A 51,157-nucleotide genomic window follows, 5' to 3' on the forward strand; every position below is an offset into this window, starting at 1 on the left:
GTCATAGAAGCAAGCTTCTAATCAGTTCGCTCGACTTGCATGTATTAGGCACGCCGCCAGCGTTCATCCTGAGCCAGGATCAAACTCTCCGAAGAAATGTTTGACTTGCTCAATTTAAAAAATAAAAATTAACGTTGACGTTTGTCGCTTTGTTCAGTTTTCAAAGTTCAATATATTTGGAGCGGGTGATGAGAATCGAACTCACGACATCAGCTTGGAAGGCTGAGGTTTTACCACTAAACTACACCCGCAATATGGCGCGCCCGAGAGGAGTCGAACCCCTAACCTTTTGATCCGTAGTCAAACGCTCTATCCAATTGAGCTACGGGCGCTTCTTATGATGTTTACCGCCGTTGTTTTGGCGACTTTATTATAATATCATTTCTATTTTCTTATGTCAACACTTTTTTAAAAAGTTTTTTTGGTGCGGCCGAGAGGACTTGAACCTCCACGGGGTCGCCCCCACTAGGCCCTCAACCTAGCGCGTCTGCCATTCCGCCACGACCGCTAAACACATAAAATGAATAAGATGCGGGTGAAGGGACTTGAACCCCCACGTCGTAAAGACACTAGATCCTAAGTCTAGCGCGTCTGCCAATTCCGCCACACCCGCAAGAAATGAAAATGAGCCATGAAGGACTCGAACCTTCGACCCTCTGATTAAAAGTCAGATGCTCTACCAACTGAGCTAATGGCTCTTTATGGCTGGGCTAGCTGGATTCGAACCAACGCATGACGGAATCAAAATCCGTTGCCTTACCGCTTGGCGATAGCCCAATAATTTAAAATGGCGGTCCCGACGGGAATCGAACCCGCGATCTCCTGCGTGACAGGCAGGCATGTTAACCGCTACACCACGGGACCATCCAAAATTATGTATAAAACAGTCAAATGGTGGAGGATGACGGGATCGAACCGCCGACCCCCTGCTTGTAAGGCAGGTGCTCTCCCAGCTGAGCTAATCCTCCACAGAATATGTAAATAAAAATCAATGGTGACCCGTACGGGATTCGAACCCGTGTTACCGCCGTGAAAGGGCGGTGTCTTAACCGCTTGACCAACGGGCCATTATAAAATGGCGGAGAAGGAGGGATTTGAACCCTCGCGCCGCTTACACGACCTACACCCTTAGCAGGGGCGCCTCTTCAGCCACTTGAGTACTTCTCCATATGGCTCCACAGGTAGGACTCGAACCTACGACCGATCGGTTAACAGCCGATAGCTCTACCACTGAGCTACTGTGGAATAATATTTATCAGACTTCTTACATTGTAATCGACATTATATGTAATGTCAATAAGTTTTTGTAATTTCTTTGCCGTTTATTTGAGACGGCTTTATTAATTTATCATAATCAATCTATTTTAGTCAAGCATCTTCTACATTTTTTTTAATTTACCTTTACACTTTCCACAAACATATTTAACCGTGTTCACTTTTCTTTTTCGAACATATTTTTGCTCACACTGCATACATACATATATGTGCTCTTTTTTCTTTCCATCACTTTCTTTTTTCAATGCCTGACAAAACCGGGGGGCGCCTACTTCTTCCATTAGGCTTTTAAAGTCTTGATCTCCATGCTTATACCCTTTCCCCTCAATATGCAAATGATAGTGACAGAGCTCATGTTTAATGATTGCTACTATTTCTTGTGTGCCATATTGTTCAAAGTATTTGTAGTTTACTTCTATATTAGATGTACGTAATAAATACCTTCCACCTGTCGTACGTAAACGAGAATTAAAGGTGGCTTCATGACGAAATGGTTTGTGAAACAGCTTCAATGAAATTTCTTCTACAAGTATTTGTAAATCCTTATCATTCATCTTATATACTCCTTTACTGTATGAAATCACCTGACTAGCTCTTTGGGCATACACTTCATTACATACTCACTATTTACCTTATCATAAATGAAAAGGAGTGATTGTCCTTATGCCAATGTGGCTACAAAAACAAATGAGGCGCGCTTATTCTGAAAAAGACCGTGCACAAATAAAATTGCTCAATCAATGTTGGTTTTTTTATCAAAAAAATAACTCCGCTTCTTAAATCACTTCTTTTTACAAATAAAATTGCCTTTTCAGATTTTCTGAAAAGGCAATTTTATTATTGATGAGGCGGAATCATCGTCAGTGCGACTCTTCCTTTTTTCATATCTACGTCTTCTACCCACACATTCACCAAATCTCCTACTGAAACGACATCGAGGGGGTGCTTAACGTACCGATTTGTTAATTTAGAAATATGAACTAGACCGTCTTGCTTAACTCCTATATCGATGAACGCTCCGAAGTCTACGACGTTTCGCACCGTGCCTTCAAGCTGAATACCTTTGGCAAGATCCTCTAGTTTCAAAATATCCTGACGGAGCAAAGGTTTTGGCAGTTCATCACGAGGATCTCTTTCCGGTCTTACAAGCGCTTCTATAATGTCTTTTAAAGTAAGCTCCCCTATCCTTAGTTCTTCTGATATTTCGGGTAAAGAAATATGTTTTAATGCTTCTTTTACTTTCTCCGTTCCAAGCTCAGTCTCTTTCACTTCAGCTTTCTTTAAAAGCTTTTTAACGTCTCCATATGTTTCAGGATGGATACCCGTTCTGTCTAAAGGTTCTTCACCTTCTATAATACGTAAAAAACCAATACACTGCTCATACGTTTTAGCGCCTAGACGCGGAATTTTCTTCAACTGTTTTCGGTTAGAGAATTTTCCGTTTTCATCCCGATATTTTACAATGTTTTGAGCAACTGTCTTATTTAGACCAGCAACATATTGTAGAAGCGATGCAGAAGCCGTGTTTGCATTTACTCCTACCTGATTTACTACTGTCTCCACAATAAAAGTCAGTGAATCATTTAATTGCTTTTGAGACACATCATGCTGATACTGCCCTACTCCTACCGACTTAGGATCGATTTTCACAAGTTCAGCCAGCGGATCTTGCAGCCTTCTGGCAATCGATACAGCGCTTCGCTCTTCTACTTGAAAATCAGGAAATTCCTCTCTAGCCACATCAGAAGCCGAATATACGCTTGCTCCCGCTTCATTCACAATCAAATAATAAACTGGGTTTTCAACCTCTTTAAGAACATCCGCTACAAATTGCTCCGTTTCGCGAGATGCCGTTCCGTTTCCAATGGCTACTACTTCAATAGGGTATTCAGCGAACATTTTCTTTAATTTATTTTGCGCTTCAGCTGCTTTTCTCACAGGAGGATGTGGATAAATAACATCAATTTTTAATACCTTGCCTGTTTCATCTACTACAGCTAATTTGCAGCCTGTTCGAAAAGCTGGATCTACTCCTAATACCACTTTCCCTTTCAATGGAGGTTGGAGAAGAAGTTTCCGTAAGTTTTCAGAAAAGATGTGAATGGCTCTTTCTTCCGCTTTTTCTGATAGCTCTTTACGGATTTCGCGTTCAATAGATGGTTCTATTAAGCGTTTATAAGCATCTTCTATAGCTGAGATGATATAACTTTCAGCTGAAGAATCCCTTTTTTTGATTACTTGTTTATGTAAATATGAAAGAGTACGATCTGTAGGCGCATCAATACTCACTTTTAAAATACCGTCTTTTTCTCCTCTATTCATGGCTAAGATACGATGAGGAACGATTCGCTTTACCGCTTCTGTATATTCATAGTACATTTCATAGATATTTTTTTCATCTTTTTCCGGATCTTTGACTGAAGTAACAATTATGCCATCTTTTACAGTAGTCGTACGAATCCATTGACGGTAAGATGCTTCGTCAGAAATTTGTTCCGCTACAATGTCTAGGGCTCCCTGAATAGCTTCTTCAGAAGATTGAACTCCCGCTTCTTCATTTATGTATGTTTTCGCTTCGTTCTTCACGTCAGAACGTGGAAAACTTAGTAGCCACTGTGCTAATGGTTCAAGACCTTTTTCTTTTGCTACAGTTGCTTTTGTACGTCGTTTTTGCTTAAAAGGGCGGTATAAATCTTCTACTTGCTGCAATTTCTTCGCTTGATGAATTTGAGCAGCCAGTTCCTCAGTTAATTTCCCTTGCTCTTCAATTAATCGAAGAACTTCCTCTTTACGCTCTTCTAAATTCATTAAGTAATTCCAGGAATCTAAAATATTCCGGATTTGGACTTCATCCAAAGCACCAGTTTGTTCTTTTCTATATCGAGCAATAAAGGGAACTGTATTACCGTCTTCTACTAAAGCAATTACGTTTTGTACTTGCTTTTGTGAAATTTCCACCTCTTTACTTACACGTTGAACAATTTGATTATCTAATTTCGTTGCAACAGACACAGCTTATCCTCCTAGCTAAATGAAACTTTGTCTTTATTGTAACAAAACTCACATGCAATAACACATGTGAGCTAAAAAGAAAGGCTATGCAGTTGGAAGATGACCAGCGATATACGTAATATCGTCATTATGAGATCGAATTGCTGCCTGTAGCCGTGTCGACAATTGATCTACATTCATCGAGTTAGCAAAAACAGATTTAATCTCTTTTAATTCTAAGCCATCTGTATGAATCAAAAATTTAGAACCGGAGTCATATGGGAAGGTTTGTGTGCGGAACTTTTGAATTTTCCCTGATAAAAAACCTTGAATTGGCAGAGGGTACGTTAATTTCCCCTCCGGAGAATACAGATAAAAGCGGATATTACCTACATTTGTATAATGAAATTCGTTATGTTTTTTATCAATTTTCAAAATAGCTACTGCCGCGCCTCTTGTATGTCGAGTAGCTTTGTTACACTTAGAAATGATCTCATCCACATCTAGATGATGATGAGCTTTCGCTACATCCGTAACAGCTACAGAAGCGGCTCTAGCTTGTTCACCGCTTCCTAATCCATCTGCCACTGCACATAGAAAATAGTCATCCGTTTCTTTGACATAGTAACTATCTCCACAACATACATTCCCTTGCTTTGGCTCTTGGTATATATGAGTTTGAATCAACTTTGTATTAGGGTCTACTGTCATCACGACATATACTCCGAATCGTTAGAATCTGAGCGAGCTGCAGTCCTTAGCTTATCAAGAGCTCTTCTTTGCAGTCGAGATACATGCATTTGAGAAATCCCTAACTTCTCACCGGCATCTTTTTGACTCAGATTTTCAATAAATGTATAGCGAATCACTTCTTTTTCTCTATCGCTTAATACATGAAGAATCTTTTCTAACACTAAGCGCTGATCAGTTTTCTCATAACCCGACTCTTGTTCACCTACTAAATCAAGGATTGTAACAGTACTTCCATCAGAGTCTGCTTCAATGGAATGATCAACAGACAACGCTTGATAACTTTGCCCCATCTCCATCGTTTCTAAAATTTCTTCCTCTGTCACTCCGATATGATCAGCAATTTCTTTCACTTGAGGAGATCGCTGTAAACGGGTTGTTAGCTCTTCGACAGCTGCTTTAATTTTAGGACCTAATTCTTTGATGCGGCGCGGTACGTGAACACTCCACGTTTTATCGCGTAAAAATCGCTTAATCTCTCCAATGATTGTAGGAACAGCAAACGATTCAAAGCTTCTTCCAAATGAAGCATCATACCTTCTAATAGCTCCTAACAGTCCTAGCATCCCTACCTGCACAATATCTTCATGTAAGCTTCTGCCTTTTGAATAGCGACGTGCAATAGATTCAACAAGGTTCTTGTAATGTACTACTAGATCACTTTGTGCTTCTTCATCCTGCGTTTTTTGAAAGCGCTCAATTCGTTCCTGAACCTGTTCTTTAGTTAATTTCATAGGTTGAGACTGTGTTTTCATCACTCTCCACCTGCTCTCTTTGCACATACTTAGTCATCATTAGCGTTACACCTTTTGAATTGACCATTTTCACTTCGTCCATTAGTGTTTCAATTAAATATAAACCAAGTCCACCTTCAGGAAGAAATTCAACTTCTCTTGATGTTTCATAAGGTCCTATATGTTCCTTAAGCTCTTCAAAATTAAAGCTTTCACCTTTATCGACCACCATGATTTCTAAACGGTCATCAAATAAACCAAAACCTACTCTCACTTCACCATTTTCTTCATTCTTGTAAGCATGCTGTACGGCATTTGTACATGCCTCACTCACAGCAATTTTCATATCTTCAATTTCATCATAAGAAAAACCCATCCGGTTCGCTACACCAGACAGCGTCAGTCGAATAATCGCTACGTAGTCTGGCTTAGCAGGAATCTTCATCTCAACAAAGTCATAAGGCTGTTTCATTTTACGCCACCTTCTACTTGTGAATTCACGTTTAAAATGTCTGTGAGGCCCGTAATATCAAATAAGCGCTTGATGCGCTCTGATACACCAACAAATTTCAAAGAGCCGTTATTTTTCTTATTGGCTTTTAACAATGCAATAAATACACCTAGTCCTGTACTATCCATGTATGATACATCGGTTAAATCGACTATAATTTCTGGTTCGGTATGTTCAGTAATTTCCATGAACTTTTCTTTTAGCTTAGGTGCTGTATATGCGTCAATCTCTCCAGCCAGCTTAATACGATATGCTTGACCGTCCTTTTGTATATCTATTTTTAAATTCATCGTATTAGTAGACCCCCTCTAATTTTGTGCTATCTTTTCTGTACCCTTATTTAGAATACTTAAACTAAACTCTTCAAAATAATCAATGTAAAGTCATCCCTCAATTGAAAATGCTGTAATTTTTCCAGCTCTTTATATACAGATTCTACAATTTCTTGAGGAGACAAATGCATGTATTTTCGAATTAATTTTATGATGTCCAATCTTTCAATAAATCCTTCTTCAGTTCTGCATTCTGTTACGCCATCTGTTAACAGAACAATCATATCGCCTTTTGAAAGCTGCTGCTCGTACTGAAGATATTTCACATGGCGATCGACTCCTAGCACGAGTCCTTTTGCTTCCAAATCTTCAAATGAATCAGCTTTGGCATCATAATAAAAACCTGGTTCATGCCCTGCAGATGCATAATCAAATAAGTTTGTCTCGGGATTATAGCTTCCGTAGAACATCGTAATAAACATACTTGGATCTACGTTTCGCTCTACAATATTATTCAAGTTCTCTAATACATAACTTGGATTTTTTCTTGAGTCCGGTAAGCTGTCCATTGCATATTTGATCATAGACATACACATTGCAGCTGGAATTCCTTTGCCGATCACATCGGCAATGGCAATACTTAACCCACCGTGCTCTTCTTCTACAAAGTGAAAATAATCTCCGTTCATCTGTTTAGCCGGTACGCTAATCGCACCAATTTCTAAAGTTGAACTAGCCGGAACCTTTGTCCCCAACAGCGTCTGCTGGACGTTAGCGGCAACTTCAATTTCAGAACGAAGTTCCCGCTGCTTATTTTTTAATGTTTGATGCTCACGAAGAGCAAGACCGTAGCTAATCATTACCTCAAGTAAAAAGTCCAGAGAATGCAGCACTTTTTCTGGAATATCAGAATAAATTTCTTCAATCACTTCTTTATGAATGCTCACAATATCTTCTGGCGATATTTCATTCTCTAAAGATTTTCTACTTAGTTTTTGTCCTTGATACAAAATTTGTTCATTTTGTGTTTGGATATAGTTCCCCAAAATATCTTTGTATAAATCTCTCATCTCTTTATCAAAAGACATTATCTATTTCCTCCTACCGGAGCCACTTAACTGCTTTAATCTCAGTACCTTCTCCGACATTTGTTTCGATGTCAAACTCATCCATCAATCGTTTTACCCCAGGAAGCCCAGCTCCTAGTCCACCCGATGTTGAGTATCCATCTTCCATTACTTTGCGAACGTCGGGGATACCTGGCCCTTCATCTGTTGCTACGACAAGAAGACCGTTTTTTCCTCCACGATTTAATTTCTCAATATAGATTTGACCCTTACCCGCATATAGGTAAATATTACGAGCTAATTCAGAAATGGCGGTTGTAATACGAGCTTGGTCAACTGTTCCAAACCCTAGCTCTTTCGACACATTTCTACCTAATTGGCGTGCCGCTACGATGTCCCATTCTGTTACGATTTTTACGCTGGATTGGAATTCCATATACTAATCCCCCAATTCCGATTGGAGTTTCTCAAGACCTTTTTCTAAATCGAGTGCAGTAAGAACATCATTTAGGCCAATCCCTAACTCAACAAGTGTAATAGCTACTGCAGGCTGGATACCTGTTAATACTACTCTAGCCCCCATCAAATTAGACATGCTAACCACGTCACCTAAAACTTTTGCGATGAATGAATCGATCATATCAATTGAAGTTAAATCGATTACCACTCCTTTTGCTCCAGTTTGATGAATTTTACTTAGCAAATCTTCTTGGAATTGAATAGCCGTTTGATCATCCAGCTCCCATTGAATGGATACCAATAAATAGTCGTACAATTTCAAAATGGGTATTCTCACGTTTATTCCTCCGATTCTATATCAACTATTTTCCGCTCAGTCATTTCTAACGCAAACTCTACGCCTTTTTTTAATGAGTTTTTCGTAATAATTTCATTTAAGTTAATACCTAAGTTCACAATAGTCTGAGCAATTTCCGGACGAATTCCTACTAACAAACACTTGGCTCCAACCAAACGTACGGCTTCAGCAGCTTGAATGATATGATGGGCCACCATCGTATCCACTACTGGTACTCCGGTAATATCTATTAATACGACCTCTGATCGGTGCTTTACGACACCTTGCAGTAAGTTTTCCATAATTTTCTTTGCGCGATCAGTGTCAATTGTGCCTACAAGCGGCATTACGGTAATTTTATCAAATACCGGTATTAATGGAGCAGACAATTCTTGAAGTGCCACTTTTTGTAACATAACTGTATTTTCCCACGAGTTGGAGTATTGTTCTACTATTTTGTTATAAATAGGGCTTAACCACTTGTCAAACCGATAGAATAATTCAGAATGAGTTTGGTCAGCCTTTACATGTTCACTGTTTACATACCCTTCAACCACTACGTGACCCAAGTTACGTACACCCTGTGTCAAATAAGCAAGAGGCCATCCTAAACTCACAACTCGTCCTACTACTTCCTCTAGTTCCTCTGCAAAATTTTCCTGATCACGGAATGCTTTTGCCAAAAGTAAATTTACAAAATCAGAGCTTACATTTACGTACACTTGCTCAGATACAATGTTTTTAATCCGCTCTGTTTCCACATCATTCATTAACACTAGCCATCGATCAAAAATTTCTGATTTATGATTTTGTATATAATTGAATAAATCTTGATTCATGAGGTCCTCCTTGTGAGTCAATACACTCATTTATATCTATCTATATATATTATCATTTTTAAAACGTTTCTTATTACAATATACGTTTACTGATTATTCCTAGTCAAATTAAAAAAGTTGCTCATAAAGGAGCAACTTAGCATAAATGGAAGTATAATTCTAAAAGTCGATAAGTCCTACACTGATTTGCAAGGCTTCATCCACTCTGTCCATCATTTCATCATCTAAATGGGTAATCTTGTCTGTTAGCCTCTGTTTATCAATAGTACGAATTTGTTCTAGTAAAATAACTGAATCTCGCTCAAATCCATAGCGCTTTGCATCAATTTCAACATGCGTAGGTAACTTTGCCTTTTGAATTTGAGCAGTGATCGCAGCTACAATAACAGTTGGGCTAAAACGATTGCCTATATCATTTTGAATGACAAGTACAGGGCGAACGCCTCCTTGTTCTGAGCCAACAACAGGAGATAGGTCAGCAAAATAAACGTCGCCACGTTTGACTACCAAGTCATTACCCCCCGCTTACTAAACGATCCACAGTATGATCAGCTTCATACTCTGCTAGAAAAGCCTCGGAAGCAATATTTAAGTTTATCTTTGCCATCTCCATATATCCACGTCTCATTGATTCGCGAATATGGCGTTTTTTTCGCTCACGAAGGTACAATTTTGTTGCTTGGTGAATAAAATCACTTCGGTTGCCATTTTCTTGTTTAACCATAAGATCGAGCTCCGATACTAAATTTTTCGGTAATCTTACTAGGATTTCTGTAGTTGCGCTCGCTTCAGACACAAACATACACCTCCAACATCAATACACACACCAATAGTCTCATCTTTCCTTATCATAACATTGATTAGCTTTAATGGAAAGTTAATTCTGTCAATTTCTACACTATTATCGTCAATTGATACCCTCTTTTATGCATGGAAGTTATTATTTTATTGTCTTTTGTTCGCAGACTTTTTATGTTGACTCAGGAAGATGTATATTCAGCGCAAGATATAATTATTAACATCAATATGCTGCGAATCTCTTGTATAAACCCTCGGAACCCTTGCTGCAACCATGCAAGGGATCTCATAATTAATTGTTTCAAGATGCTTCGCTACTTCATCAATTGTAATTTCAGCACCTTTTTGTTTTCCAATAAATGTTACCTTTGTACCCATTTTATACATTTTAGGTAATTTAATCATCAATTGATCCATGCAGATTCTACCAACAATTGGCACTTTAACTCCATCTACTAATACTTCAAAATTGCTTAATTTACGAATCCAGCCGTCTGCGTATCCTACTGGAATAGTAGCAATCCATTCATCTTCTTTAGCTTCATAAGTAGCTCCGTAACTGATATGACTCCCTTTTTTGACTTTTTTAACATGCACAATACGGCTGTGCAGCGAAAAAGCTTGTTTTAACGGAATTGGCAAGACTTCTTTTAATTCCTCAGAAGGACTCAAACCATACATAGCGATACCTAAGCGTACGCCATTAAAGATATCTTTCGGACGACGAAGCAAGGCTGCGCTATTTGCACAGTGAATCATCGGAGGTGTAAAATTATATTCTTTCACAATTCGAACCATTTCTTCAAAGAATGTGTATTGTTCTTCAAAATAAGACGAGTTTAGCTCGTCTGCTGTTGCAAAGTGTGTAAACACTCCATCCAGCACGAATCCCGAATGAGAAGCGATGATCTTCATCGTTTCGTGTAATTCTTCTTTTGTTCTAACTCCCAAGCGACCCATGCCTGTATCTATTTTTAAATGCATATGCAGCTGACTGTTTTCACCTAGAATGGACGCCGCTTCTTCAATCCAAGCTTTGCTATAAGCAGTGACCGTTACATCCCACTCCAATGCAGTTTGAATGTGTAGGGTAGGCACGGCGCCTAATACTAAAATGGATTCCTTTATTCCTTTTTTCCGAAGAGCAATAGCTTCATCCAAAAAAGCTACAGCTAGCATATCAGCACCAGCTTGAAGCGCAATCTCTGCTACTTCTTTATCTCCATGCCCGTACGCATTCGCCTTCACTACGGCCATTAACGTTTTATGCCCCGGTATTAGTTCTCTTACATGATTCACATTTTGAAAAATGGCTTCTACATCAATTTCTGCCCATGTTTCTCTATAAAATGCATCCATTACTACGACACTTCCTTTTTTCAGAACCATTCTAAACGTACTTTCCTCTGTTAGTATAATACATCTATAGCCAAACTTCATCTCGATCTTTATTCAAATTAAGCAAGAACAAGCCTACATATATGCAGGCTTGTAAGCTTCTCTTATTTTCCCATCTGACTTTGCACAGATCTAGCAACTGTACTCAATTCATCTGGTGTTAGCTGATCAGAAGCCAGCATAAAGTCTACTCCATTATATGTCCAAGATAGACTTTTATCCGTTAAAGCTCCCACAGTAAAACCTAAATCAAATGGCTCTCCGGCAGTAACTGTAGATGTCGTTGTTTTTGCTACTTGCGCTTTTTCTTGTACAAGCGTAAACGGCTTTTCTCCTTTGTACATTAAAACGACTCTTTCGCCATTTTCTGTCTCAATTTTCTTTTCCTTGGACAGCTTTGTACCTTTTGGAACATCCTTAGGATAAAGGACGCTAAATGATTTCTGCTGAGCTAATGTCGGAACGTCAATCTTTGCACTTGTCATATTTCTTTTTGTATCAAAAGCCCCTTTATCAAACTTAGAATCGAATTTGACCTTAGAGAAATCAACTTTTATTAACACTTTATTATCCGTATCCATAATTTTAACCGAAACAGGCGCTAAGTCACTTTTGTTCAGCGTAATTTCTTGTTTAGGAAGCATCGTGCTATTTTGATAGTTGGTTTTTGTTTCAAAAATATAATGCTTATCCGTTGATTTAAAGCTTGCCTTTTCATCCTTCACAATATCTTGGACAAGGGATTCATACAAATAAGCTTGACTGCTATTTTGCGGCCAGTCACTTTGAAAACGAAAGCTTTTATTTAAGGCAGGCGTTAAAACAAAAACCCCTTCATCATTACGCAAAATCATTTGGCTTTGATCTTTCTTTGTATTTTTCAAATTCACTCGATAATACATAGGCTTACTATGCCAAATCTCTACATCATATACTTGAGCATCTTTCCCTGTATTTAATGTCATCTTAGCATCTGATTTATAACCCGCCATTTCTTGTACCTTGGCATCCAATGCATCTGTTACATCCTGCTGACTTTTTTCACCGCATGCTGATAAGGCTAAGAGAAAAAAGGCGCAAACAAATAAGCCAATCCATTTTTTATGCATTTCCCCAACTCCTTTATTTCGTATATTCACAGCTAAACGGAGAAGCAAGAACATATCTTGTCTCCCCTATCCACACTATGAATATATGAACAAGAAATAGTGAATATGCAGACTAGCTTGACAAGCGTTCAATAATTACTTGAGCAATTGCATAGTGCGCACTGTGGGAAATAGATACGTGTACGGACGCGTCCAGTGGTTGTTTTGTAACAATGTGGGGCTTTCCTCTTTCATCATTCATGATTTCGATATCTTGGAAGCTGAAATCTTTTCCTATTCCTGTTCCAAGAGCTTTCGAATATGCTTCCTTCACAGCAAATCTTCCTGCTAAAAATTCGACCTTACGTCGGCTTGATAGCTTTTCATAGCGTTCTTTTTCATTTTTTGTTAAAATCCGAGTAACAAAAGCGCTTTGACGCTGCACCATTTTTTCAATCCGCTCTAACTCTGTAATATCAATTCCAGTTCCTATAATCATTTTCATTTAATCCTCTCTTACAGAATAGTATATAAAAATGCCTTTATAAAAGGAGTGACAAATATGTTCGTACGCACAGAAAATGCAGCTGAATTTAAACGTTTTTACCCTGTTACCTTCACGCTTATCTGCATCCACATTGCGCTATGGTTACTTGCCGCTCTTCCCTCAAACCTTGCAGAATCTTTTATACATCAGCTTATTGGTGTGAATAGCTTAATTTCTCAAGGAGACTACTGGCGACTTTTCACACCTATCTTTTTGCATCTAAGCTTTTCACACCTTCTTTTTAACTCATTTTCATTGTTCTTGTTAGGGCCAGGTGCTGAGCGTATTCTTTCTTCTTATAAGTTTCTTCTATTCTACCTTACGTGTGGATTTCTTGGAAATATCGTTACATTTCTAACCCAATCTTCTTTCTACAGCCATGTGGGTGCATCCGGTGCCATTTTCGGGCTGCTCGGGTTTTACCTCTACCTTGTAATAAAACAAAAGCATATGCTTTCTCAAAGTAACCAGCAAATCATTGTCGTCTTCTTAATTATTGGATTACTTTCAGGTCTGCTAACGCCAAGAACCAACAACACAGCTCATTTCGTTGGAGGTATTGCTGGATTTCTTCTCGCTTTTCTCGCGTTCAAACAGAAAAACAAGCCACAGATATGAGGCCTGCTTTAAGATTTAATATAAAAAGTGGATGAGTTAATAAATTCCACATCTTCATAAGACTTCAAGTCTCTTACTAACTGAAAGAGCGCTTCATCTTTTTTCTTAGCTTCAATCATGCAATCAATTTGCGGTATCGTTCCATTTACTTCTTTTAAAAAGCTGTAAAACCCATGAACATCGATATAATCTGCATGGGCTCTAAATTCTTTATCACTTTTAGGACTAGATATATGCATTTTTAGAGGAAGCGTTTCCTGTTCCCACGTTCTAGTGATACGGTCCCAATGCTCTTGCCATGGAGTTTCATCGTTGTTTGCCTGATGATGATGAAGATCAAAAATGATTGGGACATTTAGTTTTTCACATAAATACAAGACGTCCTTTATATGAAAGGTTGTATCGTCGTTTTCTAACATAATCATTTGCTGAAGGGATTGAGGTACAAGCCCCCAATTATGAATAAACTGCTCCAATGCTTTTTCTTTATCATTATAAGCCCCTCCGACATGTAAAACACAGCGATTTTGAAGCGGAATATCCATTCCTTTCAGCAACTTTTGATGCATGCGAAGAGTTTGAATAGAATGCTTAAAAACCTCTTTATCCGTTGAGTTTAAAACAACAAAATGATCCGGGTGAAAATCTACTCGCATTGGATGTTCTTTCAAAAATACAGAGATACGCTGAAGAGCATCCTTTAAAGGAGCTATGTAGTTCCATTCTTTTAGCGCCTCATGGTTAGCTAATGGAATTAACTTAGAACTGAATCGAAAAAACTCAATTTCACTCCACGCATTATGTTTTAATAAACGTAAGCAGTTTTCTAAGTTGGATATTGCAATACGTTCGAGCTTGCGAATGGCCGCTTCATGGTCTTTCACACGCTGAAATTGTGCAAAAGTCATTGTTTGAGAAGGAGAACTATTTTCCAAATGAACGCTCATCGCCACATAACCTAACCGAACAATGGTCGACATCAGTGAACACCCCATTTTATTTTACTCATAGTGTGCACCAATAAAATAGCAATTAACACATAAAAAAACGAGCCTGTTAAGGCTCGTTTTTATTTTACGCTTTGCTGCGAGAATCTTTACGATTACTGCTGCTATTACGATTTCTATTATCACTGCCGTTGCTTCCACCGCGACGCTTGTCACCAAAACGCTTTGAGTTTCCACGACGATTTTGCTGTGAGTAGTTTTTAGAGTTAGAACGTGAACGACCTCCGCCATTTCCACGTTTGTTTTTATCACCTTTTGCAATTACTGGTGGTTCAGCAGTTAATTGAATTGGTGATTCGTTTGGTTCTTTTGTAAATAATTTGATCGCTGCTGCCACTAATGAAACTGAATCGTGCTCTTCAAGTAACTCTTCTGCCAACTGTTTGTAGTAAGATAAGTTGCCTTGTGTCACAGATTCTGTTAATTTGTCAGCTGCAATACGCTGTTGACCTTCCATTGCTTCATCAAGCGTTGGAGGAGTAAGACGCTCCATTTTACGTTTTGTTGTACGCTCAATATTGTGTAACTGTCCAGTTTCTCTTGGCGTTACAAATGTCATAGCAGCACCCATTTTACCAGCACGTCCTGTACGTCCGATACGGTGTACATAGCTCTCTGGATCTTGAGGGATATCAAAGTTGTATACATGAGTAACACCAGAAATATCAAGTCCGCGTGCAGCTACGTCCGTTGCAACTAATACATCAATAGAACCTTCTTTAAATTGACGTAGTACAGATAGACGTTTCGATTGCGTCAAGTCACCATGGATACCTTGTGCAGAATAACCACGCATATTTAATGCTTCTGATAACTCATCAACACGGCGCTTTGTACGACCAAAGATGATAGCTAATTCAGGTGATTGCATATCTAAAAGACGAGTAAGGATATCAAATTTACGCTTTTCTTGTACTTCTAAATAATACTGCGTAATGTTTGGCATCGTTACTTCTTTTGCTTGTACTTTTACCACTTTTGGTTCGTTCATGAATTTTTCAGCAATGCGACGGATTGGAGTAGGCATTGTTGCTGAGAATAAAAGTGTTTGGTGGTTCTCAGGTACGTTTGATAAGATTTTTTCAATGTCTTCGATGAATCCCATGTTTAACATTTCATCTGCTTCATCTAAAATAACTGTATGAACATCTTGTAGACGAAGTGTACGACGATTAATATGATCTAGCATACGCCCTGGTGTCCCTACGATGATATGAGGGTGCTTTTTCAATGCACGAATTTGACGACTGATATCTTGACCACCGTAAATTGATAGCACGCGTACGCGCTTTGTTTGACCAATTTTGTAAAGTTCTTCAGATACCTGTACAGCAAGTTCACGAGTAGGAGCAATAATTAACCCTTGAATTGCATCTACGTTTACATCAACTTTTTCAATAAGAGGAATACCAAATGCCGCTGTTTTCCCTGTTCCTGTTTGTGCTTGTCCGATCAAATCGTGACCTTCTAGTGCTAATGGGATAGTTTCTGATTGAATTGGTGTTGCTTCTTCAAAACCCATTTTACTCACAGCTTTATTAAGCTGTTGACTTAATCCTAAATCTTGAAATAATGCCAAGTTTTTCAAACTCCTTTTATATTTAGACTATCTATATTTTACAAAAAAAAGCATTCTCCGAGGAAACGGAAAATGCTCTAAACGACTACTTCAATAAATTCAACGTTTAGAGTATAAGCGCCTCAAGACACTCAGACTACATCATAACACTATGGCTTTCCGTTTGCAATAGAGCTTACTTATACTCTTTTTAATATCACGGTAATTTATGCATCATTTTTGAGATAACTTCCTCAAGCTTCATCCCTCGAGATGCTTTCACTAAAACCACATCTTCTCTTGTTGTAATCGCTGTTAATTTTTTAACAAGCTCATCTTTCTCCTCAAAGTGCATTACCTTATCTTCTGCAAAATTATTTTTTGCTCCTTGCTCAATTTCAACAGATAAGGGGCCGTATGTTAGAACATAATCAATTTTTTCTGCTTGAATAAACTCTCCCACTTCTTTGTGGAACTCTTTTTCCTGATCGCCTAATTCAAGCATATCCCCGAGAACAAGAATTTTTTGCTTATAGCCTTCTAAATCATGCATCAACGTGATAGCAGCTTTAACGGACGTTGGGCTTGCGTTATATGCGTCATTAATGAAGGTCAGGCCATCTGTTCGTTTCACGAGCTCCATACGCATATTGGTTAGTTTTAATTCTTTTAATCCCTTAGCGATTGTTTCATTGTCTAGTCCAAAATAATGACCTACCGCAATAGCAGAAAGCGCATTGTGAACATTATGTTTACCTAATACCGGGATAAAGAATGGATATGTTGTTTCACGTGAAACAGTGAATGTTGTGCCTAACTCTTCAGCTGAAATAGCACTTGGATACAAATCGTTTTGTTCTGAGCTGCCAAATGTCACCGTTTCAAATACTGGATTAACAACGCGCGACGTTAAAAGTGGCTCATCACCATTATAGACAAGCTGACCTGTTGGCGCTAAGCCGCTTGTAATTTCTAATTTTGCCTCCGCAATTCCATCACGGCTTCCTAAGTCTTGAAGGTGCGATTCTCCGATATTTGTAATAATGGCCACATCAGGCTCCGCTAAATTAGAAAGAAACTCAATTTCCCCTCGGCTGCTCATGCCCATTTCTAAAACTGCAATATCATGAGTTTCATCTAAACGCAAAATAGTAAGCGGCATACCAATATGATTATTAAAGTTTCCATCTGTTTTCAGAACGCGGTAAGTTGTATCGAGCACAGCTTTCACCATGTCTTTTGCTGTTGTTTTTCCGTTACTTCCTGTAATGCCCACTACTTTAATATCTAACTCGTGACGATAGGATTTCGCTAATTGCTGAAGAGCTTCTAGCGTATCATCGACTAAAATAACACTAATGTCTGTCGGTGGATTTTCTTCATCTTTGTTCCACAGTGTAGCGAGCGCTCCGTTTTCAATTGCTTTATGAACAAATGCATGCCCGTTAAAACGTTCCCCTTTAATTGGGATATATAAATTACCTTGCTGAATGGTTCTCGTATCAATTGAGACTCCCTCAATTACAGCTGCTTCGTTTCCACTATGAAATACACTTCCTGGAATCATTGTAGCTAGCTGTGTAAGCGTACGTTTAATCATTTTTGGTTTGCTCCTCTCGATATAAAGTTAACTATGGATAACATTAATTGAAACTAAACACAGAAACACTATTCATGATGAATAGTGTTGTGTGAGTTACATTGTGTGTTTAATTTGCTGCTTTTCGGTATGACGTTCAATTGCTAGTGATACAAGTTTTTCGATTAAATCTGGATATTCAACACCTGCGTGTTTCCACAATAACGGGAACATACTGAAAGGTGTAAAACCAGGCATTGTATTCACTTCATTAATAATGAATTTACCTTCTGATGTTAAGAAGAAATCTGCACGTACAAGACCAGATCCATCAATTGCTTTAAATGCTTTGATTGCTAGTGCTGACATTTCTTGATGCTGTTCTTCTGTAATTTCAGCTGGAATAATAAGGCCTGTATCGCCGTCTTCATATTTGGCTTTGTAATCGTAAAACGCTTTTTTAGGTAAGATTTCTCCAACTACTGAACAAGCTGCATCATCATTACCTAACACACCAATTTCAACTTCACGACCAATTGCTGCTGCTTCTACAATGATTTTCCGATCGAATAAGAAAGCTTCAACAAATGCTGCTTCTAACTCGTCGCGGTTATCACATTTGCTAATCCCAACGCTTGAACCTAAATTTGCTGGTTTAACAAAGCAAGGGTATCCAAGTGTTTCTACTTTTTCATAAGCAGCTGTTCGATCTGCTTCCCACTCGCGGCGGATAAATGATACGTACTCTACTTGAGGGAGACCTGCCTGTGCAAACAGCTGCTTCATTACAACTTTATCCATACCAGCTGCTGAAGCTAATACGCTGTTTCCAACATAAGGAATATTCAATAATTCTAATAATCCTTGTACCGTACCATCTTCTCCATTTGGACCATGAAGAAGTGGGAAAATAACATCTAGCTGATCATCTGTTTTTGAATCTGTTAATGCAAACATTTCCGTATTCAATGAAACTGGTGAAATAGCAGTTCCATTATCTTGAATTTCTAATTGAGCAACCGTTTCAAGCGGACCAGTCAGCTGTGTGCCGCGAATCCACTTTCCTGTTTCTGTAATGTAAATTGGATGCACTTCATATTTATCGTGATTAATTGCTTTTGAAACTGCTAGAGCTGTTTGTAAAGATACTTTATGTTCAGCGGATTTTCCTCCGTATAAAAGGCCAAGCTTAATTTTCACTGATGTTCCTCCTAACACATATTCATCTTTTCTATTTTATCATGCACGTTTAGATAGTAAACAGAAATATTAACTATTATTACGTATGTCAAAATAGCTAGGCTTGTGAAAGAAATTCCATCGCCTACCTTTATTATTTAGAATCATCTTTCCCAATGGCTCATTTATTCTTGAAAAAACTTTCTTGATTTTAAATCTTTTTTAAAAGTTTATTTGTAAAGTTTATTTATGCTAAAGATAATCATCAACAATCGAAACTATAGTTCTGGTACAAATCAGGAGGTTCAACAAACATGAGTAAAATGGGCAAGAAGATGATTGCTGCATGCAGTGTAGCCATTGGAAGTATTTATGCAACGGGCTATATAAACACTCTATCTGATGCACAAGCTGTTCAAGTCACACCGGCTCATCATCAGAAAAAAACGACAGATCAGACAGACAATCAAACGATTGTCAATGACAGCTGGGGAGAAGATATAGCTTCGTCTAATAAAAACCAGTCACCAGCAAGTATCGAAAGTTCTGCTCCTAAAACAAAATACAAAGATGGTACGTATTCTGGCCAAGGAAGCAACCGTATCGGAACCGTCTACGTATCCGTGACCATTAAAAACGACCGAATTGATACAGTTGAAATTACAGAAGCAGATACTCACTATTCTCAAAGTTACATTGAGGACCTTCCGTCTCAAGTCGTACAAAGACAAAGCTCAGACGTCGACGTCGTGAGCGGAGCAACACTTAGTACAGAAGATTTTCAAAATGCCGTGGATGACGCACTTCAGCAAGCAATGAATGCATAAAGGAGAAACGAACGATGTCCATAAAAACGTATAGCCGCTCTGTATTATGTATGGGAACAACCGTCTCACTTCAAGTAATTGCTCCGCAATCAGAGGAAGCAAATGTCCTTCACCATATTTCAAAGGCATTTACTATTTTTAAAGCCGTTGAAACGACGTGCAGTCGATTTGATGCGAAAAGCGAAGTGATGAAACTAATTAGACATGTCAAAGAACCCGTTTCTGTTAGTCCTCTATTATTTGAAGCCCTTTATTTCGCTGTCTTAGTAGCAAATGAAACGTATGGAATCTTTGACCCAACGGTAGGAAAACAATTAGAAAACCGAGGTTTTAACGAACATTACTTATATGGAAATTCCATACAAACGGACGAAGCAGTCGATTCTGGAAGTTATAAAGATATCGTATTGGATACACATAAAAAAACGGTTCTCTTACAAAAACCGATGATTATAGATCTTGGAGCGGTTGCCAAAGGATTAGCTATTGATCTGGCTGCCCGCTCCCTTCCTTATCAGCATTTTATGATTAATGCCGGAGGAGACATTCTAGTTAAAGGACTCAATCAACACGGAGAGTTATGGAAAGTCGGGATTCAGCACCCTCGGATTCAAACGCAGTCATTACTGACTTTACGTGTAACAGATACGGCTGTCTGCACATCAGGAAATTATGCTAGAAAAAATAAGACGCAACCATCCATGCATCATTTGGTTAATCCCTTATCTCCATCCACTCGAAGCAGTCTAATGAGTTGTACAGCGATTGCTCCTTCTGCCATGATGGCCGATGCATTATCTACATCAGCTTTTATTTTAGGAGCGGAAAAAGGAGTAAATTTATTGAATGATGCCGACATACGCGGCGTACTCTTCGACTCTAGTTTCACTCCTTTTTTCACATCAGATATGGAGGAATTAATAAATTATGACCACACGTTCTGAACGAAGAAGCGGTGTTAAATATATTAGTATACCAAAAGGTTATATTATTGTAGATGAAAACAAACCAAAAGAAATAAGTCGGTGGGCGCAGCTAGTTAAAACACCTAAAAGATACGTGATGGCTATGCTGCTGCTTTTAACCTTATTAGGTGAATTCAACTCTTCTGCCTTTCAAGGATTAGGACACCTACTGCTTGCCATATGCTCGGCGGCCGCCTTAGATTTAGGATTTTCTTTTGCTTATAAAAAGAAAATTCAGCTCCCTGACGGCGGGATCATTACTGGATTAATTATTGCCTTAGTGCTTAGCACATCTACACCGCCTTCGGTCACATTTTGCACCGTAGCTGTAGCGATTTTATCCAAGCACTTAGTAAAAGTAAAAAAGAAGCCTATTTTTAACCCTGCCGCTTTTGGTCTTCTCTTTTCGCTTATTGTCTTTTCAAGCGGCCAAAGCTGGTGGGGAAGCTTATCTTTACTACCCGTCTGGCTCATTGTATTCGTGTTTGTGACAGGGTACCTTGTGACAAGCAAAGTAAATAAATTCCCTCAAATATTTGCGTTTTTAGGCGTGTATTTTGCTATTTTTGCGATTATGTCATTAATAGGAGTAGGTGATGTAGCGGATGCTTTAAGAGCTCCTTTTGTCAATTCTACTTTATTTTTAGCCTTCTTTATGGTGACGGATCCGCCAACTTCTCCTGCGAAGTATAAAGACCAAATTAAATTTGGGCTACTTGCGGGGGCAATTAGCGCCGTAGATTACTTAGTTTTTGGCGGCCTCGCCTATTTATTAATTGGCCTGTTACTTGCTAATGCATGGAAAGCATGGAAGGCTGCAAACAAAAAAGTGATGAAAAAAGCTGCCTAATGACAGGCAGCTTTTTTCATAGCGGAATTTTCACATGAAATTCCGTACCCACGTTTTTTTGACTAAAAACCTTAATTTCTCCGTTATGGGCTTGTACAATCCATTTGGCAATCGCCAGACCTAATCCTGACCCTCCTTCGGCACGGGCTCGGTTCTTATCACTTCGATAAAAACGATCAAACACATACGGAAGATCTTTCGCTTCAATTCCAATGCCTGTGTCTTTGACAATTAGCGTCATAGAGTGGTGATGTTTCTTTAGACTAATATGAATACTTTCTCCAGGTGGGGTGTACTTAAAAGCGTTGTCTAATAAAATCATACATAGCTGATGAAGTCGTTCTTGATCTCCTCCGCACATTAACGATTCAATTTCCCTTGTGAAGTGCAGCTCTTTTAGTTCAAATATAGGCTCAAACTGATTAGCTACTTTATCAACGAGCTCACCCATATTAAAGACCGTTTTGTTTAGCAGCTGTGCACTTGAATCAGATCTAGCCAGTGTTAGTAAGTTGCCAACCAGCTTCGTCATCCGTTTCACTTCGTTTAAGCTTTGATAAATATTTTCGCTTTCTTGCTCAATCGTATGATTTGGTCGTCTAAACAATAGCTCGAGATGCGTTTGCATCACGGAAAGAGGCGTCCTTAACTCATGGGAAGCATCTGCAATAAATTCGACCTGTTTGTTCCAAGACTTTTGGATAGGCACAAGCGCTCGATTGGCTAAAAACAAGCCAGCTACAAGCGAAAGAAGCAGTCCAATAAAAGCTGAAATGATAAGAAGAAAAGCAAGATGCTCTAAGGTTTGAGTTTCTGGATCTACGTTTAAGACAAGTTGAATTGTTGAAACGTCTTGATCTTTTATATATCCTTCGTTTTTCACATTCATCACTCGATAAGCATGACCGTTTACTTCTTGCGACGTTTGGATTTTTCCTTCTGAGAGTGCAGGCTTAAAGTCGTCAATATCGTTTGTATATAACCCTTTTTTAGGTGTAATTTTGATTAGTTTTTTATCACTGCTCCAAAGTAAAAACGCAACGCGCCGTTCTGTTTCTCTCTCATTGTTTTCTTGGATCTCATGTAAGTTTCTTTTTTTAACCTGCTCGCTCATCTCACTTAGCCGATTGTCCGGGTTTAAAAAAATAAGATGCTGCATGTAAAAATACAAAACTACACTAAAAATGCTCAAAATAACCATCAGCACCATTGTGTTAAATAACACAAGCCTGATTCTCGTCTTTTTAAACATGCTCTTCCCCTTTTAACATAAAGCCTACGCCTCTCACTGTACGTACATAACCGTCACAATTAAAAGGCTGAAGCTTCTTTCTTAAATGGTGAACATAGACATCTACTACACCCACTCCTACGTCAGATGTAAACCCCCATACCCGATTAAAAATTTGATCTCGAATAAGGATTTGTTCTTTATTTCGAATAAAGTATTCCAAAAGCTGAAATTCTTTAATCGTTAACGTTAGGGCACTCCCATTTATTATAACTTCATGATTGGCTTCTCGTATAGAAATGGGACCATATGAAATCATGCCTTCTTCTGCCTGCAAGTCTCTGAGCATCACTCTTAACCTTGCAAAAAGTTCAGCCATGGCAAAAGGCTTAACCAAATAATCATCAGCTCCATAATCAAGTCCTTTCACTCGATCTTCTACACTATCTTTTGCAGTAAGAAAAATAACTTTCGTCAGCACCTTTTGTTTTCTTAGCTTTTTTAGTATGTCAAGCCCTGTCATACCCGGCAGCATAATATCTAAAATCAAGGCATCATAAATATTCTGCTCTGCTAAAAACAAACCTTCATCTCCTTCAGACGCACAATCCACTTCATATCCTTCTTCTTTTAAGCCTTCTACGATACCGTGTAATAATGAAGCATCATCTTCTACCACAAGTACACGCATATCAAATTCCCCCTTTTGTGAGTACCTAAGTAAGCATTATCTTAGCATGTCACTTTTAAAAATATTTTAAAACTAGCGTGTTATCATCTCTTATACTTTATAAAAAAAGTTATGCCTGCAAGCAGGCATAACTTTTAACTAAACGCTATTTATGATCAGGACGTCGGTAAATGAACACCGCTTCTTTTGGCAGTTTACCAAACAAAAAGCTAGCAAACGGTAAAAGACGATGACATCCCCAAATGATGAGGTAACAGCCCGCTAATGTTAGAATATAGCGTGCCAAGATTTCAAAGTGAAACATGTAGTTTCCTTGTATTGGTACTGCTTTTGCCACAAAGTTTAAAACCATTGGATGAATCAAGTAAAATCCAAACGAGTACATGGCAATATTTTTAACAACCGTCACGGACTTCACAGAAAGCTTTTCAGCTAATATCTCTGCAATTCGGAAGAAGAAATAACTTCCCACCACCAAATAAATTGTATTAACAGCCTCATACGTAAAGCCTGAAATTTGAATTGTCTTCATTGTGTATAAGTGATAATTTAACAGTGAAATAGCTATTCCCGATCCGAGCGTCACCAGAAATAATACAATATTTGAACGACTATACTTTTTATCCACTTGTTCGCGATAATAAACACCAATCCAACCGCCGAGTAAAAACGTAGCCATCGTATTTAAAAATAAATTAAATGAAGTGATATGATACTTATTGTTAAGCATTAAATAACCAAGCTGAATGATAATACCAAACAGCCACATGTATTTTTTAAAAATGGTTACTTTTTGTGCTAGCCATACAAAAATCGGCAGCACGAGATACACTTGTACAATTAAAAAGATAAAATGAAGCTGATAGTAAGACTCTCCGCGTAAAATACGTTTCACAATATCAGCTGCATTTAATTCTGTTGCTCCCACATAGTACGAATAAAATTCATAAATAAGTGCCCAAATAACATAGGGAACTAAAATATATGTCACTCTTCGAGCATAATACGTTTTCCATAAAGTCTTTGTTAACGGCTTGTTAATATAACTATAAAAGAAAACTAAACCTGTGATCACAATGAAGATCCCTGCTTCAATTCGAACAATTCGGTTAAGGAAATGATATTTCTGATAAGCTTCGCTTGCAAATGGCAGTACCGTTGCATAAGCTGCTGTTACATGTACGAGCACAACCATCATCATAGCGAATAATCGTAAAAAATAAATGGATTGAATATGCTGCTTTTGTTTTTGCTTCACTTTTTCTCTCCTATATAATGTGAAATATAAATTCTAGATGAATAATAGAACATTCAATTTTTTCTTATCTTTCCCGTTTTACAAATAAAAAAGCTAATAACATAAAATAAATGTTATTAGCTTTACTCGTTTGTATTTTATCTTTCCTCTTGCTATCACGCAACTGAATTTACAAAAACAATAAAGAACTTGAGTATAAAGGCCTAATTAAGTGCCTTTTATTTACGGTGCATTTTAAATTCTAAAAATAACTCATTATAATAAGCAAGCATTCGTTTGCCTAAGTTATTATATACTTCAAGCTTATTGGTTAGTTCTTCATCCGGATAAAAACGTTCATCTTCCGCTACTTCTTTCGGCAAATAATCTAGCGCTTTTTTATTAGGTGTAGAATACCCTACATATTCTGCATTTTGAGCAGCGTGTTTAGGATCTAGCATAAAATTCATGAATTTATGTGCACCTTCTACGTTTTTAGCCGTTTTTGGAATAACCATGTTATCGAACCATAAATTCGAACCTTCTTCTGGAACAACGTAATTCAGCTTATCGTTTTCACTCATAATTTCAGAAGCATCACCTGACCAAACAACGCCAACTGCCGCTTCTTCATTTGCTAGGAGCATCTTAATCTCGTCTCCTACAATGGCTTTGACATTTGGTGTTAATGTATCAAGCTTTCTTTTTGCTTCTTGAAGATGAGCTTTATTCGTATCATTTAATGAATAATTTAAGCTGTTTAGCCCCATTCCCATCACTTCTCTAGCGCCATCTGCAAGTAAAATTTGATTTTTCAGCTTAGGATCCCATAAATCATTCCAACTTTTTATCTTCTTGCCATGAATCATATTAGAGTTATACACAATACCCACAGTTCCCCAAAAATAAGGAATAGAGTACTTATTGCCAGGATCAAAGGATAAGTCTAAAAAACGCGGATTAATGTATTTTAAATTAGGCAGCTTCGAATGATCAATTGGCAATAGTAAATTTTCTTCACGCATCTTGCTAATCGCGTACTCAGAAGGCACAGCAATATCAAATGTTGTACCGCCTTGTTCAATTTTGGTCATCATTGCTTCATTCGAATCAAAGGTCTGATAAATGACTTTAATTCCGGTTTCTTTTTCAAACTGATTCACTAAATCAGGATCAATATAATCTCCCCAATTATAGACAGTCAGCGTATCTCCTCCAGAGTATCCTTCGGCATTGTTCAAATGATGAACCACATACATAAGAACGAAAGAAAGGATGACGATGAAGATAAACGGCTTTGCTAATTGCTTCATTTTCCAGTCGCCACCCCTTTCACTTTATTGCTATATCGCTGACTGATAAAGTAATAACCAATCACAATCAGCACGGTAAACATGAAAATAAGAGTAGAAAGAGCATTGATTTTCAGCGAGACCCCTCTTCTTGCTAACGAGTAAATTTCTACTGAAAGCGTAGAAAAACCGTTCCCGGTCACAAAGAAAGTAACGGCAAAGTCATCCAAAGAGTAAGTTAAAGCCATAAAAAAGCCTGCAAAGATACCAGGACGAATAAATGGCAATACCACTTTCGAAAGTACTTCAAAGCGGCTTGCTCCCAAATCACGGGCTGCATCGAGCAGTGTCGGACTCATTTCCTGCAGCTTAGGCAGAACCATGATGACCACAATCGGTACACTGAATGCAATATGTGCTAATAATACCGATATAAATCCGAGCTTTACACCGATAATGGTAAATAGAATTAAAAAAGATGCGCCAATAATAACATCTGGACTCACAATTAACACATTATTAAATGTTAACAGCGTATTTTGAACACGTCTGCGCTTCACGTATACGATAGCAAGTGCCCCTATCACGCCAATAATAGTTGAAATAACCGAAGACAATAGAGCAATAATAAGGGTATTCAAGACAATAATAAGCAAACGTGTATCCTGAAACACTTCTTTGTACCAATCTAACGTAAACCCTTCAAATTCACGCATGTTTCCTCCGCTGTTAAAAGAGTAATACATTAAATAAAAAATGGGCGCGTATAAAATGAAAAAGACAAAAAATAAATAAAGGTGGCTGAACTTCCACTTTCTCTTCATTTTACACCCCTCTCTTTCCAGTGCCTGTTATGAGCATCATAACGGCCATCGCAATTATTAAAAAGACGGCTATTGTGGCGCCCATGCCCCAATCCTGCGTCACTAAAAAATGTTGTTCAATCGCTGTTCCCAGTGTAATGACGCGGTTTCCAGCAATTAAACGCGTAATCATAAAGAGTGATAGTGCTGGAATAAAAACAGCCTGACAACCTGATTTAACCCCTTCTAGCGTTAGCGGAAATACCACGCGCTTAAATGTCACCCATGAAGATGCCCCCAAGTCTCGCGAAGCGTAGATAAGCGAGGGATTAAGTTCTTCTAAAGAGTTAAAGATCGGTAAAATCATAAAGGGGATAAAAATATACACCGATACAAACACAAAACTAAAGTCAGTAAATAAAATTTGATGAGTACCAAGTCCCAGAAATTCAGTAAACTTATTAACCGTACCATACGTGCCAAATATACCTAAAAAAGCATAAGCTTTTAATAATAGGTTAATCCACGTCGGTAAAATAATCAGTAGAAGCCACAGCTGCTTGTGCTTAAGCTTCGTTAGTAAATAAGCTGTAGGATAAGAAAAAACCAATGAAAATAACGTAATTAAAAAAGCATACCAAAATGAACTCAGCGTCATCTGTAAATAAACTGGGGTAAAAAATTTCTTATAGTTTTCAAGCGTCAGCTCATTATCGATGTTGAAAAAAGAATAATAGACAACTAATACAATGGGAGCAACTACAAAAAGCAAAATCCATAACACGTACGGGACTAAGTAAATATTTCTTGATTTAGTTTGCATCGTAATCCTCTTCATAACCTTCGAGTCGCTTATCGAATTCTTCTTCCGTTTCATTAAATCGCATAACATGAATAGCTTCAGGTTCGAAATATAAACCAATTTCTTCGCCAACCGTTGCCTTTTTCGTAGAGTGAACGAGCCACTCATTCCCTGCATGGTCATAGCCTAAAATTTCATAATGGACTCCTCTGAACAGCTGTGAATCTACACGAACCTGCAGCTTTCCTTGATCGGAGCTTGTAATGGCTAAATCTTCAGGTCGAATCACAATTTCAACCTGCTCATTTTGGTTTAACCCTTGATCGACACATTCAAATTGCTGGCCGCCAAACTCCACTAAGAAGTCAGCAATCATTTTACCTGGCACAATATTTGATTCACCAATAAAATCAGCAACAAAACGATTGATTGGCTCATCATAAATATCTGTAGGTTCCCCGCTCTGCTGAATTCTTCCTTTATTTAAAACAAAGATTTCATCGGACATCGCAAGCGCTTCTTCTTGATCGTGCGTAACAAAAATGAACGTAATACCTAGACGGCGCTGTAATTCTCTTAACTCGTATTGCATTTCCGTACGCAATTTTAGATCAAGAGCTGAAAGCGGCTCGTCCAGCAAAATAACTTCAGGCTGATTTACAATTGCTCGTGCAATGGCTACGCGCTGTCTTTGGCCGCCCGACATTTCCTTCATTTCTCTGTTTTCATATCCTTCTAAGTTAACAAAACGAAGGGCTTCTTTAACTTTTATTGTAATATCAGCATTTTTCATCTTCTTGATTCGAAGACCAAATGCTACATTTTCAAACACATTCAAATGGGGGAAAAGCGCGTAGTCTTGAAAAACCGTATTAACCTGACGTTTGTTAGCCGGGACATCATTAATTCTTTTCCCATTAAAATAAATCGTTCCGCTTGAGGCTTCCGTAAAGCCTGCAATTAATCGTAAAATCGTTGTCTTTCCACATCCCGATGGACCTAAGAGGGTATAAAACTTCCCTTTTTCAATTTCAAAGCTTACATGATCCAATACGACTGAATCATTATCATATTGCTTGGTCACATTTTCAAATTGAATAATTGTATTCGTAGATGTCATTTCACTTCACCTCTTTTGTTCTATAAATAAGACTCTGTCGCCACAATAATTAACTCTGTTATTCCGTCATGAGCATTTAAAATCTGATGTTCTTCAGAAGCTTGAAAATAAATGGTTTCTCCTTGTTTGGCTTCATATATTCTGCCTCCAAGCTTCACCTTCACACACCCGCGCAAAATATAGCCAAACGTTTCTGAAAGAGAAGGCTCAAATCTCTTAAATGCACCTTTTTCATGAAGAATAAGACGAATTGGCTCCATTTCTTTTTCATTTGACTCATGCACAAGCCACTGAATATGGTAACCTTTTTCATCTTCGCAATAACTCGTGTAGTCTTCTTCTCTGTATACAACTTTTTGAACATGCGTATCAATTTCAAAGAATTCTTTCGGTTCGCATCCTAGCACTTCCAAAATACTAAAAAATGTTTCTAAAGACGGCGAACTTAAATCGCGCTCTAGCTGCGAAATATAGCCTTTGCTTAAATCAGTACGTTCTCCTAGCTCTTCTTGTGTTAAACCTTTTTTTAATCGTAAATTTTTAATTTTCTTTCCTATTTCCATACTCTCGATCCTCAACTGTATTTAAAATTAGCAAACAGCATGAATGATTGTTCATGCTGTTTCAAACTCAAGTTTTGTTTTACTTAACTTAAAGTTTACTTTTAACCTTAAAATATTATACATGAATTATTTTTTAGTACAACCTTAAACACTTAAAAAATAAAAACTCCTTTTATTTAAAAGGAGTTTTTATTTTTATTTATACAACTTATGCGTTTCGTACTGTTTCCCCGATAATGTATCAAACTCAACTTCATGGTAATCTTGAAGGTCTTTTGCAGCTTTTTTAGATAGCGCTGCCGGATCATTCACTAGCTTTCCTTTTGAATCTATATACATATTTGAACGAAAAGCCGGCACTTCTGTTTTCATTTGATTCAACTGATCGTAGAACAGATTACTTTTGTAACCAAGAGATTGAGCAAGCGTCGGAGCAATATAAATAGGACTCATCGTACCGAGATTTTTATCTATTTTCGTATCGTAATTAGATAAAAATAAGAGCGGTGTCTCATAAAATTTTTGAGATGTTTGCTGCGTTTTCTCGTTTCCAAAACCCGTTTCTTTGTAAGCTTGAAGGTTTTGTCCAAGTGCTGGCAAATGATCTCCCCAAAATACTACAATGGTCGGCTCGTCCAGCTTTTGAATTTCATCGTTCAATCGTTTTAAAGCAGCATCTGAACGTTTAATTCCTTCAGCATAAATTTCAATTTCCTTTTGCATTTCCGGTGATAACCCTTTACCGGTTACTTTAATGGTTTCCTGACCATTATACTTATCCGCTGAATAAGGAAGATGATTTGCAATCGTTACAGCATGCACAAATGCAGGCTTTTTCGACTGACGAAGCGTATCGAGCACTTCATTAACTACCGCTTCATCGGAAACGAATTCTTTGTTATCTTTTTGCGTATGCTTCATTTGATCAATAAACTTCACTTGATCAAATCCCAAATTTGGGTACACATTTTGCCTCATATAAAGCATACCGCTGTTTGGATGCATGGCTGTTGTAGCATAGCCTTGTTTTTCTAAATAAGAGACAAAAGATGGATATTCTTTTTTACTCAATACATGCTGATAAGGAAGGCCTCCAGGGTTAAAGAAAGACAAAGAGTAGCTCGTCAGCGCTTCAAACTCCACATTAGCTGTCTCTCCGCCAAATGAAGGACTTAAAGACCACCCGGAAGGATATTTCTTTTGAAGTTCTCTTGTATTTTTCATTGGATCTTCAGAGAATGTCACGTTAAGCTTTGTTGGATCCCAAAACGTTTCGTTCATCACAAACACGACGTTTGGTTTGACTTCAGCCTTGCTTTCTTGTGTATTCTCTTCCTTTGACTGAATGCGCTTTGCTACTTTTGCCATAGCTTCTTCTGAGTAGTCATCTGGCTCTTGGAGTACATCTGTTTTAATATTTGAAATCATGCCAATAACAGGTCCATTATAGTAATAATTATTTTGCTGATTCCACGGCATCAGCGCAGCATATTGATCATAATATTTTTGAGCAAACGAGTGTTCAAAGAATAAAAATGATTTCATTAAAAAGATGAGCGGCAGAATCATAATAATTCGAAGAAACCATCGAATTTTAATTTTCGGCAAGAAAAACCAAAGAGCGATCAGTACGACAATAGATCCAATAACTCCTATTACAATGGGAATTGAAATCGAATCTTTAATCATTGGAATAACTTCTTTTAACTGACCGGCCTGAATAAAATCGTTCGGGAACAACGGTTCATTTCGAAAGATTTTTTTATAATAGTTTACAAGAGCTAAAATAAAATACAGAACAAAGGTAATTCCAGCTCCTAAATAAGCTTCCCCTACTAGCATAATGATCGCTAGTGTTAACAGCGAAAGTAAAAATACCGTAAAAAGATAGCGTTCGGGATATACTTGCATCCACTCTATTGTTTTGCCTGGATTATGTATATTAATATGATAGATAACAAAAACCATAGAAGAAACGGCTGCTACGGCAATTGAAAACACAATTGCCGTAAAAATGGCATACCACTGCGAACCTTGTATTCTCTCTATCTGATTAAATTGAAGTAGCAAATAGAAAGTGAGCGCCCATAAGATAAATGAGCATCCCCCTATTAATACTACGAACCCAGCTGTATGGATTTGGGCCCAGTCAAACAATATTTTTGTGTCATTTGATACATTAAACATAACAACACTGTATAAAAAAACGCTAAGCAGACCATACGCTGCCAGCATTGGCAAAGAACGATACAAATGTTTAAACATAACCTTAAGCCTCCTATTTACAATATCTTAACACTTTTAATATGATTTTAACATTCCTATCTCTCTCGCTTTCACGCCTAATTTTCCCATAATCATACCACTAACATTTCCCGAGAAATTCCACACAAAAAAAGCCCGCTTTTCTTATGAAAAGACGGGCCTCTTAGCCGTTTTATACGTATGTAAAAATTGCTGTTATGAACGCTCTTTCACTGCTTCTGCTTTTAGCAAATCACGAATTTCTGTTAAGATCTCTTCTTCTTTTGACAGAACAGCCACTTCTTCCTCTACTTTCTCTTCTTCTTTTCTCTTAAAACGATTAAAGAAACGAATAAATAAGAAAATCGAGAATGCGACAATTAAGAAATCAACAATTGTTTGAATAAAAGATCCATATAATACCGTAGCTTTTCCAACTGTGAAGGATAAATCTTTAAAGTCTATCCCTGCTAACAACAAACCAATCAGCGGCATAATAATATCATTTACAAGAGACGTGACAATTTTTCCAAATGCCGCTCCAATAATAACCCCGACAGCTAAATCTAATACGTTTCCACGTAAAGCAAACTCTTTAAATTCTTTAAGCATCTGTTTCTTTCACCTCCTGCCCTTCATTTCAAACTTTCATGATAATACATCCTAAATTAAACAGACAAGGTGCATTTTCATTTTTCTCTTTTTTATGAGATATGTACCAGACCTTTAGTTGTATTTCTGCCCAGATTTTTACTTTATATTCGCTTATAAATAAAATGCACTTTCAGTTTTCATTCAGGAAAGATTCATATTCAGTCCATTTTCCTTTTATACACTAATAGTATGTAATTCATTAAATATGTAAACGAACAATAGAGGAGATGGCTAGAACGTGAGAAAAATTATACTGCAAGCAGCTGCTTTATGCCTCGCAGCTATTATCAGCATTTCTTATACAGCAAGTGCGACGAATGCAAGTGAAAACGCAGCAAGTGGAGATTTAATTATTAATAAAAAAACAAATCAGCTTGCTTATTTTCATAATGGAAAGTTAGAAAAGACGTATTCAGTAGCTACGGGAAAAACATGGAGCGATACGCCGGTAGGCTTTTTCAAGATTGTTAACAAAATTAAAAATCGCCCTTACTATACAGGGCATATTGCAGGAGGCGCTTCTAATAATCCTCTTGGCTCTCGGTGGCTAGGGCTTAATGCAAACGGCACAACCGGCGACACATACGCTATTCACGGCAATAACTCAGAAGATAGCATCGGCAAATATGTAAGCCACGGCTGCGTACGAATGCATAATGCGGATGTGGAAGAATTATTCAATAAAGTGGCAGTAGGAACATCTGTAACTATTACGTATTCATCTAAAACCTTTGAAGAGCTGGCAAAAGTATACGGCTACGGACAGCTATGAAAAAATAAAAGCTTATCCAAGAAATCTGGATAAGCTTTTATCCTTCTCTATTCCCATACATGAGCTCCGTACTGTGTGAATATAGCTCAATAATATTCCCAAACGGATCTTCACAATAAACCAAGTAATAAGGTTTTCCAGGTCTTGTATTCCATACTTGGCTTCGCTTTTTACCACCTGATTGTTCGATTTTATCCGCTAACTTTTCCACGTCCTCGGCTATTAAACACATGTGAAAATAACTTTGATACTGCTCATCGCTGTCTTTTAATACAAGAGGCCTTTGCGGCTTATTAAATTCAAACAGTTCAATGCCTACCTGGTTGTCAGCTGTCATGTGAGCATTTTTCATTTTTTTGATATGAGACCCCAGTAAATCTTGAGTCATATTTTCAGCTTTTTCTTCCTCCGCATTAAACGTATAAGGGCCGGCAATCAGCTTAAAACCTAAAACTTTTCCATACCACTGCACGGCTTCTTCTACATCAGGTACAGCTAATCCAACGTGCGTAATAGCTACCATTTTATCACCCTCCTATACACAAACATTCCCTTTCTGCTAAAAGAAAAACAGCCCATTTAGAATGGACTGTTTACACGCACTAAATTCATTCACGATTTTAAAGCATTATATTGAGCAATGATTTCTTTTGTTAAATCATTACTTGCCTCTAACCCACTAATCTCTTTTAATGCATACTCAATATCATACTCATGAATATTCGCTTGAAGCTTCATAGCCTCTTTATCTTCTTGCGGGTCAAATAAAAGCGCAGCGGCGATAGCCTTTGCTAAGTAGGTATAAGAAAGGCCCGCTTTTTTTGCTTCTAGCGCTGGACGAATCAAACGATCTTGAGGTCCAAGCTTGCGAATTGGCGCTCTTCCTACCCTTTTAACTGAATCATTTAAATGAGGATTTTTAAAGCGCTCAATGATTTTAGTAATATAGGCTTCGTGTTCCTCTCTATCTAAGTCATATCTTTTAATTAGATAGTTTCCTGTTTCTTGTAGCGTTTGCTGTACTTGTTCATAAATATCTGAATCTCTTAACGTTTGATCAATTGTTTCTTTTCCTTTTAAATAACCAAAATATGCAATTACCGCGTGTCCCGTATTCACTGTAAATAACTTTCTTTCAATAAAAGGAGCAAGGTCAGGCACAATCGTCATTCCTTCTACAAACGGAATATCTTCAGGTGCCTCTACTACCCATTCATAATAGGATTCTACTAAAACATCAAGCGAACCTTGGTCATGTTGAATAGGCACGATACGATCTACAGCTGAATTGAAGAAAAAGACCTTATTTATCATATGAGCTTTTGTCTCTTCATCCAGTGCGTCAAAAATATAGCCTTTTAATAAATCTGTTGCAGAGATTTGATTTTCACATGCAATAATATATACATTTTCGTCGCTTGCTTTTACACGTTCAGCCAAACCTTTAGCAATTAAAGGAGCAATTCGCGGCAGAACGTTCGGTCCGATGGCCGTCGTAATGTACGTTGCTTCTTTAATCGCTTTAATGACCGCTTGTTCTTGTGTCAGATTATTTAAACCAGATACGTTTTGAACAGCTAATGTCTCGGGATGCTCTGCGGCTGTTATTACGTTATACCCTTTATCTGCGTTTAACTGATTAATAACCTTTTCAGCAATATCTACGAATGTGACGTGATAGTTGCTTTGAGAAAACAATGCCCCAATGAATCCTCGACCAATATTACCTGCTCCAAAATGAACTGCTTGCTTCACAAAAATCATTCCTTTATCAAATTATTTCGAAGGTACTCATGAAACGTATCCTCTAGCTTTTTGCGAATTATCTCTTCGTTCGAAGACGAAAAAATCATCATTGCTTCATGGTCTTCAATTAAACTGGTACTAATTAAACTTAAAATTTCTTGCTGTGCTTCACTTAACTCTTCAGGTGCGAGCATTAATAGAAGGTTACGCGCCTGCATGTTTGTTCCGTCCATACCTTTAACTGTGCAAGGCTGTTCTAAATGTGAAACTTGAAAAATCAGCTCTTTCACGTGATGTTCACGGCAATGGAACAGTGCCATACTCGTTTGCGGAATGCCTAAACCGCCTTTGTTTTCTCGTTCCTTAAGCTGATGAATAACGCAGCTGGCATTGGTTATTAAACGTTCTTTTTCAGCAGCGCGTACTACGTGCGAAATCACTTGATCGTGACTCACTTCATCCGAAAATCGATACATCCTAAGGTTTTGAAGAATTGATTCGATACTTCCATGCACATCTTTAATTTGCTTCATCGTTTCCTCAAAAGACGGTTTTTCTGTAGAAGCGGTCTTACTTTTATATTGGAACGAACGATAGTCCTTATCTTTGGTTAACTTTTGAATGTTTTTCTGTAAAAAATTCTGGACGGATTGAATATCCTCTTCCGTTAAGAGTGGATTGACTAAAATGTAATCGACATTTAAAAAAGGCATTCTTACTGTTGAAATCACTACGTCATACCCTTCAAGCGCGGCTTCTTTGATTTCTTTTACCGATTTAATGACAACTGAATTAATCTCCGGAATCTCTTTACGAATACGGCTAGCTAACATTTTCGAGGTACCAATTCCAGTTGGACAGACAATCAGCGCTTGAATTTCCATGACTTCTTCTTTTAGCACTAGCGTTGAACCAAAATGCAAAACAAGATATGCTACTTCATCATCTGGAAAAACTAAATCCGGCAGCTCTTGATCGATACTGTTTCTCACAGCCATAAATAAAACAGGGTACTTTTTCTTAATCTCTTCTGTTAATGGATTAAAAAGCTCCATTTTTTGCTTAAGACGAAAAATGGCCGGTTCCATATGAGCAAGCAGCCCTTGGTAAAGGGAAAAATCACCAGTTAAGTCGGTGTTAAGCTGAACAGAAACGTGAGCAATCATATTCTTAATAATCTGCCCAACCACTACGCTGTCGTAATATACGTCTCTAGTAGTTTGGAACTTTGCTGCACGTAACCGCACTGCTAAGAAATGAATATCTTTTTCTGTAAAAGAAAGAGAAAATACCCGTTCAATTTCGAGGCAAATATCCTTCATTAAAAACATTTCACTCGCCAGTTCTTCCGTTTGGCCGCCGTCGTCTTCTAGATACATTTGCTTTTTCGTTCGCTGTATCATAATGCAAATATGAACAATGAGCCCTATATAATCGCTGTCAGCCAGCTTAGAATGATGCTGATTAATCGCTTGATGTACAATTCTGTCTACTTCTGCCAAATAATCCGGATAAAAATAGTGCAAAATCGTTTCATCCGTATGCTGCTGATTTTCTGCTAAAAACAAGCACTCAATTAACTCTTCATTAAAGTGAACAAGAAAATAATTAGCTAATGCTTTTCGTTTATTGGCTTCAGTAGCTTGAACCTCTACTCCCACCCCTCTTTTTCGATGAAGGAGAACGTCAAATGTGGTTAACCACTCTGTTAATTCATCTAAATAAGCAGTTAGTGTAGTGATACTTACTTCTAAGTCTTTAGCCAGCGTTTGTAATTTAAATGAATCCCCTTCTTCTAGAAGAAGAATTAAAAGAATTAATTTTCTTTCCTGTGGAGACTGATCCGTCGTTTTAATCTTCATCAGCTCTTGAATAAGGCGAAAAATTTGTTCATTTTTACCTTCAATCATTAGTCCTTCATCTTGTGTACGAATCAGCTTCAAATCAAATTTTTCAAGTATTGATTCAATTGCCTTCAAATCTCGGTGAACAGTTCTTACACTTACATTCAAAAAAGTAGCAAGTGTAAGGGCTGTATGTTTTCCTGCCGTTTTAATAATTAACTCAATGATTGATTTTTCTCTTGAAGTAATAAACAAGAACATCAACTCTTTTCTTATTTATAAACAAAGGATAAAAAGGCATCTTCATGCCTTTCTATCCCGTTAGTTACTTTGAATAATAGCCATTAATTCTTTAGCTGATTTGGCATGAACCATCTTTTCAATATTGCCCATATCAGAACATGTAATCGCGATACCAGATAAAATTTCTAAATGAGTGCCGTCTTTTCCGGCAATTCCAAAAATCAAACGAACTTTCTCACCATCAAAATCAACGCCTTCTGGCACTTGAATCACTGTAAAACCGGATCTTAAAACGTTCTTTTTCGCTTCTTCCGTACCGTGCGGAATCGCTACGTCATTTCCCATATAAGTAGAAGTCATATTGTCGCGCTCAATCATCGCTTCAACGTAGTTTTCTTCTACATATCCGCCTTTTACTAACACGCTCCCTGCAAATCGAATTGCTTCTTCCTTAGAAGAAAAGTGGTGATTCAAGAAAACGTTTTCTTCTTTTAATAAACCATCATTACTATCTGTATTATTTTCTGCAGATACTCTTTTTTCTTCTTCCGCTTTAGAAGTAGTATGATCATTTTTTAGTTGATCAATTAGTTTGTCATATTCCGGACTAGATAGAAAATTATCAACCGAGATATGATACGCATCTGGAACTTTGTTTTGAGCTCTTGGTGTCAGCTCTTCCTGTGTAATAACGATTTGAGCATCACTTGGAATATTACTGATGGCTGTATTCGTTACCGAAATATTTAAATTTGCTTGTTTAACTTTCTTGCGAAGAAGAGAGGCGCCCATCGCACTCGATCCCATACCTGCGTCACAGGCAAAAACAATTTTCTGAACGCTTGCTGGTACTTCTCCTTGCTGTTTTGTAAAGCTTCCTGCTACAGAGCTCTTCTTGCCTTTCATCTCTTGCATTTTGCGAGCTGCTTCATCCAAATCTTCTGTTTGCTTGCCCGTTTTTAAAATTAACGAACCTACAATAAACGATACGATGGCTGCAACGAGAACACCGGAGATATTTGCAACATAGCTGCCTGCATTACCTGGTGTAGCAGCTAAAATAGCCAAAATACTTCCTGGTGAAGCAACCGCTTGTAAGCCTCCGCCTAAAAGAACAAATGTAAATACGCCGCTCATTCCGCCTAAAATAGCCGCAATGATTAGAAGCGGACGCATTAAAACGTAAGGGAAGTAAATTTCGTGAATTCCGCCAATAAAATGAATGATGGCCGCTCCCGGCGCTGACTGTTTTGCTGTTCCTTTTCCAAAGAAGCAATACGCTAACAGAATTCCTAACCCCGGACCAGGGTTTGTTTCTAATAACAATAGAATGGACTGTCCATTTGTTCGAATTTGTTCTGCTCCGATCGGAGATAAGATACCGTGATTAATAGCATTGTTTAAGAATAAAATTTTAGCTGGTTCAATTAGAATACTTGTAAGTGGAAGAAGGCCATGTGCAACCATCCAATCTACACCCACTACAAGCGCGCCTGTAAATCCGTCCACGGCTGGACTAACTCCTAAAAAGGCTAGAATTGCTAGAATTCCTCCAAGAATACCTGCTGAGAAATTATTAATTAACATCTCAAATCCTGTTTTGACTTTACCTTCAATAAACTGATCAAACTTCTTGATGATATAACCGCCAAGCGGCCCCATAATCATAGCGCCTAGAAACATCGGAATATCAGACCCAACGATGACGCCCATGGTGGCGATAGCACCTACAACGCCTCCTCGCTGATCGTGGACAAGCTTTCCTCCTGTGTAGCCGATTAGCAGCGGAAGCAAATACTTGACCATTGGATCCACTAGTTTGGCAAGGTTTTCATTTGGAAAAAAGCCTGTTGGAATAAATAAAGCAGTAATAAGTCCCCATGCAATAAATGCTCCGATATTTGGCATAACCATTGAACTTAGAAAGTTCCCAAACTTTTGTACAGCTACTTTTATATTAGATTGAGCCATTTGCTCTCTTCCTTTCTCTACGTGATGATACTTTAATCGTAAGAGATTAAACGCTTTCATTCAATAAATAGGAAAACTAACTTTGTCGTACCACAGACAGACAAAGCTTTTAATTACATAAAAAAGCAGCTGAACTGTAAAAGTTCAGCTGCTTTCTAACTTAATATTTATCTAATTCACTTACAGGGGATTGAATAATAACCGGATTTTTTTCTGGATTTAACCATTTTAAAATAGAGACAACTTGTTCCTTAGAAGTAGCCGTACATCCTGCGGTATAATTTGTTCCTACATGGAAGAAGATTGCACTTCCCTTTCCTGGCGTTCTAGATTCATTATAATTAATGACAAACCCATAGTCGTAAGCCGGGATGTCCATGTTCTCTGCGCTCGTCCAGCGGCCATTAGCCGGTTTTTGCTGCCACGTATTATATAGAGAGCTTTTTGAATCGTCTACCCACACATCATTTGCTGTAATTTTTCGATATGGAAGCTTAGTTCCAGGATTTGCATAGCGTCCGAATGCTGTGCCAATTGTATATTTCCCTGTCGGAGATTCCATATCTCCTTCTTTTTTCGATAAAGCGAATCCTTTTTGTCCAAGTACACCGTTCGCAGTTAAAACTTGCTTCCATTTCCCATCAACTTTTTCAAACGTTTGAATTTTAGCAGACTTCGTATCGTAGTTATCTGCTGTAACCAAGATGACTTGCTGAGCGTTACCTAACGTTTTAAAAGAATCCACTACGAGCTTTGGAGACGCTGTAGCTGAAGCCTGTACATAGTCACTGCTTACATAGCCTGTGCGGCCGTTATAGTTAATTTTGTACCAGCTTCCGCTTTTGCTCACCACAGACAGCTTCTGGCCTTTTGTCACACTTCCTATGGATGCATAGTTAGTGCCCGCTCCGCTTCTTACGTTCAGCGTGCTTGCCGTTACTGTGTACGTTGTGCTTTCTGCTGATGGAGTTGTTGTTCCTGATACTTGTACATAATCGCTGCTTACGTAGCCCATGCGGCCGTTATAGTTAATTTTGTACCAGCTTCCGCTTTTGCTCACCACAGACAGCTTCTGGCCTTTTGTCACACTTCCTATGGATGCATAGTTAGTGCCCGCTCCGCTTCTTACGTTCAGCGTGCTTGCCGTTACTGTGTACGTTGTGCTTTCTGCTGATGGAGTTGTTGTTCCTGATGCTTGTACATAATCGCTGCTTACGTAGCCCATGCGGCCGTTATAGTTAATTTTGTACCAGCTTCCGCTTTTGCTCATCACAGATAGCGTTTGACCTTTCACTACGCTGCCGATAATCCCGTAAGTCGTTCCCGCTCCGCTTCTCACATTTAGCTTGCTTGCCGTCACTTTATATGTAACCGTCGCTGCATATGCCTTTTCTTGATTTCCCCCGATTGAGCCAAAGCCAGGCGTTACAGCCGTTGCAAGTGTAGCTGTTAACGCCATCCCCACCATTAATTTTTTCAACTGCTTTCCCTCCATTTATCTCTTATAAAATTCTACTATTTTCTATTCTTAATTCATTATCTTACCATATTCCAAAAGAAGGGAAAGGGTCAATAGATGCTTTTCACACGGCCTATAAAAAAAGACAGACCTCTTTGATAGGTCTGCCTCTTTCACTATTATCCTAAATCAACGTTGTGATATACTTGCTGCACATCTTCTAGGTCCTCTAATGCATCAATCATTTTTTCAAACTGAGCTTGTGCATCTTCAGGAAGATTTACATCATTTTGAGCAAGCATCGTTTGCTCAGCTACTGTAAATTCCGTAATACCAGCATCGTTGAACGCTTTTTGTACCGCATGGAATTGATCCGGATCAGCATAAACAATTACAGAATCTTCTTCCTCTAAAATGTCACGCACGTCTACATCTGCTTCCATTAACAGTTCTAGCGTCTCTTCTTCATCCTTACCTTCTACACCAATAACAGCTGTTGGATCAAACATGTACGCTACTGATCCGCTTACTCCCATATTACCGCCGTTTTTACCAAAGGCAGCACGCACGTCTGAAGCTGTTCTGTTTACGTTATTCGTAAGAGCATCTACGATAACCATTGAGCCATTTGGTCCAAAACCTTCGTAACGAAGATTATCGTAATTTTCTTCTGATCCGCCTTTTGCTTTTTCAATCGCACGGTCAATAATTGCTTTTGGCACATTGTATGTTTTCGCGCGTTCTAATACAACTTTTAACGCTTGGTTTGATTCTGGATCTGGCTCGCCTTGTTTCGCAGCCACATAAATCTCACGGCCAAACTTGGCATATATACGACTTGTATTAGCATCTTTTGACGCTTTCTTTTCTTTAATATTGTTCCACTTACGGCCCATATTGTTTCACTCTCTTTCAAAATTGAATCTAATAAAATAAATAGGCAATGATATATCCGTCTTTATTATACATCAATTCCCTCTTATCTTTCGAGTTTAATACCTAAAAAAGACAAGCAATCTTTTGGTATATTTCATTAACTAAATAAATGAGAAAACCATTTGATAACCGGCTGAATGATTTTTGTATATACATTTTTAAGCGGTTTGTATATACATCTCATCCAAATCCACCGTAAAGGATAGTAGATCATATGAATTACGATCCACTTAACTCCTTTCCAGAAACAGAGGAATATACGCTGACAAAATGAAACCACAGGAATAACAATTTCATTGTAAAATGGCAGCACAACATATTTCCAGAAAAGATAACAAGGATAACAAACTAGATACAACACAGGGTATAAAACATACTTCCATATAAATCTAGTTATAGGCAAAAAACATCGTTTCCAAACGAAGAGAATAAAAGGATAGATGAGGACACTCCATAGCCAAGAAATAGGATAAACGAACAAGAAACGTATAATGTATCTCCAAATGAAATCAATGACAGGTTGAATAATTCTTGTTCCTATCCATATGAGGGGCTTAGCGATAAAATATATCCATAGCTTACACAAAATTTGAAATACAAAATAAAAGGGAAAATACAAGACAAAAAAGATGCCTCGCAACACGTACTTTATACTTTGAGCCAATCCACTAATGCTTTCCACCTCCTTTTTAATAGCTGAGGTTCGTTCCTTTACCTATTTCATTATATAAAATAAATGGAGCAAGCAAATATATTTTTTAGCTCAATGAAACTTCTAGCATAAACGGTGTTTGTTCTCTTTCTCAGACATACAAAAACACCCTTCTATAATAGAAGGGTGTCTAGAACCTTATTATTCTACAGTAACTGATTTAGCTAAGTTACGTGGTTTATCTACATCGCAATCGCGGTGCAGTGCAGCGTAGTAAGAGATTAATTGTAAAGGAATAACCGCTGCTAGTGGTGAAAGTGTTTCATGAACTTTCGGAATCACGTAGCGATCTTCTTCTGTTTCTAATCCTTTCATTGAAATGATACAAGGATTAGCTCCACGTGCTACTACTTCTTTTACGTTACCACGGATGCTTAAGTTTACATGCTCTTGTGTTGCTAATGCAATAATTGGCGTATTGTTTTCAATTAAAGCGATTGTTCCGTGCTTAAGCTCTCCTCCAGCAAATCCTTCTGCTTGGATGTAAGAGATTTCTTTTAGTTTTAACGCACCTTCTAAGCCTACATAATAATCAACAGAACGTCCAATAAAGAATGCGTTGCGAGTTGTTGCTAAGAATTGAAGAGCAATGCTTTCCATTTCTTCTTTGTCGTCGCAAAGTACTTCCATTGTGTTTGCTACGATTGCTAACTCTTGAACTAAATCAAATTCTAATTCAATGCCGCGTGTTTTTGCTGTTACAGCCGCTAGAATTGATAGCACTGCTAATTGAGCTGTATAAGCTTTTGTTGATGCTACAGCAATTTCCGGACCTGCATGAAGTAATAACGTATAATCAGATTCACGAGATAATGTTGATCCCGGAACGTTTGTGATTGTTAACGCTTTGTAACCTAGTTCTTTAATTTGAACTAATACTGCACGGCTGTCAGCTGTTTCTCCACTTTGAGAAATAAAGATAAACAATGGCTTTTCAGATAAAAGCGGCATGTTGTAAGAGAATTCACTTGCTACGTGCACTTCTACTGGAACCTTCGCCCACGTTTCAATGAATTGTTTACCTACTAGGCCTGCATGATAGCTTGTTCCACATGCTACGATATAGATGCGGTCTGCTTCATCCATTGCTTCTAAAATGTCTGCATCAATGTGCAGTTCATTATTCTCATTTTGATACTCTTGAATGATTTTACGAACAACTAAAGGCTGCTCGTCAATTTCTTTTAACATATAGTGAGGGTACGTACCTTTTTCAATATCACTTGCATCAAGCTCTGCTGTATAAGGGGCTCTTTCTACCACTTCACCATCAAGCGTTTTAATTGTTACGCCTTCTTTTGTAACAATTACTGTTTCTTTATCCATTAATTCTACGTACTGATCTGTTACTTGAAGCATTGCCATAGCATCACTCGCTACAACGTTAAATCCTTCACCAACACCTACGAGAAGCGGGCTTTTGTTTTTAGCTACATAGATTGTATTTTTATCTTCGTTATCAACAAGAGCTAGTGCATAAGAACCATGAAGCAAGCTTACTGTCTTACGGAACGCTTCTTCTACATCTAAGCCTTCTGCTGCGATTTTTTCAATTAACTGAACGATTACTTCTGTATCCGTTTCGCTTTTGAACGTTACATCTTGTAAATATTCACGTTTCAAAATAGCATAGTTTTCAATTACACCGTTATGCACAAGTGTGAAGCGTCCAGATGTACTTTGATGCGGGTGAGCATTTTCTTGGCTTGGTACACCATGAGTTGCCCAACGCGTATGACCGATACCTGCTGGTGCTACAACACTGTTATCTACTGCCTGACGCAATTCTGCAATACGGCCTTTTTCTTTGAATACGTGTACGCCTTCATTGTTAACAACTGCAATACCCGCTGAGTCATAGCCACGATATTCTAACTTTTCAAGACCACGTAATAAAATTTCTTTCGAATCTTCTGTTCCAATATATCCTACAATTCCGCACATAGATAAAATCCTCCTTCATGTATGAAAAGAGAGTCTCTTTTCATCATCAATGATTATCATCTCAATGCTTTTGTCCAATAAGTCACCTCATTGTTTTTCACATCAAGTTTTCGGCCGTGATAATCAACAACCGGGAGGCATCCGCCGATACTTCGATAAACCTCCTCCTCGTCAACTAAGTCGTTTCCGTCCCTTTACTTAGTTCAGGCGCTTTGTATTCACTTTTAAACTAGATTGTTCACTCCTTTACATAAATTAAGAGACGAACAGATTTAATATTACAATAAGAAGTGAGAAAACGTCAATTATCTTCTTTACTATCTGTAAAAACAGCCTTTAGCATTAGATAATTTCCAAGAATTTTTCTCAACAATATAAAAATATGCATAAGCAGCTTGAAACGTCACCGCTTATGCATATAATTAATGAATTACTCTAAGCCCATTTCTTCTTTTACTACTTCTACGATACGCGTTACATAAGTTTCACATTCTTCTTGTGTTTGTGCTTCAACCATCACACGTACTAACGGCTCTGTTCCTGAAGGGCGTACAAGTACTCGGCCATTACCGTTCATTTCTTTTTCCACTTCTTCAATAACCACTTTTACCTTCTCGTTATCTGTAACATGATGCTTATCTGTTACTTTTACATTTACAAGAAGCTGAGGATATTTCTTCATTTCAGCTGCTAATTCTGATAAAGGCTTTTTCGTTGCTTGCATAATGTTTACAAGCTGAATAGCTGAAAGCATACCGTCACCTGTTGTGTTGTAATCTAAGAAAATAATATGACCTGACTGTTCTCCACCTAGGTTATATTGATTAGCTTTCATTTCTTCTACTACATAACGGTCTCCTACACCAGTTTGTGCACTTTCAATCCCGCTAGCTTCTAGTGCTTTATAGAAGCCTAAGTTACTCATAACGGTAGAAACAAGCGTGTTTTTCTTTAAACGTCCTTGTTCATATAAGTATTTTGCACAAATGAACATAATTTGATCACCGTCTACAATCTCGCCTTTTTCGTCGATTGCGATTAAACGATCTCCGTCTCCATCAAATGCTAATCCAACATCCGCTCCTTTTTCTTTTAAGAAGGCACTTAATGCTTCCGGATGTGTAGATCCTACACCGTCATTGATGTTTAATCCGTTTGGAGATGCCCCCATTGTAGAGATATCTGCATCTAGATCTGCAAATAAATGTGCTGCTAACGATGACGTTGCCCCGTGCGCACAGTCTAATGCCACATGAATACCTGAGAAGTCTTCATCAACCGTTTGTTTTAAGTATTGAAGATATTTTTGTCCACCTTCGAAATAGTCATTTACCTGACCTAAGTCTCCCCCAACAGGTCTTGGTAATTGATCTGTGTCACTATCCATTAACGCTTCAATTTCATTCTCTTGGGCATCTGAAAGTTTAAATCCATCTGGACCAAAGAATTTAATTCCGTTATCTTGAACTGGGTTATGCGAAGCAGAAATCATGACTCCTGCTTGTGCGCCAAGTGCTTTTGTTAAATACGCTACCCCTGGAGTTGAAATAACACCTAGTCGCATAACTTCTGCTCCAATTGAAAGCAATCCTGCAACAAGCGCTCCTTCTAACATATGACCAGAAACGCGTGTATCGCGTCCGATTAATACTTTTGGTCGCTCTGAATCTTTTGTTAGAACGTAACCACCTAAGCGTCCAATTTTAAAAGCAAGCTCAGGAGTTAATTCACTATTGGCAACTCCTCGTACTCCGTCTGTTCCAAAATACTTACCCATTAATTTTCTCTCCTTCATGTCAAAACATTTAGTTTCCTGATGTATTATCTGTCTGTCCATCTACGGGTGTAGAATTTTCATCACTTTGATTATTACTACTGTCGTCACCAGTTTCTGTACTATCTGTTGGTGTATCTGTATTGTCTTCAGGTGTATCAGTCTCTTCGCTTGGTTTATCAGCTGAATCACCTGAATTTCCCGTCCCAGGATTTGTTCCTGATCCAGTTCCCGTGTCTGGCTTTGTTTCTTTATCGCTCGTGCTTCCACTTGTTTCTTTATCTGTTTGCTCATCATTTGTCCCTGATTGTTTTTTCGCTGTTACACGAACTTTTGCCTGTTTAGTCGATAGAGTTGATGTAACGGAGTCGGGACTATTTATTATAATAGGAACCGTGTGCTCCCCGGCAGATAAATTCTCTACATTCGCTGACAAGCTAATGCCGCTTTTCGTCAACTTATCTAAATCAGATTTTGGTCCTTTTACATCCGCATCTACTGAAGTAGGAGAAAGCAGTTCATACGTGTACTTTGAGGATTGACCAGTTAAAGAAACCGGTAAATTCTTAAATGACTTAGTCTCAGTTGCACTTGCATCCGTTTCTTCTGCGTCTTTCTCATCACCTTGTTTGTCTACTTCCACATGAACGGTAATTTGTTTAGGACTTACACTATCTATTCCGTCTGGAACAGGGACATTCACCTTAATATCTTTAGATTTCGTAATACCGGTAACATCGACTGGAATATTATCAATTTTATCGATTTTTTCTAAAGAATCAGATGGACCGATAATTTTTACTGTATCTGTTTTAGGCTCTAGCTTCGTAATGTTGACACCGTCGCCTGGCGTGCCTTCTTGAATCACATCGACCGGCACTTTTTTACTAATATTTCTCACTGGGATTGTTACATTGACCGTTTCTGGTTGAACTGTTACATTCAATTTATTTAAATTCTTGTCTAGTGCGACAACAGTTGCTTGTTTCGTCACTGTTTTTGAAGCATTATCTAAATCAATAATAGCTTTCACATAAGCAACTTGATCCAATTGACTTGATGCGCCCGTTACCGTGACGGCTCTTGGACTAACGGTTGCTTCCCCTGCTTCATATCCATTCTTGACCTTGTTTTTATCATAGCTTGCCTCTACTGAAAACTGTTTTGAATCGCGTTCTTCAATTGTTACATTTACAATATCAGGCTTAACCACTACGTTTAAATTATCAGAGATATTTCGATACTGAACCTTGACTCTATGCTGCCCTAAGCTTAAATTATCAAGGTCAATATAAGCTTGATAATCTTTTTGTAGCTTTGTTTGAGCCAAAATATTTTTAGGACCTTCCAGTGTCATAATAACCGTATCCGGAACACCTCTTACAATTCTGTTCTTCTCATTATAGGATACTTGAACCGGAACATCTGTTAATGTTTCTACTCCAGTGTTGGCAGAACTGCTTCGGTTCAGAATCTTATTTGATGAACTGGCACCATCATCTAAATTAACAGATAAATATAACATGAAGGCTAACAGCAACGCGATAATTTTCATAACCCACGATCGATTCATCAATTTATCCATTCTTCTTCAACCTCCATTGCCAACGAGTGGAAGAAGTTGCTTTAGAAGTTGTGACTAATTCTTTTTCTAGCATTTCTCTCAATGTATCAATTGTCAATTCACGATACAATTCACCATTTTTGGTAACGGAAATGCCTCCAGTTTCTTCAGATACAATGACAGTCACACTATCTGTTACTTCACTTATTCCTACAGCAGCACGATGGCGAGTACCTAATTCTTTTGAAATAAAAGGACTTTCAGATAAAGGTAAGTAACATGCTGCAGCGGCTACTTGATTCCGCTGTAAAATAACCGCTCCATCATGAAGTGGTGTATTTGGTATAAATAAGTTGATTAATAATTCAGAAGAAATATTAGAGTTGAGCGGTATACCTGTTTCAATATAATCACCCATACCCGTCTCTCTTTCGATTGAGATCAATGCACCTATGCGTCTTTTAGCCATATAATGCGTTGCTTTTATAATCGCCTCAATCGTAACGGTACGTTCATCTTCTTCAGGCAAATTACTGCGTGAAAACAAACGTCCTCTCCCAAGTTGTTCAAGCGCTCGGCGCAGCTCTGGCTGGAAGATAATAATGATAGCTAAAAACCCATACGTTAACGCTTGGTCCATTAACCATTGCAGCGTATTTAGTCCAAGGAAGTTACTTATAAAGCGAACAACTAAAATCACCGTGATTCCTTTTAAAAGCTGTACTGCTTTTGTACCTCTTATGACCATAATTAATTTATATATGACGAACCATACCAGGAGAACATCAACAATTTTTCCTAAATATGAGAGGATTGGCAGGTCTCCAATAGGCATCTTCTCACTTCCTCTATATATGTAATAAAGATAACATAACCGTTTTATTATACCATAAAACAAAATTACACTGTAAATTACATCTTATTTTTAAATCCTTGTTCCTATATAATGTAGCCTTCTTTTTATATAAATAAAACCGTCCACTGTTCCTCTCTAACAAGATAAGCGGACGGTTTTATGTTTCAACTATTAAAAGTCAACAGCTTGTTTGGCATGAGTTTTGACGTTATACCATACCCAGTCAAAAATCTTGTCTAACTCTTCAATATTGCCTGTCACTTCTCCTGCAGAAGCTAGATACTTATCACCATGTATAACAGTAACGTTTCCATCTACTTTTCCTTCAATTTTAATATCGCCATTTCTCACAGTAATATCACCTTTGACGGTCTCACCTTTTGGTACAACGACTGTTTTATCGTGAATGACCAAGTTCGGCTGCTTTGAAACAGAAAAGTCTTCATCCGTTTCCCAAGCTGAAAACACGGTGCCGGACATTAACAGCACAAATACAGCAGCTGCACTAAGAATCGGGTGGTTTGTAAACCATCTATTCATTCGAATTCCATTCTTCTCACGTGGTAACCCAGCCATAACACCTGCTGTAAAGTTCATAGGTAATTCTATATGAGAAGTGCTTTGCACAAATGCAATGGTTCTTTTTAACTGATGCATATGCTGCTGACAACCTTTACATTGATGCAAATGCTCTTTTAATAACAGTTCATTTTCTTTTGTAATATCTCCATCTAAATGCTCATGAATGAGATTTACATACATTTTTGGACATTTCATTCTTAGTTCACTCCTTACAAGTGGCGAAGTCGATTTCTTAAAGCTTCACGTCCTCTGTGAATTCTAGTCTTTACCGTACCAAGAGGCAGGTCTAAAATATCGCTGATTTCTTTTAAAGACAGCTCATCTATATATTTTAGGACAATGACAGTTCGATATTTCTCAGGTAGCTTTAATATTTCCGACTGAATGAATTCTTGCAATTCTACTTGCTCTAGTTCTTCCTCTGGTAAGGCCTGATCGGCAGCTATTTGAGAGTACATATTTAACCCGTCGGTCCCGGCTACTTCTGCATCTAAATAATAGTCTGGCTTTTTTTTACGAATTCGATCAATACAAAGATTTGTAGCAATTCGATATAACCAGGTGGAAAACTTTTTACTCGTGTCATAGCTATGAATATTTACATAGGCTCGAATAAACGCTTCTTGGGCAGCGTCTTGCGCTTCTTCCCGGTTTCCTAACATTCGATAACATAGGTGAAAAAGTTTATCCTTGTGATATTCTACTATGTCAGCAAACGCATCCTGGTCACCTTTTTTTACTTTTTTTATTTTTCTTTTTAATAATAAATCCATGTAACGGTTACCTCCGCCCATTGCGGGATAGTATATATACGTGTACTTTATCATAAAGTTTCACTTATGCTTAATTATTTTAACAAAAATTTGTCAAATACGTTTAAAAAGATCATACGTAGGTTATGTAATTAGTATAGATGAAAAGAAGAGGAGTGGAAAGCTTGACTCATACAAAAGAGAACCTTTTGAATCGAATTGAAGAATGCAGAAATAACATGGTCACTCTTGCAGCAGAAAACCCTTTATCATCACTAACAGTAGTGAGAGTCAGTTCAGAGCTAGATGGTTTATTAAATGAATATGAAAAGTTTTTCTCTATATAAAGAAGCTCTCGAATCCGAACTAAGAGCTTCTTTTTTTTATCTTGATATATATTTCATGTACCTTTTGGTAGGTACTAATGTTTTATACTAATTTCTCTCCTAAAAGTGAGCCCATTAATGCAACAGCTACTGTAGCGGTTTTATTCCGTTCATCTAAAATAGGATTCACTTCCACAAACTCAGCAGAAGTGATTAGCTGAGATTCTGCTAACATCTCCATAGCTAAATGACTTTCTCTGTAGCTTATTCCACCGATGACCGGCGTTCCTACTCCAGGTGCATCATGTGGATCCAATCCATCTAAATCGAGTGATAGATGAACGCCATCTGTTTTATCACGCAAATATAAAATTGTTTCTTCCATTACTTTTGTCATACCCATTCGATCTATCTCATGCATCGTATACACTTTAATCCCTTTTTCCTTTATTAACTCTTTTTCTCCTTCATCTAAAGAACGTGCTCCGATAATCACAATATTTTCAGGCTTGACTTTAGGTGTATAACCGCCAATTCGAGTCAATGCGTCGTCTCCTATACCTATACTTGCCGCCAATGGCATACCGTGAATATTTCCTGAAGGAGACGTATCTGCTGTATTCAAATCTCCGTGTGCATCATACCAAATCACGCCCAAGTTTTTATAATGACGACTTACTCCTGCTAGTGTTCCGATAGCGATGCTGTGATCTCCCCCTAGCACTAAAGGAAACCTTTTATTTGTAATAACATCACTTACGGTCTGAGCAAGCCTCTCGCTAGCATCTGCTACAGCTTTTAAATTCTTTAAGTTTGTATTTTCATCACTATGTACTCGTTCAGCTAAGGCAATTTCAATATTCCCTTTATCTTCTACACTATATCCAATATTCTCGATGCGTTCAATAACCCCTGCATATCGTATCGCACTTGGCCCCATATCGACCCCTCGGCGAGTTTGACCTAAATCCATTGGTACTCCAATAATTGAAAGCTTATTCATAATATGTCCCCCCATCACAAATGTTGCTACTCTCCTATTGTAACGGCTAAATGAGCGATGGCTCAACTCGACACTTTTTTGAATATATATACAATTCTAATTTGTAAAAATTACACAAAAAAACCTTTAAGCAAATTGCTTAAAGGTTGTACGTTTATATGTATGGTGGAGCCTAGCGGGATCGAACCGCTGACCTCCTGCGTGCAAGGCAGGCGCTCTCCCAGCTGAGCTAAGGCCCCAATATCTTTTTTTATATAGAAATGGAGCGGAAGACGAGGTTCGAACTCGCGACCCCCACCTTGGCAAGGTGGTGTTCTACCACTGAACTACTTCCGCTTATTAAAATGAGCCATGAAGGACTCGAACCTTCGACCCTCTGATTAAAAG

At 38.0% G+C, this 51,157-nt stretch carries 49 protein-coding genes, 13 tRNA genes and 1 rRNA gene; 7 read left to right on the plus strand and 56 right to left on the minus strand.

Going from position 1 to position 51,157, the window contains the following annotated elements:
* The 13 genes from AC0C45_RS28120 to AC0C45_RS28180 all read right to left on the minus strand — a co-directional run.
* Positions 1 to 95, minus strand: a 16S ribosomal RNA gene (locus AC0C45_RS28120); the annotation flags it as partial.
* A gap of 82 nt (positions 96 to 177) precedes the next feature.
* A tRNA-Gly gene (locus AC0C45_RS28125) sits at positions 178 to 251 on the minus strand.
* A 4-nt stretch (positions 252 to 255) separates the two neighbouring features.
* Positions 256 to 332: transfer RNA gene (locus AC0C45_RS28130), tRNA-Arg, on the minus strand.
* Positions 333 to 422: 90 nt separating this feature from the next.
* Positions 423 to 508 (minus strand) — tRNA-Leu (locus AC0C45_RS28135).
* A gap of 22 nt (positions 509 to 530) precedes the next feature.
* A tRNA-Leu gene (locus AC0C45_RS28140) sits at positions 531 to 613 on the minus strand.
* 12 nt (positions 614 to 625) lie between these two features.
* Positions 626 to 698 (minus strand) — tRNA-Lys (locus AC0C45_RS28145).
* A 4-nt stretch (positions 699 to 702) separates the two neighbouring features.
* Positions 703 to 777 (minus strand) — tRNA-Gln (locus tag AC0C45_RS28150).
* Between the two features lie 11 nt (positions 778 to 788).
* Positions 789 to 864 (minus strand) — tRNA-Asp (locus tag AC0C45_RS28155).
* A gap of 28 nt (positions 865 to 892) precedes the next feature.
* Positions 893 to 968: transfer RNA gene (locus AC0C45_RS28160), tRNA-Val, on the minus strand.
* Between the two features lie 24 nt (positions 969 to 992).
* Positions 993 to 1,067, minus strand: a tRNA-Glu gene (locus AC0C45_RS28165).
* 9 nt (positions 1,068 to 1,076) lie between these two features.
* Positions 1,077 to 1,167, minus strand: a tRNA-Ser gene (locus AC0C45_RS28170).
* A 3-nt stretch (positions 1,168 to 1,170) separates the two neighbouring features.
* Positions 1,171 to 1,245: transfer RNA gene (locus tag AC0C45_RS28175), tRNA-Asn, on the minus strand.
* A 134-nt stretch (positions 1,246 to 1,379) separates the two neighbouring features.
* The gene (locus AC0C45_RS28180) at positions 1,380 to 1,829 is read right to left on the minus strand and encodes a SprT family protein (protein ID WP_472929196.1); all 450 of its coding nucleotides are present in this window, start codon (positions 1,827 to 1,829) and stop codon (positions 1,380 to 1,382) included.
* A 109-nt stretch (positions 1,830 to 1,938) separates the two neighbouring features.
* Between AC0C45_RS28180 and cmpA the strand changes: the two genes are divergently transcribed.
* Positions 1,939 to 2,055: a cortex morphogenetic protein CmpA gene (gene cmpA, locus AC0C45_RS28185; RefSeq protein WP_013055014.1), complete on the plus strand. Its 117-nt coding sequence runs from the start codon at positions 1,939 to 1,941 to the stop codon at positions 2,053 to 2,055.
* Positions 2,056 to 2,112: 57 nt separating this feature from the next.
* Here cmpA and AC0C45_RS28190 read toward each other — a convergent pair whose 3' ends face one another.
* The 14 genes from AC0C45_RS28190 to acpS all read right to left on the minus strand — a co-directional run bounded on the left by AC0C45_RS28190 (position 2,113) and on the right by acpS (position 13,018).
* Complete coding sequence (locus AC0C45_RS28190; protein WP_280168783.1) at positions 2,113 to 4,287, minus strand: Tex family protein; 2,175 nt, start codon at positions 4,285 to 4,287, stop codon at positions 2,113 to 2,115.
* An 84-nt stretch (positions 4,288 to 4,371) separates the two neighbouring features.
* A complete protein-coding gene (locus AC0C45_RS28195; protein WP_013081423.1) occupies positions 4,372 to 4,977 on the minus strand; it encodes a PP2C family serine/threonine-protein phosphatase in 606 nt (201 codons plus the stop codon).
* Positions 4,977 to 5,771, minus strand: a complete 795-nt coding sequence (gene sigB / locus AC0C45_RS28200; protein ID WP_013055011.1) for an RNA polymerase sigma factor SigB — start codon at positions 5,769 to 5,771, stop codon at positions 4,977 to 4,979. Before sigB ends, AC0C45_RS28195 begins: the two co-directional genes overlap by 1 nt.
* Entirely contained in the window at positions 5,737 to 6,222 is a 486-nt protein-coding gene (gene rsbW, locus AC0C45_RS28205; protein WP_016762758.1) for an anti-sigma B factor RsbW, read from the minus strand. The genes sigB and rsbW overlap by 35 nt, the downstream gene beginning before the upstream one ends.
* Positions 6,219 to 6,551 (minus strand): anti-sigma factor antagonist, encoded by a 333-nt coding sequence (locus AC0C45_RS28210; protein ID WP_013055009.1) that lies wholly within the window; start codon positions 6,549 to 6,551, stop codon positions 6,219 to 6,221. Before AC0C45_RS28210 ends, rsbW begins: the two co-directional genes overlap by 4 nt.
* Before the next feature lie 59 nt (positions 6,552 to 6,610).
* Positions 6,611 to 7,621: a PP2C family protein-serine/threonine phosphatase gene (locus AC0C45_RS28215; RefSeq protein WP_013055008.1), complete on the minus strand. Its 1,011-nt coding sequence runs from the start codon at positions 7,619 to 7,621 to the stop codon at positions 6,611 to 6,613.
* Between the two features lie 13 nt (positions 7,622 to 7,634).
* Positions 7,635 to 8,036: an anti-sigma regulatory factor gene (locus tag AC0C45_RS28220; RefSeq protein ID WP_013055007.1), complete on the minus strand. Its 402-nt coding sequence runs from the start codon at positions 8,034 to 8,036 to the stop codon at positions 7,635 to 7,637.
* Positions 8,037 to 8,039: 3 nt separating this feature from the next.
* Positions 8,040 to 8,396, minus strand: coding sequence for an STAS domain-containing protein (locus tag AC0C45_RS28225; RefSeq protein WP_013055006.1), 357 nt, complete (start codon positions 8,394 to 8,396; stop codon positions 8,040 to 8,042).
* Between the two features lie 2 nt (positions 8,397 to 8,398).
* Complete coding sequence (locus tag AC0C45_RS28230) at positions 8,399 to 9,235, minus strand: RsbT co-antagonist protein RsbRA (protein WP_013055005.1); 837 nt, start codon at positions 9,233 to 9,235, stop codon at positions 8,399 to 8,401.
* A 159-nt stretch (positions 9,236 to 9,394) separates the two neighbouring features.
* On the minus strand, positions 9,395 to 9,745 hold the full coding sequence (ndoA, locus tag AC0C45_RS28235) for a type II toxin-antitoxin system endoribonuclease NdoA (protein ID WP_013055004.1): 351 nt from the start codon (positions 9,743 to 9,745) through the stop codon (positions 9,395 to 9,397).
* A 4-nt stretch (positions 9,746 to 9,749) separates the two neighbouring features.
* Entirely contained in the window at positions 9,750 to 10,031 is a 282-nt protein-coding gene (locus AC0C45_RS28240; protein ID WP_013055003.1) for a CopG family ribbon-helix-helix protein, read from the minus strand.
* Between the two features lie 200 nt (positions 10,032 to 10,231).
* Entirely contained in the window at positions 10,232 to 11,473 is a 1,242-nt protein-coding gene (alr, locus tag AC0C45_RS28245; protein WP_404932076.1) for an alanine racemase, read from the minus strand.
* A gap of 62 nt (positions 11,474 to 11,535) precedes the next feature.
* Entirely contained in the window at positions 11,536 to 12,594 is a 1,059-nt protein-coding gene (locus AC0C45_RS28250; RefSeq protein WP_016762756.1) for a LolA family protein, read from the minus strand.
* Positions 12,595 to 12,652: 58 nt separating this feature from the next.
* A complete protein-coding gene (gene acpS / locus AC0C45_RS28255) occupies positions 12,653 to 13,018 on the minus strand; it encodes a holo-ACP synthase (RefSeq protein ID WP_047932842.1) in 366 nt (121 codons plus the stop codon).
* Between the two features lie 63 nt (positions 13,019 to 13,081).
* Between acpS and AC0C45_RS28260 the strand changes: the two genes are divergently transcribed.
* Positions 13,082 to 13,684 (plus strand): rhomboid family intramembrane serine protease, encoded by a 603-nt coding sequence (locus tag AC0C45_RS28260; protein ID WP_013081417.1) that lies wholly within the window; start codon positions 13,082 to 13,084, stop codon positions 13,682 to 13,684.
* A gap of 8 nt (positions 13,685 to 13,692) precedes the next feature.
* On the opposite strand, the gene uvsE is transcribed toward AC0C45_RS28260, so the two are convergent.
* The 4 genes from uvsE to AC0C45_RS28280 all read right to left on the minus strand — a co-directional run bounded on the left by uvsE (position 13,693) and on the right by AC0C45_RS28280 (position 19,028).
* Complete coding sequence (gene uvsE, locus AC0C45_RS28265; RefSeq protein WP_034654859.1) at positions 13,693 to 14,664, minus strand: UV DNA damage repair endonuclease UvsE; 972 nt, start codon at positions 14,662 to 14,664, stop codon at positions 13,693 to 13,695.
* 94 nt (positions 14,665 to 14,758) lie between these two features.
* Positions 14,759 to 16,270 (minus strand): degradosome RNA helicase CshA, encoded by a 1,512-nt coding sequence (gene cshA / locus AC0C45_RS28270; protein WP_016762753.1) that lies wholly within the window; start codon positions 16,268 to 16,270, stop codon positions 14,759 to 14,761.
* A gap of 196 nt (positions 16,271 to 16,466) precedes the next feature.
* Entirely contained in the window at positions 16,467 to 17,849 is a 1,383-nt protein-coding gene (locus tag AC0C45_RS28275) for a UDP-N-acetylmuramoyl-tripeptide--D-alanyl-D-alanine ligase (protein ID WP_016762752.1), read from the minus strand.
* A gap of 96 nt (positions 17,850 to 17,945) precedes the next feature.
* Positions 17,946 to 19,028 (minus strand): D-alanine--D-alanine ligase, encoded by a 1,083-nt coding sequence (locus AC0C45_RS28280; RefSeq protein ID WP_237893288.1) that lies wholly within the window; start codon positions 19,026 to 19,028, stop codon positions 17,946 to 17,948.
* Positions 19,029 to 19,321: 293 nt separating this feature from the next.
* Here AC0C45_RS28280 and AC0C45_RS28285 point away from each other — a divergent pair, with 293 nt between their 5' ends.
* Genes AC0C45_RS28285 through AC0C45_RS28295 form a run of 3 tightly spaced genes read left to right on the plus strand, consistent with a single transcriptional unit; the run spans position 19,322 to position 21,649 of the window.
* The gene (locus AC0C45_RS28285; protein ID WP_472929198.1) at positions 19,322 to 19,834 is read left to right on the plus strand and encodes an FMN-binding protein; all 513 of its coding nucleotides are present in this window, start codon (positions 19,322 to 19,324) and stop codon (positions 19,832 to 19,834) included.
* A 14-nt stretch (positions 19,835 to 19,848) separates the two neighbouring features.
* Complete coding sequence (locus tag AC0C45_RS28290; protein WP_280168781.1) at positions 19,849 to 20,778, plus strand: FAD:protein FMN transferase; 930 nt, start codon at positions 19,849 to 19,851, stop codon at positions 20,776 to 20,778.
* Complete coding sequence (locus AC0C45_RS28295; RefSeq protein WP_472929199.1) at positions 20,762 to 21,649, plus strand: RnfABCDGE type electron transport complex subunit D; 888 nt, start codon at positions 20,762 to 20,764, stop codon at positions 21,647 to 21,649. Before AC0C45_RS28290 ends, AC0C45_RS28295 begins: the two co-directional genes overlap by 17 nt.
* A 16-nt stretch (positions 21,650 to 21,665) precedes the next feature.
* On the opposite strand, the gene AC0C45_RS28300 is transcribed toward AC0C45_RS28295, so the two are convergent.
* The 10 genes from AC0C45_RS28300 to mscL all read right to left on the minus strand — a co-directional run bounded on the left by AC0C45_RS28300 (position 21,666) and on the right by mscL (position 32,244).
* A complete protein-coding gene (locus AC0C45_RS28300; protein WP_171777782.1) occupies positions 21,666 to 22,901 on the minus strand; it encodes a sensor histidine kinase in 1,236 nt (411 codons plus the stop codon).
* Positions 22,894 to 23,571 (minus strand): response regulator transcription factor, encoded by a 678-nt coding sequence (locus tag AC0C45_RS28305; RefSeq protein ID WP_034654870.1) that lies wholly within the window; start codon positions 23,569 to 23,571, stop codon positions 22,894 to 22,896. The genes AC0C45_RS28300 and AC0C45_RS28305 overlap by 8 nt, the downstream gene beginning before the upstream one ends.
* Before the next feature lie 145 nt (positions 23,572 to 23,716).
* Positions 23,717 to 24,829 (minus strand): acyltransferase, encoded by a 1,113-nt coding sequence (locus AC0C45_RS28310; RefSeq protein ID WP_016762746.1) that lies wholly within the window; start codon positions 24,827 to 24,829, stop codon positions 23,717 to 23,719.
* 218 nt (positions 24,830 to 25,047) lie between these two features.
* A complete protein-coding gene (locus AC0C45_RS28315; RefSeq protein ID WP_047932827.1) occupies positions 25,048 to 26,121 on the minus strand; it encodes an ABC transporter substrate-binding protein in 1,074 nt (357 codons plus the stop codon).
* Positions 26,118 to 26,924 (minus strand): ABC transporter permease, encoded by an 807-nt coding sequence (locus AC0C45_RS28320; protein WP_013054988.1) that lies wholly within the window; start codon positions 26,922 to 26,924, stop codon positions 26,118 to 26,120. The genes AC0C45_RS28315 and AC0C45_RS28320 overlap by 4 nt, the downstream gene beginning before the upstream one ends.
* Before the next feature lies 1 nt (position 26,925).
* Positions 26,926 to 27,726, minus strand: coding sequence for an ABC transporter permease (locus tag AC0C45_RS28325; RefSeq protein WP_016762745.1), 801 nt, complete (start codon positions 27,724 to 27,726; stop codon positions 26,926 to 26,928).
* Positions 27,716 to 28,825: an ABC transporter ATP-binding protein gene (locus AC0C45_RS28330; RefSeq protein WP_216877132.1), complete on the minus strand. Its 1,110-nt coding sequence runs from the start codon at positions 28,823 to 28,825 to the stop codon at positions 27,716 to 27,718. The genes AC0C45_RS28325 and AC0C45_RS28330 overlap by 11 nt, the downstream gene beginning before the upstream one ends.
* Before the next feature lie 20 nt (positions 28,826 to 28,845).
* Positions 28,846 to 29,388 (minus strand): helix-turn-helix domain-containing protein, encoded by a 543-nt coding sequence (locus tag AC0C45_RS28335; RefSeq protein ID WP_013054985.1) that lies wholly within the window; start codon positions 29,386 to 29,388, stop codon positions 28,846 to 28,848.
* Between the two features lie 195 nt (positions 29,389 to 29,583).
* Positions 29,584 to 31,653, minus strand: coding sequence for an LTA synthase family protein (locus tag AC0C45_RS28340; protein ID WP_472929202.1), 2,070 nt, complete (start codon positions 31,651 to 31,653; stop codon positions 29,584 to 29,586).
* Positions 31,654 to 31,848: 195 nt separating this feature from the next.
* Positions 31,849 to 32,244 carry a large conductance mechanosensitive channel protein MscL gene (gene mscL / locus AC0C45_RS28345; RefSeq protein WP_013081402.1) on the minus strand — a complete coding sequence of 132 codons (396 nt, stop codon included), beginning with the start codon at positions 32,242 to 32,244 and terminating at the stop codon, positions 31,849 to 31,851.
* 280 nt (positions 32,245 to 32,524) lie between these two features.
* On the opposite strand from mscL, the gene AC0C45_RS28350 reads away from it, so the two are divergent.
* On the plus strand, positions 32,525 to 33,058 hold the full coding sequence (locus AC0C45_RS28350; RefSeq protein WP_047932830.1) for a L,D-transpeptidase: 534 nt from the start codon (positions 32,525 to 32,527) through the stop codon (positions 33,056 to 33,058).
* A 37-nt stretch (positions 33,059 to 33,095) separates the two neighbouring features.
* Here the strand turns inward: AC0C45_RS28350 and AC0C45_RS28355 are convergent, their stop codons facing one another.
* The 12 genes from AC0C45_RS28355 to sigW all read right to left on the minus strand — a co-directional run bounded on the left by AC0C45_RS28355 (position 33,096) and on the right by sigW (position 49,462).
* Entirely contained in the window at positions 33,096 to 33,581 is a 486-nt protein-coding gene (locus AC0C45_RS28355) for a VOC family protein (protein WP_047932832.1), read from the minus strand.
* A gap of 89 nt (positions 33,582 to 33,670) precedes the next feature.
* The gene (locus AC0C45_RS28360) at positions 33,671 to 34,813 is read right to left on the minus strand and encodes a mannitol-1-phosphate 5-dehydrogenase (RefSeq protein WP_257064726.1); all 1,143 of its coding nucleotides are present in this window, start codon (positions 34,811 to 34,813) and stop codon (positions 33,671 to 33,673) included.
* Between the two features lie 5 nt (positions 34,814 to 34,818).
* On the minus strand, positions 34,819 to 36,909 hold the full coding sequence (locus AC0C45_RS28365) for a BglG family transcription antiterminator (protein ID WP_047932834.1): 2,091 nt from the start codon (positions 36,907 to 36,909) through the stop codon (positions 34,819 to 34,821).
* A gap of 60 nt (positions 36,910 to 36,969) precedes the next feature.
* On the minus strand, positions 36,970 to 38,862 hold the full coding sequence (locus AC0C45_RS28370) for a PTS mannitol transporter subunit IICBA (RefSeq protein WP_171777787.1): 1,893 nt from the start codon (positions 38,860 to 38,862) through the stop codon (positions 36,970 to 36,972).
* Positions 38,863 to 39,022: 160 nt separating this feature from the next.
* A complete protein-coding gene (locus AC0C45_RS28375; RefSeq protein WP_237893279.1) occupies positions 39,023 to 40,342 on the minus strand; it encodes an SH3 domain-containing protein in 1,320 nt (439 codons plus the stop codon).
* Positions 40,343 to 40,500: 158 nt separating this feature from the next.
* Positions 40,501 to 41,217: a YebC/PmpR family DNA-binding transcriptional regulator gene (locus AC0C45_RS28380; RefSeq protein ID WP_016762734.1), complete on the minus strand. Its 717-nt coding sequence runs from the start codon at positions 41,215 to 41,217 to the stop codon at positions 40,501 to 40,503.
* Between the two features lie 893 nt (positions 41,218 to 42,110).
* Positions 42,111 to 43,913, minus strand: a complete 1,803-nt coding sequence (glmS, locus tag AC0C45_RS28385) for a glutamine--fructose-6-phosphate transaminase (isomerizing) (RefSeq protein ID WP_016762733.1) — start codon at positions 43,911 to 43,913, stop codon at positions 42,111 to 42,113.
* A 430-nt stretch (positions 43,914 to 44,343) separates the two neighbouring features.
* On the minus strand, positions 44,344 to 45,690 hold the full coding sequence (gene glmM, locus AC0C45_RS28390; RefSeq protein WP_013054973.1) for a phosphoglucosamine mutase: 1,347 nt from the start codon (positions 45,688 to 45,690) through the stop codon (positions 44,344 to 44,346).
* A gap of 28 nt (positions 45,691 to 45,718) precedes the next feature.
* Complete coding sequence (locus tag AC0C45_RS28395; protein WP_237893278.1) at positions 45,719 to 47,272, minus strand: CdaR family protein; 1,554 nt, start codon at positions 47,270 to 47,272, stop codon at positions 45,719 to 45,721.
* The gene (cdaA, locus tag AC0C45_RS28400; RefSeq protein WP_047932841.1) at positions 47,265 to 48,086 is read right to left on the minus strand and encodes a diadenylate cyclase CdaA; all 822 of its coding nucleotides are present in this window, start codon (positions 48,084 to 48,086) and stop codon (positions 47,265 to 47,267) included. Before cdaA ends, AC0C45_RS28395 begins: the two co-directional genes overlap by 8 nt.
* A 192-nt stretch (positions 48,087 to 48,278) precedes the next feature.
* Positions 48,279 to 48,884, minus strand: coding sequence for a zf-HC2 domain-containing protein (locus tag AC0C45_RS28405; protein WP_472929206.1), 606 nt, complete (start codon positions 48,882 to 48,884; stop codon positions 48,279 to 48,281).
* Positions 48,885 to 48,898: 14 nt separating this feature from the next.
* Positions 48,899 to 49,462 (minus strand): RNA polymerase sigma factor SigW, encoded by a 564-nt coding sequence (sigW, locus tag AC0C45_RS28410; RefSeq protein ID WP_013054969.1) that lies wholly within the window; start codon positions 49,460 to 49,462, stop codon positions 48,899 to 48,901.
* A gap of 155 nt (positions 49,463 to 49,617) precedes the next feature.
* Between sigW and AC0C45_RS28415 the strand changes: the two genes are divergently transcribed.
* Entirely contained in the window at positions 49,618 to 49,788 is a 171-nt protein-coding gene (locus AC0C45_RS28415; protein ID WP_228459481.1) for an aspartyl-phosphate phosphatase Spo0E family protein, read from the plus strand.
* Positions 49,789 to 49,870: 82 nt separating this feature from the next.
* On the opposite strand, the gene rocF is transcribed toward AC0C45_RS28415, so the two are convergent.
* The 3 genes from rocF to AC0C45_RS28430 form a co-directional block, all read right to left on the minus strand.
* Positions 49,871 to 50,770: an arginase gene (rocF, locus tag AC0C45_RS28420; protein WP_013054967.1), complete on the minus strand. Its 900-nt coding sequence runs from the start codon at positions 50,768 to 50,770 to the stop codon at positions 49,871 to 49,873.
* 163 nt (positions 50,771 to 50,933) lie between these two features.
* A tRNA-Ala gene (locus tag AC0C45_RS28425) sits at positions 50,934 to 51,009 on the minus strand.
* Between the two features lie 22 nt (positions 51,010 to 51,031).
* Positions 51,032 to 51,106, minus strand: a tRNA-Gly gene (locus AC0C45_RS28430).
* Between the last annotated feature and the right edge of the window lie 51 nt (positions 51,107 to 51,157).

The organism is Priestia sp. VA7, from assembly GCF_055710015.1.

What these genes read in the sequence shown, in the direction of transcription:
- AC0C45_RS28180 (WP_472929196.1), bottom strand. Translation starts at nt 1,829, where the DNA reads ATGAATGATAAGGATTTACAAATACTTGTAGAAGAAATTTCATTGAAG.
- cmpA (WP_013055014.1), top strand. Translation starts at nt 1,939, where the DNA reads ATGCCAATGTGGCTACAAAAACAAATGAGGCGCGCTTATTCTGAAAAA.
- AC0C45_RS28195 (WP_013081423.1), bottom strand. Translation starts at nt 4,977, where the DNA reads ATGACAGTAGACCCTAATACAAAGTTGATTCAAACTCATATATACCAA.
- sigB (WP_013055011.1), bottom strand. Translation starts at nt 5,771, where the DNA reads ATGAAAACACAGTCTCAACCTATGAAATTAACTAAAGAACAGGTTCAG.
- rsbW (WP_016762758.1), bottom strand. Translation starts at nt 6,222, where the DNA reads ATGAAACAGCCTTATGACTTTGTTGAGATGAAGATTCCTGCTAAGCCA.
- AC0C45_RS28210 (WP_013055009.1), bottom strand. Translation starts at nt 6,551, where the DNA reads ATGAATTTAAAAATAGATATACAAAAGGACGGTCAAGCATATCGTATT.
- AC0C45_RS28215 (WP_013055008.1), bottom strand. Translation starts at nt 7,621, where the DNA reads ATGTCTTTTGATAAAGAGATGAGAGATTTATACAAAGATATTTTGGGG.
- AC0C45_RS28220 (WP_013055007.1), bottom strand. Translation starts at nt 8,036, where the DNA reads ATGGAATTCCAATCCAGCGTAAAAATCGTAACAGAATGGGACATCGTA.
- AC0C45_RS28230 (WP_013055005.1), bottom strand. Translation starts at nt 9,235, where the DNA reads ATGAATCAAGATTTATTCAATTATATACAAAATCATAAATCAGAAATT.
- alr (WP_404932076.1), bottom strand. Translation starts at nt 11,473, where the DNA reads ATGAAGTTTGGCTATAGATGTATTATACTAACAGAGGAAAGTACGTTT.
- AC0C45_RS28250 (WP_016762756.1), bottom strand. Translation starts at nt 12,594, where the DNA reads ATGTTCTTGCTTCTCCGTTTAGCTGTGAATATACGAAATAAAGGAGTT.
- acpS (WP_047932842.1), bottom strand. Translation starts at nt 13,018, where the DNA reads ATGATTATAGGAACTGGAATTGATATTACAGAGTTAGAGCGGATTGAA.
- AC0C45_RS28260 (WP_013081417.1), top strand. Translation starts at nt 13,082, where the DNA reads ATGTTCGTACGCACAGAAAATGCAGCTGAATTTAAACGTTTTTACCCT.
- uvsE (WP_034654859.1), bottom strand. Translation starts at nt 14,664, where the DNA reads ATGTCGACCATTGTTCGGTTAGGTTATGTGGCGATGAGCGTTCATTTG.
- AC0C45_RS28275 (WP_016762752.1), bottom strand. Translation starts at nt 17,849, where the DNA reads ATGATTAAACGTACGCTTACACAGCTAGCTACAATGATTCCAGGAAGT.
- AC0C45_RS28285 (WP_472929198.1), top strand. Translation starts at nt 19,322, where the DNA reads ATGAGTAAAATGGGCAAGAAGATGATTGCTGCATGCAGTGTAGCCATT.
- AC0C45_RS28290 (WP_280168781.1), top strand. Translation starts at nt 19,849, where the DNA reads ATGTCCATAAAAACGTATAGCCGCTCTGTATTATGTATGGGAACAACC.
- AC0C45_RS28295 (WP_472929199.1), top strand. Translation starts at nt 20,762, where the DNA reads ATGACCACACGTTCTGAACGAAGAAGCGGTGTTAAATATATTAGTATA.
- AC0C45_RS28300 (WP_171777782.1), bottom strand. Translation starts at nt 22,901, where the DNA reads ATGTTTAAAAAGACGAGAATCAGGCTTGTGTTATTTAACACAATGGTG.
- AC0C45_RS28305 (WP_034654870.1), bottom strand. Translation starts at nt 23,571, where the DNA reads ATGCGTGTACTTGTGGTAGAAGATGATGCTTCATTATTACACGGTATC.
- AC0C45_RS28315 (WP_047932827.1), bottom strand. Translation starts at nt 26,121, where the DNA reads ATGAAGCAATTAGCAAAGCCGTTTATCTTCATCGTCATCCTTTCTTTC.
- AC0C45_RS28320 (WP_013054988.1), bottom strand. Translation starts at nt 26,924, where the DNA reads ATGAAGAGAAAGTGGAAGTTCAGCCACCTTTATTTATTTTTTGTCTTT.
- AC0C45_RS28325 (WP_016762745.1), bottom strand. Translation starts at nt 27,726, where the DNA reads ATGCAAACTAAATCAAGAAATATTTACTTAGTCCCGTACGTGTTATGG.
- AC0C45_RS28330 (WP_216877132.1), bottom strand. Translation starts at nt 28,825, where the DNA reads ATGACATCTACGAATACAATTATTCAATTTGAAAATGTGACCAAGCAA.
- AC0C45_RS28335 (WP_013054985.1), bottom strand. Translation starts at nt 29,388, where the DNA reads ATGGAAATAGGAAAGAAAATTAAAAATTTACGATTAAAAAAAGGTTTA.
- AC0C45_RS28340 (WP_472929202.1), bottom strand. Translation starts at nt 31,653, where the DNA reads ATGTTTAAACATTTGTATCGTTCTTTGCCAATGCTGGCAGCGTATGGT.
- mscL (WP_013081402.1), bottom strand. Translation starts at nt 32,244, where the DNA reads ATGCTTAAAGAATTTAAAGAGTTTGCTTTACGTGGAAACGTATTAGAT.
- AC0C45_RS28355 (WP_047932832.1), bottom strand. Translation starts at nt 33,581, where the DNA reads ATGGTAGCTATTACGCACGTTGGATTAGCTGTACCTGATGTAGAAGAA.
- AC0C45_RS28365 (WP_047932834.1), bottom strand. Translation starts at nt 36,909, where the DNA reads ATGTTCTTGTTTATTACTTCAAGAGAAAAATCAATCATTGAGTTAATT.
- AC0C45_RS28370 (WP_171777787.1), bottom strand. Translation starts at nt 38,862, where the DNA reads ATGGCTCAATCTAATATAAAAGTAGCTGTACAAAAGTTTGGGAACTTT.
- AC0C45_RS28380 (WP_016762734.1), bottom strand. Translation starts at nt 41,217, where the DNA reads ATGGGCCGTAAGTGGAACAATATTAAAGAAAAGAAAGCGTCAAAAGAT.
- glmS (WP_016762733.1), bottom strand. Translation starts at nt 43,913, where the DNA reads ATGTGCGGAATTGTAGGATATATTGGAACAGAAGATTCGAAAGAAATT.
- glmM (WP_013054973.1), bottom strand. Translation starts at nt 45,690, where the DNA reads ATGGGTAAGTATTTTGGAACAGACGGAGTACGAGGAGTTGCCAATAGT.
- AC0C45_RS28395 (WP_237893278.1), bottom strand. Translation starts at nt 47,272, where the DNA reads ATGGATAAATTGATGAATCGATCGTGGGTTATGAAAATTATCGCGTTG.
- cdaA (WP_047932841.1), bottom strand. Translation starts at nt 48,086, where the DNA reads ATGCCTATTGGAGACCTGCCAATCCTCTCATATTTAGGAAAAATTGTT.
- AC0C45_RS28405 (WP_472929206.1), bottom strand. Translation starts at nt 48,884, where the DNA reads ATGAAATGTCCAAAAATGTATGTAAATCTCATTCATGAGCATTTAGAT.
- sigW (WP_013054969.1), bottom strand. Translation starts at nt 49,462, where the DNA reads ATGGATTTATTATTAAAAAGAAAAATAAAAAAAGTAAAAAAAGGTGAC.
- rocF (WP_013054967.1), bottom strand. Translation starts at nt 50,770, where the DNA reads ATGAATAAGCTTTCAATTATTGGAGTACCAATGGATTTAGGTCAAACT.